Below are 53154 nucleotides of genomic sequence, written 5' to 3' on the forward strand. Positions count from 1 at the left end.
GCTCTCCACCCCGCAGAATCCCGCTGTTCTCGGCGGTCTCCCAGCCCGGCCCGTAGTATCGGGACGGACAACTGTGGAAAGGGGCCCCGTCGTGGGACTTCTGGACAACCTCGAACGCGGCCTGGAGCGGGCCGTGCGCTCGGCCTTCTCGGCCGGCGGTCCGCGGGCGGTCAAGCCGGTGGAGATCGCCTCGGCCCTGCGACAGGCGATGGACGACGAGTCGTTCGCGCTGTCCGAGGGCCACACGGTCGCGCCCAACAGCTACGTGGTCCATTTCTCCCCCGCCGACTTCGAGCGCGCCCGCTCGTGGGGGTCCACCCTCGCCAGCGAGCTGTGCGACGAGGTCATCCGCCACGCCGACTCCCAGGGCTATGCGCTGCCCGGCACGGTCCGGGTCGCCTTCCACCCGGACGCGGACGTGCGCGCCGGGGACCTGCGCGTGGTCACCCGCCTGGACGACGGCTCGCTCACCGCCCCGGCCCCCCACGACGACGGCGCCTCGCCCGCCACCGCCCACGGCCCGGGAGCCACCGCCGCGGCGCCGGACACGCCGACCAGCCGACCGTCGTGATGGGCCGCCCCGTGACCGAGCCCGCCGGCCCGGCCCTCGAGCTGGACGGCCGCATGCTCCCCCTGGACGGGGACGACCTGATCCTCGGCCGCTCGGCCGAGCGTGCCGACCTCGTGATCCCGGACTCCTCGGTGTCCCGCGAGCACCTGCGCCTGCTCACCGTCGGCTCCACGGTCACGCTCCTGGACCTGGGCAGCCGCAACGGCGTGCTCGTCAACGGCCGCCGCGTGGACGGCTCCGTCACCCTGCGCGACGGGGACGTGGTGACCGTCGGCCAGACCGAGCTGCTGTTCTTCGGCGGGACGGGGGGCCGCGCATGAGCGAGCTCGCCGTCGCCGTGCTCCGCATGGGCCTGCTGCTGGCCCTGTGGGTGCTGATCATCTCCATCGTCATGGCGCAGGGCCGCGACCTCGTGGTCGGCCGGCGCAACAAGACACGCCTCCAGCAGGCCCAGCGCGACGCCGGCCTGGTCACCGCCGTGCCCGCGGCCGGGGTCGCCGGGGCGGGCTCGTCCGCGGTCGACCGCCCCGCGCCCGCGTCGACGCCGTCCCCCGCCGCATCCGCGCCGACGACGCCCGCCCCGCGGCTGTCCCGGACCCTGCGGGTGGTCGAGGGCCCGAAGGCCGGACAGGCCATCGCCCTGGAGGGCCGTCCCCTGCTGATGGGCCGCGCCCAGGACGCCGACCTGGTGCTCGTGGACGACTACGCCTCCGGCCGCCACGCCCGGCTGTTCCCGCAGGGCACCCGGTGGTTCCTCGAGGACCTCGGCTCCACGAACGGCACCTACGTGAACGGCGCCCCCGTCACCCGCGCGCTGCCCGTGGGCCCCGGCACGGCCATCCGCATCGGCAAGACCGTCATGGAGCTCGAGGCCTGACCCATGACCCTCGTCCTCCGCTACGCCGCCCGCTCCGACGTCGGCCGCGTCCGTGCCAAGAACGACGACTCCGCCTACGTGGGCCGTCATCTGGCCGTGCTCGCGGACGGCATGGGCGGGCACGTGGGCGGCGACGTGGCGAGCGCGTCCACGGTGCTGGACCTGGCCCCGCTGGATGCGGTGGGCTACGAGGACCCGGCCACGGTGCTGCCGGACGAGATCCAGAACGCCAACCTGATCCTCAACGAGCTGGTGCACGCCAACCCCAAGCTCGCCGGCATGGGCACCACGTGCACCGCCGGCCTGCTCGCGGGGACCACGCTGTACATGGCGCACATCGGCGACTCCCGGGCCTACCGGCTCGCGGACGGCGAGTTCTCCCAGGTCACCACGGACCACACGTTCGTGCAGAAGCTCGTGGACGAGGGGCGTCTCGAGGCCGGGGAGGCCCCGTTCCACCCGAACAAGAACGTGCTCATGCGCGTGCTCGGCGACGTGGACGCCTCCCCCGAGCTGGACGTGTTCGAGGTGCCCGTCGCCCCCGGAGAGCGCTGGCTGTTCTGCTCGGACGGCCTCACGGACGTGGTCTCCCCCGAGAAGATCCACGAGGTGCTGCGGGACTCGGAGGCTCTCAACCAGGCCGTCGACACCCTCGTGGAGTTGACCCTCAAGGGCGGCGCCCCGGACAACGTCACCGTGGTGGCGTTCGAGATCGCGGAGGGCACGGCGGAGGAGCTGGCCCCCGTCCCGGACGTCCACCTGTCCGAGCAGGCCCTCGCCGCGGCCCACCCGCCCGAGGTCGGCCCGGTCTCAGGCCTGCTGCTGCGCGAGGACCTGGACGCACGGCCCCACCTGCTCGTCGGCGCGGCCTCCAACGCCGTGAGGACCGATCGCATCCCCGTGGTCACCCGCAGCTCCACGCGCCGCCGTGCCGCCGCCCTGCTCGGCGAGACGCCCGTGCCGGAGAACCGTCCCCGGCGCACCGCGGCCGTCCTGACGGACGGGCCGGATCCCGACGTCGCCCCGCGCCCGGACGCGTCCGCCGCGCCGAGCGGCACCGCGGCCGCCGCCGGCTCCTCCGCCGCCACACCGGCCGCCACCGCTGCCGACCACCCGTCCGACGAGGCCGCCGAGGCCTCGACGACGGCCGCCACCCCGGCCCCGGCGACCGCCGGGCCCGCCGGCGGCCCCGAGGCCAGGGCCGCGCGCCGGCGGCGTGGGAAAGACGACCGCCCGGTGCAGTACCGCCGCGGCTGGTTCATCCCCGTGTTCACCACGCTGCTCGCCCTCACCCTCGCGGCCGTGGCCGTGTGGGGCTACCTGTGGACCCAGACGCAGTACTACGTGGGGACCAACGACGGCCGCATCGCCGTGTTCAAGGGCGTCTCCCAGCGGCTGGGCCCGCTCGAGCTGTCCCACGTGGACCGGCAGACCGACCTCCCGGTGGACGCGCTGCCCGCGTACGCACGCGACCGCGTGAACGCCGGCATGGCCGCCCGGGACGTGGACCACGCGGAGCAGATCGTCGCCGAGCTGCGCGACTCGCTGCACCCGAACGCCCCCGCCCCCGCCGGTGAGCCCTCCGAACGGGCCCAGCCGAGCGCGACGCCGTCGTCGTCCTCCGCCCGCCCCTCGGACGCGTCCGGCTCCGCCGCGCCGACGAGCCCGGCGTCGTCCCCGAGCGCGACGGGAGGTGAGGCCCCGTGACCGAGGTGATCTCCCCCGCACGCCCGCGCCGGAACATCGAACTGGTCCTGCTGCTGGCCGCCCTAGCCATCGCCCTGGGGGCGGACCTGCTGGGCATGATCGGCACGGACGCCCCGCTGGACTCCACCGCCTGGGCGCCGCTGGGCGTCTTCGGCGCCGCCACCCTCGTGCTGCACGTGGTCCTGCGGCTGCGCGCCCCCTACGCGGACCCGTTCATGCTGCCGATCACCGCCCTGCTCAACGGGCTGGGCCTGGCCATGATCCACCGGCTGAGCCAGGACGCCGCGATGGCCAACCCCACCTCGCAGCTCGTGTGGTCCGTCCTGGCCGTCCTGGTGGCCTCCGCCCTGGTGTTCCTGGTGCGCGACCACCGGGTGCTGCGGCGCTGGCCTTACCTGTTCCTCGCCGCGTCCGGCGTGCTGCTGCTCCTGCCGCTCGTGCCCGGGCTGGGCCTGAGCATGTACGGGGCGCGGATCTGGATCGACGTCGGATTCGGCACCTTCCAGCCCGGCGAGATCGCCAAGATCACGCTGGCCATCTTCTTCGCCGGCTACCTCTCCGCGAACCGCGACCTGATCCTGCTGGCCGGCCGCCGCGTCGGCCCGGTGACCTTCCCCCGCGCCCGGGACCTCGGCCCGTTGCTGGCCGGCTGGCTCCTGGCGCTCGGCGTGCTCGTGTTCCAGCGCGACCTGGGCTCAGCCCTGCTGTTCTTCGGCATGTTCATGGCGATGCTCTACATCGCCACGTCCCGCGCCTCCTGGATCCTCCTCGGCCTGGGCCTGATCGCCTTCGGCGCGGCGCTGGCGTTCCTGTTCATGCCGCACGTGACCGCCCGGTTCGAGATCTGGCTGAGGGCCTTCGACCCCGAGATCTACCATCGCGACTTCGGCGGCTCCTACCAGGTGGTCCAGGGCCTGTTCGCGATGGCCTCGGGCGGGCTGATGGGCACCGGCCTGGGCGCGGGCAACCCCACCCAGGTGCCGCTGTCCTTCTCGGACATGATCCTCACGGCCATCGGCGAGGAGCTCGGCTTCGTGGGCCTGGCCGCCGTGCTCGTCCTGTACCTCCTGCTCGTCACCCGCATGATGCGCGCCGCCCTCGGCGTGCGCGACGCGTTCGGCAAGGTGCTCGCCTCCGGCCTGGCCTTCACCATGGCGTGGCAGGTGTTCGTGGTGATGGGCGGCGTGACCCTCGTGTTGCCGCTCACCGGCCTCACGACGCCGTTCCTCGCCGCCGGCGGCTCCTCGCTGCTGGCCAACTGGATCATCGTGGGGCTCGTGCTGCGCATCTCGAACGCCGCCCGCCGTCCCGTGGTCGTGGACGGGATGGTCAACGCGTCCGGGCCCGGCGCCGGCCACCTCGACCCCGGCACGGCGCTCCCGGCGGCCGCTGTGACCCCGGAAGGAGGTGAGGAGCGGTGAACGAGGCGATCCGACGCACGTGGACCGTCATGGCGGCCATGATCCTGGTGCTCGCGCTGGCTGCGTCCGTCATCCAGGTGCTGGCCGCGGACCAGCTCAAGACGCACGCCCTGAACTCGCGGCAGATGTTCCTGGAGTTCGGCGCCCCGCGCGGGCCGATCCTCGTGGACGGCGAGCCGATCGCCGAGTCCGTCCCCTCCGACGACGCGTACCACTACCAGCGCGTCTACCACGAGCCCGAGCTGTACGCCCCGCTCACGGGCTTCTACTCGCTCACCTACGGCACCGACGGGCTGGAGGCGGCCATGAACGAGCAGCTCTCCGGCACCCCCACGTCCCAGTTCGTGGACCGCGCCATGGAGATCATCACGGGCGCCACGCCCGAGGGCGACCAGGTGGAGCTGACGATCGACCCCGAGCTGCAGCGTCTGGCGTACGACGCGCTCCCGGACGGCGTGCGCGCCTCCGCCGTGGTCACGGACCCGACGACGGGCGAGATCCTGGCCATGGCGTCGAAGCCGGGCTTCGACTCCAACGCGCTCTCCTCGCACAGCCCGGCCGAGGCGCAGTCGGCCATGGCCGCGATCGACCAGATCCCCGGCGCCAGCGCGTACCTCAACCGCGCCGCGGAGCAGCTCGTGTCCCCCGGCTCCACGTTCAAGCTGATCGACGCGGTGGCCATGCTCGAGTCCGGTGACTACACCCCGGACGGCACGGTGGACATCCCCGCCGCGTGGATGCTGCCCGGCACGACCACGGAGTTGCCCAACTACGACGGCTCACCGTGCAACACCGTGGGGCGTCAGACCCTCACGTGGGCGCTGGCGCAGTCCTGCAACACGCCGTTCGCCATGGCCGCCGTCGAGCTGGGCCAGGACCGCATCCGGGAGGTCGCCGAGCGGTTCGGCTTCAACGACTCCTTCGACTACCCGCTGCCCGCGACCGCCTCCGTGTTCCCCTCCGACCTGGACGACGCCGCGCTGGCGCAGTCCTCGATCGGCCAGCGGGACGTGCAGGCCACCGCGCTGCAGATGGCCATGGTGGCCGCCGGCATCGCGAACGACGGCGTGGTCATGGAGCCGCAGCTGATCGAGGCGGTCCGCCGTTCGGACCTCACCACGGTGCAGGAGTTCAGCCCCCGTGAACGCGGCCGGGCCACGACCCCCGAGGTGGCCGGGCAGGTCGAGGACATGATGGTCTCGGCGGTGGAGGACGGCATCCTGGGATCCGTGCAGTCGGACACGGTGCGGATCGCGGCGAAGTCGGGCACGGCCGAGGTCGGAGACACGGGCAACGTGCACTCCTGGATCACCGGCTTCGACGCGAGCGAGAACCCCCGGGCGGCCGTGACGATCGTGGTGGAGGACGAGCCGCCGGGGGTTGGACATCAGACAATCGTCAGTGGCATGAAGGCAATCATGGAAGCGGTGGTCACGGAATGAGGCCGACATCGGGCATCACCCTCGGCGGCAGGTACCAGCTGACCGATCGCATCGCGATCGGCGGCATGGGCGAGGTGTGGAAGGCGCGGGACAAGGTCCTGGGCCGGATCACCGCCGTGAAGATCCTCAAGGAGGAGTACACGGGTGACCCCAACTTCCTGCGCCGCTTCCGGGCGGAGGCCCAGCACACGGCGCTGCTGAACCACCCCGGCGTCGCCAACGTCTACGACTACGGCGAGGAGAAGGGCTCCGCCTACCTCGTCATGGAGCTCGTGCCGGGCCAGCCGCTGTCCTCCATCCTCGAGAAGGAGAAGGTGCTCTCCCCCGAGCGGACCCTGCGGATCATCGCGCAGACGGCGGCCGCGCTCTCGGCGGCCCACGCCCAGGGGCTCGTGCACCGCGACGTCAAGCCCGGCAACCTCATGATCACGCCCACCGGCCGGGTGAAGGTGACGGACTTCGGCATCGCGCGCCTGGCGGACCAGGTCCCCCTCACGGCCACCGGCCAGGTGATGGGCACCGCCCAGTACCTCGCGCCCGAGCAGGCCACGGGGCAGCAGGCCACCGGCTCCTCCGATCTCTACTCGCTGGGCATCATCGGCTACGAGGCCCTCGCCGGGCATCGCCCGTTCACGGGCGAGTCCCAGATCGCGATCGCCCTCGCCCAGGTCAACGACACCCCGCCGCCCCTGCCGGACACCGTCCCGGCCCCGGTGCGCGCCCTGATCATGTGCATGCTCTCGAAGGACCCCCGGGAGCGGCCCTCGGACGCGGCCGCGCTCTCGGACGCCGCCGACGCGCTGCGGCGCAAGGACACCCGCGGCGCCGTGGAGGCCGTGCCCGCCCTGGCCGCCTTCCTCGAGGAGCAGGGCGTGGCCGACCCCTCGGGCGCCGAGACCGCTCCCCTGGACTACGACGGCATGCGCACCACCCATCCGCGCGCCGAGGGCACCCGGGCGGACGGCTCCCCCGCCACCGCGGCGCTGCCGGTGACCGCGGCCCAGCCCCGCACCGACGACGCCGCCGGCGGCACCGGCGCCGCCGGTGCGGCGGCCGTGGGCGCGGCCGGTGCGTTCGGCGCCGCCGCGAACGCGCACACGCGTGACCACGAGATCGCCGCCGTGCACGACCAGCAGACCCGCCCGGGCGACGTCGTGGACCCGGGCCCGCCCGCCGGGGGCGGCTCCGCACCCGCCCGCCGGCGACGCGCCAACCCCTGGCCGCTGTGGGCGCTGCTCGGGCTCGTGGTGTTCGCCCTGCTGGGGGCGCTGCTGTGGCCGCTGCTCACGGGTGACCGCGGCGTCGGGGGTTCGGCGCCGGCGACCTCGCAAGAGGAGTCGTCCGTGAACGTGGACCCGGAGGCGTACAAGGGTCGCCCCGTGAGCGAGGTGCGAACCGAGCTCGAGGGCCTCGGCCTGGCGGTGCGCGAGGAGGACCGCGACGCGCAGAGCCCGCAGGGCACCGTCGAGGAGATCAACCCCGTGGGGGCGCTGCGGCGCGGTGAGACCGTCACGCTGGCCGTCTCCACCGGGGAGGGCGTCATCCCGGAGGGCCTCGTGGGCCAGCCCGTGGAGAGCGCGATCCAGACGCTGCGCGACCGCGGCTTCACCGTGGACCGGGTGGACGACCCGTCCGCCGACGGCGCCGGCGGCGAGGTGGTGCGCGTGGTGCCCGGCGAGGGTGAGCGTCACCGCTACGACACGCACGTGCAGCTGATCGTGGCCACCGGCGGGTCCGACGCCGCGCCGACCCGCGAGGCGTCCCAGCCCGCCTCGGAGCCGGAGCCCCGCGCGTCGGAGGAGCCGAGCAGCGAGCCGAGCCCGTCGGCCTCGGACGAGCCCAGCCCGTCCCCCACCGCCGAATCCCCGACGGCCACCACCGACCCGGAGCCCACGCAGGAGCCGACCGAGGAGCCGACGACGCCCACGGGGGATCCGACGACGGAGTCCTCCGGGGAGTCCACGGCGCCGACGGATCAGCCCACCACCGACCCGTCCGCCGACGCGCGTGGTGCGGAGGCCCCGTCCGCCGACGCGCGTGGCGCGGAGGCCTCCTCCGCCGATGCGCGTGGCGCGGAGGCCTCCTCCGCCGACGCCACGCCCTCCGCCTGAGCGGCGGGCGGGACGACCACGCGGACGTGTCTGTGGACGAGCAGAGGACCCTGAACGGGCGGTACCGGATCGGTGAGCTGATCGGGCGCGGCGGCATGGCGGACGTCTTCCGTGGGGAGGACCTGCGGCTGCACCGCCCGGTGGCGGTGAAGCTGATGCGCCGGGATCTGGCGCGCGATCCGCACTTCCAGGCGCGCTTCCGCAAGGAGGCGCGCTCGGCGGCCTCCTTGAACCACCCCTCGATCGTCTCCGTGTACGACACGGGCGAGGTCTCCCTCGAGGACGGCCTCCATCCGGTGGACTGCCCGTTCCTGGTGATGGAGCTCGTCTCCGGCCGGACGCTGCGGGAGATCCTGCACGCCGAGGGCGCCGTGGGCCCGGAACGTGCCGTGGCCTGGACCCGGGGTGTGCTGGAAGCGCTCGAGCACGCGCACGAGGAGGGCATCGTCCACCGCGACGTGAAGCCCGCGAACGTCATGGTCACGGACACGGGCACCGTGAAGGTGATGGACTTCGGGATCGCCCACGCGCTGGCCGACACCTCCGCCACCACGTCGCAGACCCAGGCCGTGGTGGGCACCGCCCTGTACCTGGCCCCGGAGCAGGCGACGGGCCGCACCGTGGACGGCCGCGCCGACCTCTACGCGGCCGGCTGCCTGCTGTTCGAGCTGCTCACGGGCCGGCCCCCCTTCACGGGCGACACGCCGCTGGCCGTGGCCTACCAGCACGTGCGCGAGGAGCCGCCGGCGCCCTCCGACGTCGACCCCGACCTGCCGCCCGCGTTCGACCCCGTGGTGTTGCGCGCCCTGCGCAAGGATCCACAGGACCGGTTCCCCACCGGCGCCGCGTTCCTCACGGCCCTCGAGGAGGCCGCCGCGGATCCGCACGCCGCCCCCGGCCGTCACACCCCGCCGCTCGATGCCGCCCATCCCGCCCTCGTCGGCGCGGGCGGCGCGGGCGGCGCGGTGCCGCGCGCCACGCCCGCGGGGCACGGGGCCGACGACGCCGACGTGCCGACGGCCACGGCCCCGCTGACCCGGCCGACGCCCTCCGTCCCGGCCGAGCCGGACGTCGCACAGCCCCAGGCGGCGAACCACGCCGTCGCGGGTGCGGGACTGCCCGGCGCCGCCTCCGCCGCGCAGCTGGCCGCCGCCGCCGCCATGGACGGCCCCCGCCCGGTGACCGGCGGCCAGCCGGTGACGCCCGGTGCGGCCGCGACGCCCCGGCCCGAACCGCCGCCCCGAGACACGCCGGCGCCGGCGACGGCCGCACCCCGTCGCGTCCGCCGTCGCGTCCGCCGGCGCACGCTCCTGGCGGCCGGCGTGGTCCTGGTCGCGCTGGCCCTGGTCCTGGCGCCGTGGCTCGCGGCGGCCCTGCGCACCACCGTGGAGGTGCCCGCGGTGGTGGGGCTGCAGCAGGACGAGGCGGTCGCGGCGCTCGAGGACGCGGGCCTGGTGGCCGTCGTCTCGTCCGCGTACACGGCCGACGCCCCGGACGGGACCGTCACCCAGAGCGACCCGCAGACGGGCACGGAGGTGCCCCGCGGTGCCGAGGTGCGGATCCGGGTGTCACGCGGCAAGGAGGGCATCGCGCTGCCCGACTCCCTGCACGGGCTGTCCGAGGACGCGGCCCGCCGCGAGCTGGAACGCCTGGGCCTGCGCGTCTCCTCCGTGCAGTACCAGGACGACGGCCGACTCGAGCGCGGGCTGCTCGCCCGCACCGACCCCGCGATGGGCACCCACGTGCCGCCCGGCTCCTCCGTGGTGCTGCACCTGTCCAGCGGCATGGTCGACGTGCCGGACGTGGTGGGGATGAGCGCTCCGGACGCGCGGCGTCAGCTGGCGCTGAGCGCCCCCGAGCTGCGCGTGCGGATCCAGGACGAGGACGGCGCGACCACCGACACCGGGACGGTCGTGGCCCAGGATCCGCCCGCCGGCGTCCGCGTGGACAACCGTTCCTCCCTGACCCTGACGACGTCCTCGTGGATCGCGCCCACGGCCGAGCCCTCCGAGCCGGCGCCGCCGTCCAGCGAGGCGCCCGAGCCCACGCCGTCGGCGTCCGCGTCACCGAGCCCCCCGCCGTCGGAGAGCCCCGAGCCCTCCGCGAGCGCGGAGCCCTCGCCGTCCGTCTCGGCCACGCCCAGCCCCGAGCCGACGACGACCGCGACGCCGTCGCCGACGCAGAGCCCGTCGCCGCCGTCGGCGGCCCCGTCGACCTCGCCGGAGCCGACCGAGCAGTCGCCGAGCACCTCGCCCACCGCGACGCCGGTGGACCCGCTGCCGACGCTGACGCCGGACCCCGAGCCCTCGATCGACCCGCCGCCGTCCACCTGAGCGGACGGGGCGCCGTCGGACCCGCGAACCGGGCCCCGGGACCGGTCAGTCCTGGCGGACGAGGGGCGAGAGCCGGCCACCGCGCTCGGCGGCCCCGGAGAGCCCCACGGACTCGAGCCAGTTGCCGAGCATCCGGTAGCCGCCCTCGGTGAGCACGGACTCGGGGTGGAACTGCACGCCCCACAGGGGCGCGGTGCGGTGGGCCAGCCCCATCACGACGCCGTCCTCGGTCTCGGCGGTGATCTCCAGGACCGCCTCGTCCACGGTGGGCCGCACGGCGGCGAGCGAGTGGTAGCGGGTGGCGGTGAACGGCGAGGGGACGCCCTCGAACATGGGGTGCTCGCCGTGGCGGACCAGGGACGTCTTGCCGTGCATGAGGGACTCCGCGTGCGTCACGGTGGCGCCGAACGCCTCCGCGATGGCCTGGTGCCCCAGGCACACCCCGAAGAGCGGACGGCCGCCGTCGGCGGCGGAGCGGATGAGGTCGAGGGAGACACCGGCGTCGGCGGGCGCGCCCGGCCCGGGCGAGATGAGCACCGCCGTGTGCTCGGCCGCGAGCTCGAGGGCGCGGGCGGGGGTGACCTCGTCGTTGCGGATCACGGTGGTGCGGGCCCCGAGCTGCTCGAGGTAGCCCACCAGGGTGTAGACGAAGCTGTCGTAGTTGTCGACGACGAGGACGGAGACCTCGGGGCTCTGCACGGGGGCGCTCTTTCCTCCCCGCCGCGGGGGAGCGGGGTGCATAGACTGGCCGGGCATGTCGCTGACCCCGGTCCTGGGCAGGTCAGCAGGATACCGTCCCCGCCCCGGTCTCCGCCGGTGGGGGCGCCCACCACCCCCCACCCGAGGAGAAGACCCGTGGCAGCACCCGCCGGCAAGCGCAAGGACTCGGCCCGTCGGAAGCGCGAGGAGCTCGAGGCCGCCCGCCGCAGCCGCTCCGCCGTGCGAACGGACCTCGGGGACGTGGGCCCGGGTCCGAAGCCCCTCTCCCCCGGGTACAAGGCCGTGATGTTCGGCCTGCTGATCCTCGGCCTGCTCTGGATCATCGTCTACTACCTGACCCAGGGTCTCTTCCCGATCGTGCAGATCGGCGGCTGGAACATCCTCGTGGGCTTCGGCCTCGCGCTCGTCGGGTTCCTGATGATGTCCCGCTGGAGCGAATGACACGCGTGTAGTTCTCCACAGCGGTGGACAACCCTGTGGATGAGGGATCCGCACGATCCGGCCCGGAGACGAGTTGTCCCCGGAGTTGTCCACAGGTGTGGACACCCCTGTGGGAAGAAGTGCACACCCGCCTGTGGAGAACTCCGGGGACGGCGGCCTAGCCGAGCAGGCCGGCCACCGTGACCCGTGCGGCGCCGAGCACCGTGAGCGCCGCCAGCGCCGCCGCCACGACCACGAGGCCGGCCACCTGGGCGCCCACGGACGGCACGCGCGCGCGGCCGGGGCTCAGCCCGCCGGCCAGGGAGAACACGACGGCGACGACGGCGCCCGTCAGCAGCCCGCCCACGTGCACCTGCCAGGCCACCCCGGGCAGCAGGAACGAGAACACGAGGTTCAGGCCGATCAGCACGGCGATCGAGCGCACCTGCCCGCCCCGCACCCGGGTGAGCAGGAACAGGGCCGCGAACATGCCGTACACGGCGCCGGACGCCCCGACGACGGGCTGCAGCGGGTCCGAGACCCACAGCGCGAACACCGCACCGCCTACGGCGGAGAGCACGTAGAGGGCGAGGAACCGCCACCAGCCCAGCGCGGGCTCGAGCACGCGCCCGATCACCCACAGCGCGAGCATGTTCAGCAGCAGGTGTGTGGGGCCGGAGACGTCGTGCACGAGCGCGTAGGAGGCCATCCGCCACGGCTCCATGCCGTACGGGGACGTGTAGAGCCCGGCGTACCAGAGCGCCTCGGTCACGCCGGACGCCTGATCCCGGGTCATCCACTGCGCCGCGTAGACCACCGTCGTGACCGCCAGCAGGATCCAGGTGACGGGCGAGGCGGCGAAGCCCGTCCGCCGTCGGGCCGGGACCGACGCGGCGGCGCCGGCGGGGGCCGCCGTCGGAGCGGGGCCGGCCACGACGCCGGACGCACAGTCCACGCAGACCGGTCCGGCCGCGGAGCCGGGACGCTGGCAGTCGAGACACGCGGGGCGCCGGCAGACGGCGCAGCGCACATACGCCGCACGGCCCGGGTGCCGCGGGCACACCGGGGGTGTGCCGTCCGCGGAGTCCGGGCCGTGCGGGTCAGAGGGGGTGGTGCTCACCGAGGGGCTGCTCAGGCCTCGTCGATGTCGATGGACTCGATGACGACGTCCTCGAGCGGGCGGTCACGGGGATCGGTGGCGACGGCGTTGAGCTCGTCCACGACCTTCTGGGAGGCCTCGTCCTTCACCTCGCCGAAGATGGTGTGCTTGCCGTTGAGCCAGCCGGTGGGCACGGAGGTGATGAAGAACTGCGAGCCGTTGGTGCCGGGGCCGGCGTTGGCCATGGCCAGCAGGTAGGGACGGTCGAACTGCAGCTCGGGGTGGATCTCGTCGCCGAACTGGTAGCCGGGGCCGCCGATGCCCATGCCGAGCGGGTCGCCGCCCTGGATCATGAAGTCCTTGATGATGCGGTGGAACACGGTGCCGGAGTACAGCGGGGCGCCGTTGTTCTTCTCACCGGTCTGCGGGTGGGTCCACTCCTGCTCGCCGGTGGCGAGGCCCACGAAGTTCTTCACGGTCTTCGGGGCGTGGTTGCCGAACAGCTCGACGACGATGTCGCCGTGGTTCGTGTGGATGGTCGCGGTGTGCGTCTTGTTCGCCATGTGCCCCATTGTTCCATCCGCGGCGGCGGGCCGTCCGGATCCCGCCGTCCGGGGTCGGGATCTTCCGCGATCGGCGTACGCACTCCCGGCGTGCCGGGACCCGTGCCACTGCGGGGGTCGGCCACTAGGCTGGGCCTCGAGGACCACCGCGTTCAACGACCATCCAGAACCCACGGGAGGCATCACATGGCTCGCAAGACCCTGCACGACGAGATCCAGCACGACGGCGGCACGAACGCGTTCGTCGCACGCCAGGCGGAGAACCTGCGCCACTGGGCCGCCCCGAAGGTGGAGTCCACCCGCGCCTGGAGCGAGGTGGCCGCGGCCTACGGGCTGATCGGCGGCTCCGCCGCGGCCGAGGAGGGCCGCCGCAAGGCCCAGGACGCCAAGAAGGAGTACGGCCCCGTGGTCGAGCGCGGGGCGCGGAAGGCCGGCGAGGCCGTCGCGCACCAGTACGGGCTGCTGGCCCCCGCCGTCGCCAAGGGCGTGGACACCGTCCAGGACTTCCTCGAGCACCTGCAGGCCCAGGCGCAGGACGCCGGCCACGAGGTGCAGCAGCAGTTCGCCGCGGCGCGCAAGGACGCTGAGAAGGCCGCGAAGAAGGGCCGCCGTCGTGGGGGCCGCAAGGCCACGCAGCTGCGCCGGGACGGCCGCCAGGCCGCCAAGGGCCTGCGCAAGGACGCGAAGAAGGCCGCCAAGGGCGCCCGCAAGGACGCCCAGCGGTCCGCCGCCCTGTTCAGCGACCGTGCCGGTCAGGCCAAGGACGCCGCCGCGGCGGGCGGCCTGACCCTCGCCGGTCTCCTCGCCACGGGTCTGTCCGCGCTGCAGGAGCAGGGCGGGAAGGTGGCCCCGCAGGTGCAGGCCCGCCTGGCCGACGCCGGCGACTACGCCCAGCGCCGCAAGGAGGAGGTCCTCCCCGTGGCCGCCGCCCGCCTGGCCGACGGCGCCGCGCACGCCCGCAAGACCGCCCACGACGTCGAGGTCCCGGACGCCCTGGAGCAGGCCCTGATCAAGCTCACCGGGGACAAGGCGATCGTGAAGCGCCTGCGCAAGGGTGCCGAGCAGTACGTCGGCGCGGCCGAGAAGGACCTGAACCGTGCCGCCGGTCGCCGGGCCTCCCGCTCGGGCGGCCGCTCCTGGATCGTCGCGGGCATGGCGGCCGCCGCCGCCGGCGCCGGCTTCGCCCTGTGGCGCCTGACCAAGCCGGTGCAGGATCCGTGGACCGCCCCGGTCCCGGGCCCGATCACCGCGAACATCCCGGTGGTGGAGGCCAACAACCCCTATGCCCAGCAGCAGAAGGTCGTGGCCGAGGCCGGCTCGGCCGCGGCGGGCCAGGGCGTGCGTGTGGACACCGCCACGCCGGACCCGGTGGCCGCCGCCAACGCGAAGGTGCTGGGCGTCCAGCCCGGGCAGCAGCGCTGACCCGCTCCCCCGCGCTCTGAGCGCGCAGCGGACGGCGACCGGCCCGCGCATGCTCGGCAGGACCGAGGGGGCGCGGGCCTTGTCCGCCGCCGGGAGCACGCGGGAGGCTGGGACCGCCCGGGATCCCGACGCCGGGCGGAGGAGTGATCCGCATGAGCACGACCCTGACCCTCTTCGGCCACTCGGCCGTCCGCCTCGAGAAGGCCGGCCGACGACTCGCGTTCGACCCCGGCGCGTTCAGCGACGCGGCGGTCCTGGACGGCGCGGACGCCGTCCTCGTGACGCACGGCCACCCGGACCACGTGGTCCCCGAGCAGCTGGCCAGGGCTGTGGCCGGCACGGAGGCGCACGTGTGGGCGCCACGGGACCTCACGGGGCCGCTGGCGGAGGCGGGACTCGACGCTGGGCGAGTGCACACGGCCGTGCCCGGGGAGACGTTCGAGGCCGCCGGCTTCCGGGTGGAGGTGCTCGGGGGGGAGCACGCGGTGATCCACGCCGAGGTCCCGCGCCCGGTCAACGTGTCCTACCTCGTGGACGGGGCCGTGCTGCACCCCGGCGACTCGTTCACGGTGCCGGACGCCGACGTCGAGGTGCTCCTGCTGCCCGCCGCGGCGCCGTGGCTGCGCATCGCGGACGTGGTCGACCAGATGCGGGCCATCGCGGCGACGCACACCCGCCCCATCCACGACGGCATCCTCAGCGAGGACGGCAAGGGCGTGGTGGACGGGGTGCTCTCGGGTCTCGCCGAGGGCGTGACCGACTACCGGCGCCTGGCCCCCGGGGAGCCCTGGACGTTCTGAGGCACGGAGAGGCGACGGCGGCCGGCCCGGGGCCGGTCACCAGCTGAGGGTGATCTCCAGCTCGGCGTCGCCGCCGTCCTCGACCTCGAGCTCCACCTCGAGGCCCACGCGGTCCGGGACGGTGACGACGACGTCGCGACCGCCGTGCTCGACCCGCACCTCGTTCTGCCGGGAGAGCTGGTCGGCGAGGTCGCGCAGGCGTGCGGCGGCCTGCTCGCGGCTGAGGGTCTGCTGCTGCTCGTGCTCGAAGAGGTCCTTGCCCATGGCACCGACGGTAGTCGGCGGGCGGGGTGCGCGCGACGGACGGGCCCCGGCGCGGCCGACGCCGGGGCCCGCGCGGATCAGCGGGACGCGGCCGGGGCGAGGGCGGGATCGTCGTCGCGGTGGATCTCGAAGCCGGGTGCCCGGTAGGTGGGCTCCCGGCGCTTGAGGGCGCGGATGACGAGCAGGGTCACCGGCACGATGAGGATCTCCACGAGCGTCTTGTACGCGAAGCCGGTCACCGTGTAGTTCGCCAGTTCCAGCAGCGAGATGGTGCCGGCATAGGCGATGGTGCAGAAGATCAGGGTGTCGAAGAACTGGCCGACCACGGTGGAGAGGATGAGCCGGAACGCCACGTGCCGTTCCTTCATGCGCTCCTTGAGGCGGACCACGATGGACGCGTTGAGCAGGGAGCCCACGAGGAACGCGACGAAGCCGGCCACGGTGATCCGCAGCATGGGCGCGAGGGCCTGGTCCCACACCTCGAAGCCCTCGACGGGCGTGGTCCAGGAAACCACCGTGTAGGTGAGGGCGGCGAGCACGAGCATCGCGAAGCCGAGGACGATGGCCCGGCGGGCCCGGCGCCAGCCGTACACCTCGGCGAGGATGTCGCCGACGATGTACGCGAACGGGAACAGGAAGGCGCCGCCGTCGAAGATGAGGGGGCCGCCGTCGTAGAAGAGGTCCGAGACGACCGGGACGGTGGGGCCGTAGAAGAGCTTGGCCGCGGTGACGCCGGAGAGGATGAGGAGGGCGATGAAGACGCCCACGAAGATGTCGTAGTAGCTCGCGGGCACCCGGGCGTAGGCCGGGGTGCCCTGCCCAGAGGCGGGCCGGACGGGGGGCTGGGGTTCGATGGTGGTGTTCACCGGACCATCCAACACCACGCACGACGGCGACGGGCGCGGTGGGCGGGTCCGGCGGCGGGGGTTCGGGGCAGGCCGTCCCCGTCCCTCCGTGGGCAGAAACGCCCTCTCTTCTGCCCACGGGGCCCGAAGTCCTGCGGTTTGTGCCCCAGGAGCCCCCGGGTCGCCGGTTTCTGCCCACGGTGCCGGCGCCGGCGGCCACCCCGGACATGCCGAAGGGCCCGGGGGTCTCACGACTCCCGGGCCCTTCATCGGTGGAGGCAAGGGGACTCGAACCCCTAACCCCCTGCTTGCAAAGCAGGTGCGCTACCAATTGCGCCATGCCCCCGTGAGGACCGGTCAGTCCTCCGGTGCCGACTCGACGCCGTCGGCGTCCTCCGGCAGGTCGTCCGTGGCCGTGGCCCAGACGTCCTTCCCCGCACTGTTCTCCCGCCAGAGACGCGCCCCATAGGCGGCTGCCGCGGCGCCGACCACGAGGGCCACGCGTGCCAGTCGACCCATGGGAAGACCTCCGGAGACGAACGGAGCCCCAGCGGACCGGGGCTCTGTGTGGTGGGAGTGGGCGTACCAAGACTTGAACTTGGGACCTCTTCGTTATCAGCGAAGCGCTCTAACCGCCTGAGCTATACGCCCTCACCGTCGGTCACGGCTGACGCCGTTCACAACAGGAGATGACTGTACAGGAACGGCGGCGCCCCGCGCAAATCCGCGCGGGGCATCGTCGAGGGTCGGCTCAGTCGTCCGCCAGCGTGACGCCGATGCCGCCCACGAGGCTCGCGCAGAGGTTGTAGAGCAGCGCGGCCAGGGTGGCCAGGGCGGTCAGCAGGATGACGTTGACCACGGCCAGCACGGTGGCCAGCGAGGTCACGGTGCTCAGCGGGGCCAGGGACGCCACGGTGTAGCGCCCGGCCTCAGAGCCGAGCACAGTGCCGATCACGTCGTTGACCCTGTCGAAGATCCCGAGGACGTCGGACAGCGAGTACAGCGCCACCGCCGCCACCACCGTGAGGATGCCCAGCGCCACCGAGAGCAGGAACGCCAGCTTCAGCACGGACCACGGATCCACCCGGGTCAGCACCAGGCGGGCGCGGCGCACCTTGGCCTTCGGGACGGCGCGGACCAGGTCCTCCTGCGAGGACCCGCTGGCCTTGCGCACCGGACGGCCGGACCGCGGCCCGGCGGCCTTCCCGGTGCTCCGTCCCTGGCCGGGACGCGACGACGCGGACGTGCTCACTGCTCTCCTCCGTCTGCACCCTCACCGGCGTCCTGCGTCAGGACGTCCTCCGGTGCGGCTACGGGGTCGGTCGGGTCGATGTCTGCGTCCAAGCGTACATCCGGCCCCGCTTCGGCCTCGGCGTCCGCCTTCGCCTCCATCTCCTGCTCGTTGTTCAGGGTGACGGCGACGATCCGGTCCCGCTTGTCCGGCTTGGCGAAGATCACGCCCATCGTGTCGCGGCCCTTGGCCGGCACGCCGGCGACGGCGGAGCGCACCACCTTGCCCGAGGCCATCACCACGAGGACCTCCTGGTCCTCGCGCACCACGAGACCGCCGGCGAGCTCGCCGCGGTCGTCCACGAGCTTGGCGACCTTGATGCCGAGGCCGCCGCGGTTCTGCAGGCGGTACTCGTCCACGTGGGTGCGCTTGGCGAAGCCGCCGTCCGTGACGGTGAAGACGTAGCCGTCCTCCTCCACCACGTCCATGGTCAGCAGGGAGTCGTCGTCGCGGAACTTCATGCCGGTCACGCCCGAGGTCGCGCGGCCCATGGGACGCAGCGCCTCGTCCGTGGCGGTGAACCGCAGGGACTGGCCCTTGTGCGAGATCAGGATGAGGTCGTCGTCGGGCGAGACCACGCGGGCCGAGACCAGCTCGTCCCCCTCGCGCAGCTTGATGGCGATCAGACCGGCGGTGCGGTTCGTGTCGTAGTCCAGCAGCGGCGTCTTCTTCACGAGGCCGCCGCGCGTGGCGAGCACGAGGTACGGGGCCCGGCCGTAGTCCACGAGCGGCTGGATCTGGGCGATCCGCTCGTCCGGCTGGAACGCGAGCAGGTTGGCCACGTGCTGGCCCTTGGCGTCGCGGCCGGCCTCGAGCAGCTCGTACGTCTTGATGCGGTACACGCGGCCGAAGTTCGTGAAGAACAGCAGCCAGTGGTGCGTGGACACGGTGAGGAAGTGCTCGACGACGTCGTCGCCGCGCAGCGTCGCTCCGCGCACGCCCTTGCCGCCGCGCGCCTGGGACCTGTACTGGTCGATCCGGGTGCGCTTGACGTAGCCGCCGCGGGTGATGGAGACGACCATCTCCTCCTCGGGGATCAGGTCCTCGATGGACATGTCGCCGTCGAAGCCGGCCATGATCTCGGTGCGGCGGTCGTCGCCGTGCTTGGCCACGATCTCGGCGAGCTCCTCGGAGATGACCTCGCGCTGACGCTGCGGGGACTCCAGGATCCGGTTGTACTCGGCGATCTTCGCCATGAGGTCGTCGTACTCGTCCTGGATCTTCTGGGACTCCAGGGCGGCGAGCTGGCGCAGCTGCATCTGCAGGATGGCCTGGGCCTGGACGTCGTCGATGTCCAGGAGCTCCTTGAGGGCCTCGCGGGCCACCTCCGCCGAGGCCGAACGGCGGATGGTCGCGATGACCTCGTCCAGCATGTCCAGGGCCTTGAGCAGGCCGCGCAGGATGTGCGCGCGCTCCTCGGCCTTGCGCTTGCGGAACGCGGTGCGGCGCACGATCACGTCGATCTGGTGCTTCACCCAGTGGTGGACGAAGCCGTCCAGGGACAGGGTGCGCGGCACGCCGTCCACGAGCGCGAGCATGTTGGCCGAGAAGTTCGACTGCAGCTCGGTGTGCTTGTAGAGGTTGTTCAGCACCACCTTGGCGACGGCGTCGCGCTTGAGCACGATCACCAGGCGCTGGCCGGTGCGACCCGAGGTCTCGTCGCGCATGTCCGCGATGCCGTTGATCTTGCCGTCCCGCACCATCTCCGCGATCTTCGCGGCGAGGTTGTCCGGGTTGGTCATGTAGGGCAGCTCGGTGACCACCAGGCACGTGCGGCCCTGGATCTCCTCCACGTTGACCACGGCGCGCATGGTGATGGGGCCGCGGCCGGTCCGGTAGACCTCCTCGATGCCCTTGCGGCCCAGGATCTGGGCGCCCGTGGGGAAGTCGGGGCCGTGCACGCGGGCCAGGAGCGCCTCGAGCAGCTCCTCACGGGTGGCCTCGGGGTGCTCGAGGTACCACTGCACGCCCGCGGCCACCTCGCGCATGTTGTGCGGCGGGATGTTCGTGGCCATGCCGACGGCGATGCCCGAGGAGCCGTTGACCAGCAGGTTCGGGTACCGGGCGGGCAGGACGACGGGCTCCTGCTGCTTGCCGTCGTAGTTGTCCTGCATGTCGACGGTGTCCTCGTCGATGTCCCGGACCATCTCCATGGCCAGCGGGGCCATCTTGGTCTCGGTGTAGCGCTGGGCGGCCGCGCCGTCGTTGCCCGGGGAGCCGAAGTTGCCCTGGCCGAGCGCCAGCGGGTAGCGCTGGACCCAGTCCTGGATGAGGCGCACGAGGGCGTCGTAGATCGCGGTGTCGCCGTGCGGGTGGTAGTTGCCCATCACGTCGCCCACCACGCGGGCGGACTTGTTGAACGCACGGTCCGGGCGGTAGCCGCCGTCGTACATCGCGTAGAGCACGCGACGGTGCACGGGCTTGAGGCCGTCGCGCACGTCCGGCAGCGCGCGGCCGACGATCACGGCCATCGCGTAGTCCAGGTACGAGCGCTTCATCTCCGACTCGAGGTCGACGGGCTCGACCTTGTCGGCGGCGCCCTCGGGGAGCACGTAGTGCTCCACCTCGATGTCCAGGCCGGTCTGCGGGGGCTGCGGGGTCGGGGCGCCCTCGACGGGCTCGTCCGGGGTCTGGGGGGTGGTCTCGTCGCTCACGCGGGTCCTCTCGTGCTCCCCGCGACGGCGGGGAGGGTGGTCGGCTCAGGCAGGTCTGCGGGTCCGGCTCAGACGTCCAGGAAGCGGATGTCCTTGGCGTTCTGCTGGATGAAGGTGCGGCGGGACTCCACGTCCTCGCCCATGAGCATGGAGAAGACGGCGTCCGCGGCGGCGGCGTCCTCCATGGTCACCTGCAGCAGGGTGCGGTGCTCCGGGTCCATGGTGGTGTCCCACAGCTCCTGGTAGTTCATCTCGCCCAGGCCCTTGTAGCGCTGCACCCCGTTGTCCTTGGGGTAGCGCCAGCCCTTGGCCAGGCCGGCCTCGACGGCGGCGTCGCGCTCCTCGTCCGAGAACACGTAGTCGTGCGGGGCGTTGGACCACTTGATGCGGTACAGCGGCGGCTGCGCGAGGAACACGTGGCCGGCCTCGATGAGCGGGCGCATGTACCGGAACAGGACGGTCAGCAGCAGCGTGGTGATGTGCTGGCCGTCCACGTCCGCATCCGCCATGAGCACGATCTTGTGGTACCGCAGCTTGGAGATGTCGAACTCCTCGCCGATGTTGGTGCCGAACGCCGTGATCATCGACTGGATCTCGGCGTTGCCGAGGGCCTTGTCCAGGCGGGCGCGCTCCACGTTCAGGATCTTGCCGCGCAGCGGCAGGATGGCCTGCGTCTCCGGGTTGCGGCCCTGCTTGGCCGAGCCGCCGGCGGAGTCGCCCTCCACGATGTACACCTCGCAGCGCTCGGGGTCCTTCGAGGAGCAGTCGGCCAGCTTGCCGGGCATGCCGAAGGACTCCAGCGGGGACTTGCGGCGCGCGTTGTCCCGGGCCTTGCGGGCGGCCAGGCGGGCGTGCGAGGCCATGATGGCCTTGCGGATGATCTCCTTGGCCGGGCCCGGATTGCGCTCGAACCAGTCGCCGAGGTGGTCCGTGACCGCCTTGGACACGAACCCGCGGGCCTCGGAGTTGCCGAGCTTGGTCTTGGTCTGGCCCTCGAACTGCGGCTCGGAGAGCTTCACGGAGATCACGGCGGTCAGGCCCTCGCGGATGTCCTCGCCCGTGAGGTTGTCCTCCTTGGGCTTGAGGATCTCCTTCTCCCGCGCGTAGCGGTTGACCAGGGAGGTCAGCGCGGCGCGGAAGCCCTCCTCGTGGGTGCCGCCCTCGTGGGTGTTGATCGTGTTCGCGTAGGTGTGCACGGACTCCGAGTAGGCGGAGGTCCACTGCATGGCCACCTCGACGGCCATGGAGCGGCCGTCCGAGACGTCCTCGGCCTCGAAGGCGATGACGTCGTCGTGGACGTACTCGACCTTCTTGGCGGAGTTGAGGTGCTGGACGTAGTCGAGCAGGCCGTTCTCGTACAGGTAGGTGACGGAGCGGCGCTGGGGCTCCTGCTCCGCCTCCTCCGCCAGGCCGTTCTCCGCGACGTCCTCACCGGCGGCGCCCTCGCCCGCGATCTCGTCGTCGACGACCTCGTTGGACTCCTGGACGCGCTCGTCCGTGAGGGTGATGCGCAGGCCCCTGTTGAGGAAGGCCATCTGCTGGAAGCGGGCGCGCAGGGTCTCGTAGTCGAACTCGATCGAGTCGAAGATCTCCGGGTCCGGGTAGAACGTCTGCACGGTGCCCGTGGCGTCCGTGGCCTCCCCCTTCACCAGCTCGCCCTGGGGCACGCCGCCGTCCGCGAAGGACATGCGCCACACGTGCCCCTGACGGCGGACCTCGGTGTCCACGCGGCGGGAGAGCGCGTTGACCACGGAGATGCCCACGCCGTGCAGGCCGCCCGAGACGGCGTAGCCGCCGCCGCCGAACTTGCCGCCGGCGTGCAGGATCGTCATGACGACCTCGACGGTCGGCCTCCCCTCGGTGGGGTGCAGGTCCACGGGGATGCCGCGGCCGTCGTCCGCCACGCGCACGCCGCCGTCGGCCTGCAGCGTGACGTCGATGCCGGTGGCGTAGCCGGCCAGCGCCTCGTCCACGGAGTTGTCCACGACCTCGTACACGAGGTGATGCAGGCCCCGCGGGCCGGTGGAGCCGATGTACATGCCGGGGCGCTTGCGGACGGCCTCGAGACCCTCGAGCACGGTGATGGCGCTGGCGCCGTACTCACCGGGCACCTTCCGGTCCTTCACGGGGGTCTCGGGCTGCCCGACGGCGTCCGGCACGGCCTCCGGGTTCGGCGCGGCCGACGCGGCGGTCGGCTCCTCCGCGGGGTTCTCGGGCATGGCGTCAACCACGGGTGGCTCACTTCCTCGGACGTCGGCGGCAGGGTCGACCCGCGCGCAGGCGCGCGCCGCCGCCCGGACATAACCGGCACGCGACACGCTCCCGCAGATCCACGGGGGCGGGGGACGGACGACGGCCGGCCCCCTTTCACTGGTCCCAGTGTACCGCCTGACACCCCGAGGGCCCGCATCGACGGGGGTCCGCCGCGGGAGAACACCCGCTCAGCGGCCAGGGACACGGCTCAGGACGTGCGCAGGAGACCGCCCATGCCTCCCGGGCCGTCACCGACCCTGTGAGCGCGCCAGAGCGGCACCCATGGCCTCGCCGCGTCCGGGACGCCGTCGTGCGCCGCGGGGGGCCGCCCCGGACTCAGCCGTAGGTGTCGCGCGGCCCGCGGCCGCCGCGCACGGTGCGCGGCCCCTTGCGCCAGCTCGGGGCCTGCGGCCCCGCCACCTCGATGCGGGTCACGACGCCGGGCCCGAGCGCCTCGTCGAAGCGCTGCAGGAGCACGGGGCTCATCAGGCGCAGCTGCGTGGCCCACGCGGTGGAGCTCGTCCGGACCCGCACCACGGAGTCCTCGAAGCTCTCCGGGCGGCAGTGCAGCGCGATCTCCGGCCCCACCAGCTCGGCCCAGCGGGTGAGCACGGAGCCGACCGCCACGGGGGTGGACCAGCCGCGGTCGCGGATGAGCCGGCCGAACACGGTGGACACCGTGGCCGGGTCCCGGTCCGCACCCCCGAACGGGCGCCGACGGTCCTGCCGCTCCCGGCCGGCCGACGGCGTGCCCGCCATGGCCCCGGCCAGGCCCGCGCCCGTCCCCCGCGCCCGCAGCGGCGCCTCGCCCCGCTCCCGGGCGGCCTCGCGGACCCGACGCAGCTGCACGAGCGCCAGGTCCGGCCGGTCCGGCTCGAACGGGGCGGGGGTCTCAGCCATCGGCGCCGCCCTCGCGCCGGGGCTCGCGGATGTCGCCCTCCACGGGGGCCGCGGCGGCCACGGCCTCGGAGCCCTCCGCGTCCTGGCGGATGAGCACGCGGTGGGCCGTGAGCTCCTCGGGGACGTCCTCGAGCGCGGCGGCCGTGACGATCACCTGCTCGGCCCGGTGCACGAGCGCGGCGAGGCGGCGGCGACGGGCGGCGTCGAGCTCCGCGAACACGTCGTCCAGGATCAGGACGGGGCGGGCGTCGGGGTCCGGGTCGTCGGCCACGAGCACGTCGTAGGCCGCCATGCGCAGGGCCAGCGCCAGCGACCACGTCTCCCCGTGGGAGGCGTAGCCGCGCGCGGGCGCCGGGCCCAGGAAGAGGGCGAGCTCGTCCCGGTGGGGGCCCACCAGGGTGAGCGCCCGCGCCCGCTCCTCCTCCCGCTGGGTCTCGAGCGTCCGGCGCATGTCCACGGCCAGGTCCGCCACGGCCGGGACCTCCGCGTGGGTGCCGCGGGCCAGCGGGACGGTGGACTCGTAGGCGTAGGCCGCCGCCTTGGAGCCGTTGGTCAGCGCCGCGTACATCTCCTGGAGGGGGCGGGCCAGCAGGCGCAGCACGTGCAGGCGGCCGTGGAGCAGGCGGGCGCCGGCGGCGCAGAGGTGCTCGTCCCAGACGGCGAGGGTCGCGTCCTCCTCGGGGCCCCAGCGGCGAGAGCCGCGGCTCGACTTGAGCAGGGCGTTGCGCTGGCGCAGCACGCGTTCGTAGTCGGCGGCGGCCTCGCCGAGGGCCGGACGCAGCTGCACCATGAGCTGGTCGAGGAGACGACGGCGGCCACCGGGCTCCCCCGTCACGAGGCTCAGGTCCTCCGGGGCGAAGACCACGGTGCGCAGGATCCCGAGGCCCTCCTTCGCCCGCACGGGGGCGCCGCGGTTGATGGCCACCCGGTTGGACCGGCCCGGCAGGATCTCCAGCTCGAGGGCGACGGTGCGGGAACCGCGGTGCACGCGCCCGGCGATCCGGGCCCGGTCCCGACCGAAGCGCACGAGCTGCGCGTCCGAGCTGACCCGGTGGGACTGCTGGGCGCCGAGGTAGCCGATCGCCTCCACGAGGTTGGTCTTGCCCACCCCGTTGGCCCCGAGCAGCACCGTGGACCCCGGCGTCAGCTCCAGGTCGGCCCAGCGGTAGGACCGGAAGTCCGCGACGGTGAGGTGGGACAGGTACACGGGAGCGTTCGGCCCCCTGCGTCAGGCGATGCGCACCGGCATCACGAGGTAGCGGTAGTCGGAGACGACGCCGTCCTCCTGGTTCACGCCGGTGAGCAGGGCGGGCTTGGGCGCGGACGTGAAGGCGAAGCGCACCTGCGGCTGGTCCACCACGGCCAGGCCCTCGGAGAGGTAGGACGGGTTGAACGCCACGGTGATGTCCTCGCCCTCGAGCGTGCACGGCACGGACTCGTTGGCGCTCGCGTCGTCGCCGGTGCCGGCGTCCAGGGTGACCTGGCCCTCCGTGAACACCATGCGCAGGGCGGTGTTGCGCTCGGCCACGAGGGCCACGCGGCGGGACGCCTCGACCAGGGCGGCGGTGTCCACCACGGCCTGGATGGGGCTGGACTCGGGGAAGAGCGAGCGGATCTTGGGGTACTCGCCGTCCACGAGCACGGAGGTGGTGCGGCGGCCACCGGAGGCGAAGCCTACGAGGTCGGCGGTCTGACCGAGCAGGATCTCCAGGTCGCCGCCGGAGCCGAGGGACTTGGCGACCTCGGTGAGCGTGCGCGCCTTGATGAGCAGCGACGTCGAGATGGACGGGTCCGCCGGGGTCCAGCGGATCTCCTTCATGGCCAGCCGGTAGCGGTCCGTGGCCAGGAAGGTCATGGTGTCGCCCTCGATCTCCACCTTCACGGCGGTGAGGATCGGCAGGGTGTCGTCCTTGGAGGCGGCGACGGTGACCTGGGCGACGGCGTGGGCGAACGCGGCCCCGTCCACGGTGCCTGCGGGGGCCGGCAGCTCGGGCAGGGCCGGGTAGTCGCCCACGGGCATCGTGGCCAGGGAGAAGCGGGAGGAGCGGCAGGTGACGAGCACCTTGCCGCCGTCGAGCTCCACCGTGACCTGGGCCTGCGGCAGGGAGCGGACGATGTCGTTCAGCAGACGGCCGGACACGAGCACCTGGCCCGCGGTCTCGATGTCCGCCTCGATCTCCAGGCGCGCGGAGGTCTCGTAGTCGAAGCTCGCGATGGACACCACGCCGGCCTCGGCCGTGATCAGCAGGCCCGAGAGCACCGGCACCGGCGGGCGCGGGGACAGGGAGCGGGCGGCCCAGGAGACGGCGTCGGTGAGGATGTCGCGTTCGACGGTGAACTTCACGAGCTGCACTGCCTCTCTGGGGGTGATGACGGGGATTGCGGGCCCGGGGGGAACGGCGACACGCGGGCCTCAGCATAGGCGGTCCGCGCGGACGGTGTCAGGTCGGAAGCGAATGACAAGCGTGTGATTCCAAGGATTCTGAGCGCTCGGGCGCAGCCCGGGCACTCGAGGTGCTCAACGCGGTGCGGGGCCGCGGAGATGATGTTGCTTGGCGGAATCTCTCCAGAGGGATCAGAAGGAGTGGTAGCGGGTGTGGATCCTGTGGAGAACGCCGTTCTGCCGCGTCAGCATGCGGATCCGGTTGGGGGAACCGTGTGGACGCCCGCTCGTTCGGGGTGTGCATCCGGTGTGGACGAGCCCCGGAGCTCCTCGCCCCGCTCTGCACAGGGTCGACCGGAGTTGTCCAGACTCATCCCCGGATCCACCCCCCAGTTGTCCACATTCCTGTCCACAGGGCGCGTCCACACCCGTCGAAACCCGCGAGATCATGCGGTTTTCAGCTGTGGAGATCTGTGGATACATGTGGACCACCGAATGACACCCGTGTGATTCACCAGCCTGTGCACCGTCGTCGTCCCCAGGGGTGTGGACGCGGCGTGAGCGGCCTGATTCCGCCATCCACAGGGGCGGAGGTTGTCCACAGCGCCGGGGGTTCTCCACAGAGTTGTCCACACCGGTGGACAATGTGGAAGAAGGGTCGAGTCCCGGTCGAAGGTTCGAACCGGGACTCGAGGGTGGGACAGCGGGTGGCTCAGGCGCCGCGCTGTTTCCGCTTGATCTCGTTGGTGAGTTCGGTGACCTGGTTGTAGATCGTCCGCCGCTCGGCCATCAGCTCGCGGATCTTGCGGTCCGCGTGGATGACGGTGGTGTGGTCGCGGCCGCCCAGGACCTGACCGATCTTGGGCAGGGACATCTCGGTCAGCTCGCGCAGCAGGTACATGGCGATCTGCCGCGCCGTCACCAGCGTGCGGGTGCGGGACTTGCTGGTCAGCTCCTCGAGGGTCAGATTGAAGTACTCCCCCGTGGCGTGCAGGATCAGCTCCGGGGTGATCTCGTGCGCCGTCTCGTCCGTGATCAGGTCCTTGAGCACATGCTCGGCCAGCTCGATGTCCACGGTCTGCCGGTTGAGCGAGGCGAATGCGGTCACGCGGATCAGCGCGCCCTCGAGCTCGCGGATGTTCGTGGAGATGCGCGAGGCGATGTACTCCAGCGCCTCCGGCGGGGCCACGAGCCCCTCGGCCTCCGCCTTCTTCCGGAGGATCGCGATGCGCGTCTCGAGGTCCGGCGGCTGGATGTCCGTGATCAGCCCCCACTCGAAGCGGGAGCGCAGCCGGTCCTCGAACCCGGAGAGCTGCTTGGGCGGCAGGTCCGAGGTGATGACCACCTGCTTGTTGTTGTTGTAGAGCGTGTTGAAGGTGTGGAAGAACTCCTCGACCGTCGCCTCCTTGTCCGCCAGGAACTGGATGTCGTCGATCAGCAGGATGTCCACGTTGCGGTAGACCTGCTTGAACGAGGCGCCCTCGTCGTGGCGGATGGAGTTGATGAAGTCGTTGGTGAACTCCTCCGAGTTCACGTACCGCACCCGCAGGCCCGGGTAGAGGCGACGGGCGTAGTGCCCGATCGCGTGCAGCAGGTGCGTCTTGCCCAGGCCGGACTCGCCGTAGATGAACAGCGGGTTGTACGCCTTCGCCGGCGCCTCGGCCACCGCGTTCGCGGCGGCGTGCGCGAACCGGTTGGACGAGCCGATCACGAACGTCTCGAAGTGGTAGCGGTCGTTGAGGCGGCTGGTCTCCGCGGACGTCGACGGCGGCGCGGGGGTCGGCTTGCCGTTCCCGCTCGGGGCCGCGGTCGCGGCGGGCACGACGTCGGCCGGCGGCTCGATGCGGAAGCCCGGCAGCTCCTCGGCGACGGCGCGGCGGGAGGTGGCGGCGGTCGCGGCCGGGGGCAGCTCGACGTCCGGCGCCGCGGCGCCGGACGGCCCGCCGGCGAGGGAGGAGCGGCGGGCCTCGGAGGAGGGGGTCCGCGGCGGCTGCAGGTTCGCGTCGATCGAGATGGCCAGCAGGATCTCCTCGCGGAACTCCTTGGTCAGGGCGTCCGTGAGGGCGTCGGCCACCTGGGTGCCCTGGAGCGTCTCGCGGGTGGTCTCGTTCGGCACGGCCAGCAGGAGCGTGTTGCCGATGAGGCCCTGCGGCTGGGCCAGGTAGACGAAGCCCATGAGGCGGGCGCTGACCCGCGCGTCGTCCTCGAGGGAGCCCACGACGGAGCGCCACGAGCTGAGCACGGCCTGGTCTGCCACCACGGAGGCTTCCTTTCCTGGGACAGACGTCCCCGGGGACGGGGGCGGCTGCGCGAGACGGACGACGGTGCTCGGAGTCTAACGGTTGTCCACAGGGTTGTGCACAGACGGTGGACAACCCCTATCATCCTGTGGACGACCGTCCCGGGCGCCCACGCGTGTCCGGGATCCGCGCGCACCCGTTTGACCCCTGCGCACCCCGGCCACTAGAGTTGTCTGGTCCCCCGGGTGTCGGTTGATCGTGCCCGCCGGGGATTTCATGTCAGAGCCTCACCGGTCCTTCCCCCTGGTCCACCTGCTCAGGTCGACGGTCGAAGGCACACAACACGTCGTGGAGAGATCACAGTGACCAAGCGCACGTTCCAGCCCAACAACCGCCGTCGTGCCCGCAAGCACGGCTTCCGTGCCCGTATGCGCACCCGCGCCGGCCGCGCCATCCTGTCCGCTCGCCGCGGCAAGAACCGCGCCGAGCTGTCCGCCTGAGGACGTCGGTCCAGGGACGGCGCGCCCCGTGCTGCCCCGTGACCGTCGCGTCCGCACGCCCGCGGAGTTCCGTCACCTCGGTCGCACCGGCACCCGCGCGGGTCGGCGCACCGTCGTGGTGAGCGTCGCCACGGACCCCGATCAGACCCGGTCCACGTCGCCGAGCGCCCCTCGGCCGCGGGCCGGGTTCGTCGTGTCCAAGGCCGTGGGGAACGCGGTGACCCGCAACCGGGTGAAGCGGCGGCTGCGCGCCGTCGTTTCGGATCAGATGCGCCTGCCCCCGCTGCGCGACCTGCCGGTTCTGGTGCAGGTCCGCGCGCTGCCGGCCGCCGCCGAGGCGGACTACGCGCTGCTGCGCCGCGAGACCGTCGGCGCGCTCGGCAAGGCCCTGAAGCCGCACCTGCCCGCCGCCTCGGAGCACGCGTAGATGACCGTCACGCCCTCGCCCTTCGTCGTGCTCGAGCCCTCCCGTGAGTGGGGGCCGCTGCGCGCGCTGCCGTCCGCCCTGCTGGCCGGCCTGCTCACGGTCTATCGGGCCGTGGTCTCCCCGCTGTACGGACCCGTGTGCCGGTTCTTCCCCAGCTGCTCCGCCTACGGGCTGGAGGCCGTGCACGTGCACGGCGCGGTGAAGGGGTCGTGGCTCGCCGCGCGGCGCATCGGCCGGTGCCATCCCTGGAACGACGGCGGCGTGGACCCGGTCCCGCCCGGGCACCGACGCTGGCCGCCGGGCCGGCAGCCGCGCATCCTCACCCTGAACCACCCTCCCATCCCACCTGATCTCCCGCAGGAGGATTGACCCCCATGTTCGAAGCCATCCTCTCCCCGTTCCGCTGGCTGATGTCCTGGCTGCTCGGGGCGTTCCACAGCATCCTGGAGTTTGCGGGCCTGCCCACGGACTCCGGCTGGACGTGGGCCCTGTCCATCCTCCTGCTGGTGGTGCTCATCCGCACCCTGCTGATCCCGCTGTTCGTCAAGCAGATCAAGGCGCAGCGCGCCATGCAGGCCATCCAGCCCGAGCTGCAGAAGCTGCAGGCCAAGTACAAGGGCAAGAAGGACCAGCTCTCCCGCCAGGCCATGGCCATGGAGCAACAGGCGCTCATGAAGGAGCACAAGGCGAACCCGTTCGCCGCCTGCCTGCCGCTGCTGATCCAGATGCCGTTCTTCTTCGCGCTGTACCAGGTGCTGATCGGCGCCCGCGGCGCGGCCGAGCGCGGCGAGGCCATGGACGCCCTGTCCGCGGACCAGATCCGCTCCTTCGAGGGCTCCACGATCTTCGGCGCCCGCATGTCGGACACCTTCATGAACTCGCTCGGCGCGCCGGGCAGCGGGCCCGTGATCGTCACGGCGATCGTGCTGATCCTGCTCATGTCGGGCTCGATGTTCTTCATGCAGAAGATGCTCATGACGAAGAACATGACGCAGCAGGCCCTCACCGGCCCGATGATGCAGACGCAGCAGATCATGCTCTACGCCATGCCCCTGATCTTCGGCATCGGCGGCATCAACTTCCCGATCGGCGTGCTCCTGTACTGGACCTACTCCAACTTCTGGGCCGTCGGTCAGCAGTGGTGGATCATCCGCAACAACCCGACCCCGGGCTCCCTCGCCGAGAAGGAGCTCAACGAGCGCCGCGCCGCCAAGGGCCTGCCCCCCGTGGGCCAGAAGGTGTCGAACGCCGAGGCCACGCCCTCGTCCGCGCACACCCAGGCGGGCCGCGGCGGCGCCGTGCTGAACGGTGAGGTCGTCCGCGAGTCGGGTCAGCGCCTCCAGCCCCAGCGCAAGAACCGCAGGAGGAAGTGAGCATGTCCGCCGAGAACGTGACCCCGGCCCCCGAGGCCGAGGACGCCGTCGTCGAGACCCCCGCGGGCCCGGGCTCCCGCGTCGAGGAGCAGGACGGTGCCGCCGTCTCGGAGGCGGTGCGCCGCCTCGAGGAGGAGGGCGACGTCGCCGCGGACTACGTCGAGGAGCTGCTCGACATCGCGGACCTGGACGGGGACATCGACATCGAGGTCCGCGACGGGCGTACGTACGTGTCCGTCGTCTCCGAGGACCACGACGAGCGCCTGGACGGCCTCGTCGGCCCCGACGGCCGCACCCTGGAGGCCCTGCAGGAGCTCGTCCGGCTGGCCGTGCTCGCCGCCACCGGGCACCGCTCCCGGCTGATCCTGGACGTCTGCGGGCACCGGGAGCGCCGCAACGTCGCCCTGCGCACCGCCGCCCAGGCGGCCGTCGAGCGCGTCCGCGCCGGCGAGCGTCCCGTGCACCTCGAGCCCATGGGCGCGTACGAGCGCAAGATCGTCCACGACGTCGTCGCGGACGCCGGCCTGACCTCCGAGTCGGAGGGCGAGGGCGCCCGCCGGCACGTGGTCATCTCCGCCGATGACTGAGCGGGGCTCGGCCTACGAGCGGCGCCCCGGGCTGGATCCACAGGACCGGGGCGAGCGCCCCGCGCCCGTGGGGCAGCCGGCACCGCCGCTGACCGATGCGCTGCGGCCGGCCGCCGTCGAGCTGTTCGGCGAGGCCCTCCCCCGGGCCGAGGCGTACGTGGCCCACCTGGCGGACACCGGCATCGAGTGGGGCCTGATCGGCCCGCGCGAGGCGCCCCGTCTCTGGGAACGCCACGTCCTGAACTGCGCCGTGGTCGAGGAGCTCCTCCCGCAGGGTGCGCTCGTGGCCGACGTCGGCTCCGGTGCGGGCCTGCCCGGCCTGTGTCTCGCGCTCGCGCGCCCCGACTGCCAGTTTCTGCTCATCGAGCCGCTCGAGCGACGCGTGGAGTGGCTGGACATGGTGGTCGCGGACCTCGGCCTGGAGAACGTGGACGTGATCCGCGGCCGCGCCGAGCAGGTCTCCGGGAACCTCGACGTCGACGTCGTGACCGCCCGCGCCGTGTCCGCGCTGAAGACCCTCGTGCCCCTGACCATGCCGATGCTGCAGGGCGCCGGGGAGCTGCTGGCGATCAAGGGCCGCTCCGCGGCCGACGAGATCGCCGCCGCCCGCAAGGTCCTGCGCAAGTATGGTGGTGCCGAGCCCGAGATCCTCACGGTGGGCGAGGGCCTGCTGCCCGAGACCACCACCGTCGTGCGCATCAGCGCGCGTCCCCGCTGACCCCTCCCCGACCGGGACGGGACGGGCCGGGCGGCAGCAGATCCGCAGACCCGCGACCCAGGAGGTAGAGCCGCATGGCGCAGGAGCAGGAGAGCCGGGGTGGGGCCTGGAGGGCCCTGCGCCAGAAGTGGACCGGCCGGACCGCCGAGAAGGGCGGCGCCGACGCCGAGGAGCCCGCGCGGCTCCAGCGGCGCCGTCTGACGCGCCCCGACCGCACCCGCGTGTTCACGACGTCCAATCAGAAGGGCGGCGTCGGCAAGACGACGACGACGGTCAACCTGGCCGCGGCCCTCGCCCGCGCGGGCATGCGGGTGATGGTGGTCGACATCGACCCTCAGGGCAATGCGTCCACCGCGCTGAACATCCCCCACACCGGAGACGTCGCCTCCGTGTACGACGTGCTCCTGGGCGAGATGGAGATCCAGGATGTCGTGCAGGACGCCCCGGACGTGGACGGCCTGCAGGTGGTGCCCGCGACGATCGACCTGGCCGGTGCTGAGATCGAGCTGGTCTCGCTGGTGGCCCGCGAACAGCGACTGTCTCGGGCGCTCGAGGCGTACACCGCCTGGCGCGAGGAGGACGGCCAGGAGCGGCTGGACTACGTGTTCATCGACTGCCCGCCGTCCCTGGGACTGCTGACGGTCAACGCGTTCGTGGCGGCCGAGGAGGTGCTCATCCCGATCCAGGCCGAGTACTACGCCCTCGAGGGCCTCTCCCAGCTGCTCAAGAACGTGCAGATGATCCAGAAGCACCTGAACCCGCGCCTGCAGGTGAGCACCATCCTGCTGACGATGTTCGACGCGCGGACCAACCTCGCGGTGCAGGTGGCGGAGGAGGTCCGGACGCACTTCCCGGAGCAGCTGCTGAGCACTGCGATCCCCCGCAACGTCCGCATCTCCGAGGCCCCCAGCTATCAGCAGACGGTGCTGACCTACGACCCGGCCTCGGCCGGCGCCGTGGCGTACCGGGAGGCGGCTGCAGAGATCGCCGGCCGCGGTGCGCCGGCCGTGAACGGCTGACGCGCAGGCGGTCAGCTGTGGTGGTCGCCGGATGGCGCTTCTGACGACGACGAAGCCCGCCGGAGGGAGCGATCCCCCGGCGGGCGTCGTCGTGCGTGAGTGCGGCCCGAAAGATGAGGGATGGGCAGACAAGCGCAATCGCTGGGCATGTCGGAAGTTCGTGTTTCACGTGAAACACCGGTCTCCGTGGTGCGAGCGTGGTGCCGCCGCAGCGGGACGATGGGGAGGGGTGCCCGTGGTCGATCGCTTCCGTCTGTCACGCTCCCGTCTCCTCCCCTGGGCCAGCCCCTCCGCCGCGTCGGCCAGGCGCGCCTGTCGCAGGGCGTGGGGCAGCCGCAGGCGGCGACACACGAGCTCACGGGGCGGGGTGGACGGTACGGCCGCCGGGCGGCGACGGCGGCTGTGAGGGCCGGCGGCGCACCCTGCGTTGAAGCGCTCCTCGGGAGCTGCGCGACGCGCGGGGAACGTCTTGGCCGCCGGGCGCCGCCGTGCAGGGCCCGGCCCGTCCCCGCTCCTCCACTCGGGTGCGCTGCAGCCTCGAGGATGCAGCCGTCGAGGAGACCGGGTGCTGTGACTGGGTGCCCCCTCTCCCCCACGGTCAGACCTCCTCGCCGTCGGTGACGTGCAGGGAATCGGGGCCAGAGCGGAGCACGGGCCGTGGTGTCGCCGCGAGGCGCGCGGCCGGTCTGCCGTCAGCGTGTGCGAGAGCAAACGTCAGCGGCGATGGTGGGCTGCTGTGATTCGTCTGAGTTGGAGGGGCCGAACGGCGGCGCCAGAAGGACAGTTCTACTGTGCATTCCTGTGTACGGAGTAGGAGAGACTCCGGCGAAGAGGGGCGGCCGCACGCCCCCAATGTATACAGAGACAAGCATGTGAGCTGGCACTTTGCGGAGTCAGCAGTGGTTAGCGGCTATCGTCGATGTTGATATGTGGACAAGATCTGTGGACAAGGGGACGCCGTGGGTAGGTGGCCGTGGGTGCCACCATGGCGCTGGTTGGTCTGGCGAATCCCCAGCGCGGCCCGGCGGCTAGGTACGGGGTCGGCAGGGGAATGCTGAGTCAGCCTGCCCCCCCCGGGAAACCCGCATCAGCTCAGTGCGGGACGCTCAGGCCACACGGTTCTGACCCCTGCAACGACGTGGAAGCAGGACGTCGATCACTCAGGTGGTGGCCGGGGGTTTCACGTGAAACACGATGCTCGCGCGTAGATCTAGCGTCGATCCCTGGAGGGAGCCGCGTGCGGACGGACGGGTGAAGACCCGGTTCCACACGAGTCGGACGTGAACCTTAATGGGCGGAATGGGCAGACGGGAGGAATGGGTCCGGTCTGTCGGGCGGAAGGGCCTGCCATATAACTGTACGGCCGCTGCTGACGGCAGCGACTACATCGAACAGTACGGTCGACGGCACAAGTCGGTGCAAGCTGCGCGACATGGGACCCGCGACCCGGCGTTCGCGCCCAGTACGCCGCCACGTTTCACGTGAAACCGAACGACCGACGTCCGGCGCTCGACGCGCCCGGGTCACGACGTCAGCAGCGCGAGGAGTCTGAACCTCGAACGCATCTCAGGCCTCCTATGGACGCCGGCATCTGAATGCAACCCGCTCGTGGGCGGACTTCCGTGGCACGAGTGCACGGTCGAATCTTCGAACGATACGTTTCACGTGAAACGAGCTTCGGGTGAAAGCGCCGTGCCGCGAGGTCACAATCCCAGGCGATCCAGGGAGCACACGATCCGTGCCGGGAGCGAGCTGACCGAGAATGGCGCAGGAATGTAGCACTGACTCGCGGGTGAGCGAGCACGTGGCCCACCCGAACTCATGTCGTACTTGAATGACAGACTCGTCCGTGTTTCACGTGAAACGCGGATGGTGAAGCAGCGTTCAATTCGTGAGCTGCGCGGGTGTGAGGAAGCACTGACGGTGAAGCGATGAGTAGGCCGAGCTCATCCGTTCGGCGATTCGAGTGTTCACATCACACCGCGGGGAAGTGGGACGAGTGCTTCGCTGCTGGTCCGCCATTGCGCGTCCGATGAAGCACATCATCATGCGGGTAGCCATCGATCTGAGTACCGTCCGCACGGAGGGCTGATCGGCCGGGGAGAACACGAACAACAAACTGACAACCGTGATTCTAATACCGTCCGCTCGTCGACGCGGGCTCGCGCTTCATGTGAAACGAGTGAACCTCGAGAGGGAACACGAGGAGGTCTTGAGGATTGCAACGGCACCCTTCCAAAGCGCCCCCACTCGGAGTGTTCCACGTGAAACACTCACGCTCGCGGCAGGTGCTGTCCGCGCGCCCACATCCTGCCGTCCGGGCCCAATACGGACGTCTCACCCCAGAACCGAGGCCCGAACCTCGCCGCGCCCCTTGCACGTGTCAGGCCCTCGCGCGCCCCCCGGCGGTCAGGGCCAGAGCACCTTGAGAAGTGTCTTCCCGCCGCCCGGGACCATCGAGACCAGGCCGCTCACCTACACTGATCGCAGACCCACTCACTGCAGGAGGACCCGTTGAAGACGAGCCGTCGAGGAGGCCTGGGGCGAGGCCTCGGCGCCCTGATCCAGAGCACTGTAGAAGCCCCGGAAGAGAACGCCGAGGCCTCCTCCCCGAAGGACTCTGCGGTGCCGGTGAAGAGCGGCCCGAAGGCTGCCGCGGCAGCGGAGGCCACCACGACATCGACGCGGAGCACCGCGACGAGCGAAACGCCAGGGGAGTCCAACGAGCCCGCCCCGTCGGCCTCGCAGCGGAAGACCGCGGGCCGAACGACACAGGCCGGGAAATCAACGGCTGCGACTGGCCGGAACGCCGCGTCCGCCACGAAGGCAGGGCCCACCTCGTCGAAGCGTGCCTCGCGACCCGCGCAGCGTCCCGTCGACGTGTTCTTCTCCGCAGACTCCGAGGATGCACCCGCGGCGCGGCCGACCAAGGGGCGTCCGGCCATGCCGACGGTGAAGGCGCCCAGCAAGCGTGCCACCTCCGCGACGTCGTCGAGGAAGGAACCGGTGGACTCGACCGCGGAGTCCGTCGCGACGGAGGGGACCGTGTCCACGGACATCGCGGTCCTGCGGGAGATCCCGGTGGGGGACATCCACCCGAACCCGCGGCAGCCGCGTGAGGTGTTCGACGAGGACCACATGGCGGAACTGGTCACCTCGATCCGCGAAGTCGGCATCCTGCAGCCGATCGTCGTGCGCGAGGTGGACGGCCCCACCCCCTATGAGCTGATCATGGGCGAGCGCCGGTGGCGCGCCACGCAGAAGGCCGGCCTGGACATCATCCCGGCGATCGTCCGCCAGACCCCGGACCAGGACCTCCTGCGGGACGCCCTGCTGGAGAACCTGCACCGCTCCCAGCTGAACCCGCTCGAAGAGGCCGCCGCCTACCAGCAGCTCATGGAGGACTTCGCCTGCACGCAGGAGGAGCTCTCCCAGCGCATCGGCCGCTCCCGTCCGCAGATCTCCAACACGCTCCGACTGCTCAAGCTGCCGCCCCTCGTGCAGCGCCGCGTGGCCGCCGGCACGCTCTCGGCCGGCCATGCTCGCGCGCTGCTCGGTCTCACGGACCCGTCGGACATGGAGCGTCTGGCGCAGCGGATCCAGTCCGAGGGCTTGTCCGTCCGGGCCACGGAGGAGGCTGTCGCGCAGCTGCAGGGCGGGCTCCGGCCGGGGCGGACGCCGCGGCGCAGCTCGGACGACGCCCGCCATGAGCGCCTGGACCACTACGCCACCGCGCTCACCAGCCGCCTGGACACCGCCGTGAAGATCACCCTCGGCGCGCGCAAGGGCCGCATCGCCATCGACTTCACCACCGTGGAGGACCTGAACCGCATCATGGACCTCATCCAGGGTGGTCAGGACGGCAAGGGGAAGGGCAAGAAGTCCTGATCCGGAGCTCCCGCGGACGGCGTCCACGGGCACCCGCCGCTGGTCCTGGAAATCAACGCACGACGGCCCCGCCACCCTTTCGTGTGACGGGGCCGTCGCGGTGAGTGGGGGAGGGGCTCAGCCGAGCAGGGCCGAGAACTCCTTCTCCAGCGCGGCCTTGGGCTTGGCGCCCACGGACTCGACGACCTTCTCGCCGTTCTGGAAGCCCACGACGAGCGGGATGGAGGTGACGCCGAAGCGCGCGGCGATGGCCGGGTTCTCGTCCACGTTGAGCTTGGCGATCACGGCCTTGCCCTCGTGCTCCACGGCCATGTCCTCCAGGACGGGCCCGAGCATGCGGCACGGGCCGCACCACTCGGCCCAGAAGTCCACGAGGACGGGCAGCTCGGACTGGAGGACCTTCTGGTCGAAGTCGGCATCGGTGACGGTGATGGTGCTCATGGCAGCCTCCTGGGGGTTGTTCTGTGTCTGACGAGGGTGGACAGGGGTGTTATTGACATGACCCATGACGCTCTGTCAGGGGTCATGAGTCAGTGGCTCATGCCGGGACCACGTCCGACTCCGGGCCGGCCGGCGCGGCCTCCTCCACATCGGCCACGGTCGCGAGGTAGTGCTCCACGTCCTGGGCGGCCACGCAGCCCGAGCCGGCGGCGGTGATGGCCTGGCGGTAGGTGTGGTCCGTGACGTCGCCGGCGGCGAAGACGCCCGGCTGGGAGGTCCGCGAGGACGGATGGTCGATGCGGATCGTGCCATGCTCCGTCAGGTCGACCTGGCCCTGCACCAGGTTCGTGCGCGGGTCCTGGCCGATGGCCACGAACAGGCCGGTCACGTCCAGCGTGGACGCCTCGCCGGTGCGGGTGTCCCGCAGGCGGAGGGTGTTGACCTTGTCGTCACCGGTCACCTCCGTGACCTCGGTGTTCCACCGGAACTCGATCTTCTCGTTCTCCATGGCCCGGTGGGCCATCACCTTGGAGGCGCGCAGCTCGTCCTTGCGGACCAGCACGGTCACCTTGGACGCGAACTTGGTGAGGAACAGGGCCTCCTCCATGGCGGAGTCGCCGCCGCCCACGACCGCGATCTCCTGCTCGCGGAAGAAGAAGCCGTCGCACGTGGCGCACCAGCTGACGCCGTGGCCGGAGAGGCGCTCCTCGCCGGGAACGCCGAGCTTCCGGTAGGCGGAGCCGGTCGTGAGGATGACCGCGTGGGTGCGCAGCTGGGTCCCGTCGCCGAGCGTGAGCACCTTGGGGTTCGACGTCAGGTCGGCCTGCACGACGTCGTCGTAGACCACCTCCGTGTTGAACCGGCGGGCCTGGGCCTCGAGGTTCGCCATCAGCTCGGGCCCCTGCACACCCTCCGGGAAGCCCGGGAAGTTCTCCACCTCGGTGGTGTTCATCAGCTCGCCGCCCGCGGTCACCGCCCCGGCCACCAGGACCGGGGAGAGGTCGGCGCGGGCGGTGTAGATCGCCGCGGTGTATCCGGCGGGGCCGGATCCGACGATCACGACGTTGTGGACGCTCTGGTCCTGGGCGGTGGGGGCCACGGGTTCCTCCAGTGGATCGGGGTGGTGGGCGCTCCTCCAGGACAACGGCGGAGGCACCGGCGGGTATTCCGCGGTGTCGGGGCCGCGGTGCGACGACGCCCCGGCGACGGCGGCCGGAAGGTCCGGCGCGCCGTCGCCGGGGCGTGGGATCAGCGGACGGTGATCTCGCCGAGGCGCAGGCCGAACGGGAGGTCCGGCGTCGTGCCCTCCAGCTGGGGCAGCGAGGTGAGGCTGACGATCACGTACTCGGCCTCTGACTCGGCGCCCTCGAACGGCACGGGGATGGAGACGGTGTCCTGGTCGAAGGTGCCGTTGCCGATCTCCTTGGCGTTCGCACCCTCGGGGGAGTCGGCGATGTAGGCGAACCAGGCACCACCGGTGGCCCCTGTGCTCTGCAGGGTCACCTCGTTCACCTCGGTGCGGTCCTCGAGCTGGACCACGAGGTTCATGCTCTCCACATAGCCGCCGAAGTTCGGCCGTGCGTAGGCGAAGGTGCGCCACACGGTGGTGGGGTCGCCGTCGATGAGGTTGGGCAGGTCCGCGTCGTGCTCGGCCTCGTGCTCCGGCAGGTCCGGCACCGAGCGCAGGGCCTGGACGGCCTTCGGGGCAGCCGTGGCGCTCTCGCTGGTCGAGGTGGGGGAGGGGCTGGTGCTCTCCGACGGCGACGGGGTGTCCGATGCGGACCCGGACGACGCAGACCCGGACGACGCAGACTCGGACGACGCGGCCGCGGCCTGCGGGGCCGGCCCGCCGCGCAGGTTCTGGGCCAGCAGCACCCCGCCCACGACGAGTGCGGCGAGCAGGCCGAGCATGAGGAGCAGGGCCAGCGGACCGCCGCCGCGCGTGCGGCCGTGGCCGTCGCCCGGGTCGGCCACCGTGGCGCCGTCGTCGCCCCCGGTGGTGGCCGGGGCGGCCTGGGCATCCGGAGCCGCGGCGGCCGTCGAACCGGCAGCCGCGGCGCCCGCTGCCGTTGCGACCCCGGCCCCGGCAGCCACCGGCGCCGCCGTGCCGCGGGACTCCTCGTGGGCGGTCGGCGCGGACTCGGCCACGATCGCTCGGCGGGGGACGGGGCGCTGGCGCCGCACGGGGATCGCCTCGGTGTCCGGGGCGACCGGCTCCGGCGGGTCGGTCTTCTCGGCCGCCACGGACTCGACGGGCTCGGTGGGCGGCGTGGCCCCGTCGGCATCGGCATCCGGGGCCTGCGCGGCGGCGGCCCCCGCCGCGACGGCCGGGAGTGCGGCGGTGCGCGCCTGGGCCTCGCGCTCTGCGGCCTCGCGTTCCTGGGCCGCGCGCTTCTCAGCCTCGCGCTCCGCGCCCTCCCGGGCCCGCTCCTCCTCGGCACGACGGCGGGCCTCGGCCCGGCGCTCGAGCTCGCGGCGCTCGGCCTCCTCCCGCTCCGCGGCCAGCCGGGCCTGCTCGGCCTCCCGCTCGCGCGCGGCCCGCTCCTCAGCCTCCTGCTCCGCCTGGCGACGGGCGCGCTCGGCCTCGGCGCGGCGCTCCTCCTCGGCACGCTCCTCCGCCTCCCGGCGCTCGCGTTCCGCGCGCTCGGCGGCCTCCTTGCGCTCCCGCTCGGCCCGCTCCGCGGCCTCCCGTTCGGCGCGGGCCTTCTCCTCGGCCTCCTTGCGCTCCCGCTCGGCGGCCTCCTTGCGCTCCCGCTCGGCCCGCTCGGCGGCCTCCTTGCGCTCCCGCTCGGCCCGCTCGGCGGCCTCCCGCTCCGCCCGCTCGCGCTCCTCCTGCTGCTTCCGGGTGGCGGCGTCCGCCGCGGCCAGGGCCGACGCCCCGGCGGCCGCCTTCGCCGCGGTGCCGTCGGAGGGACGGACCCGCTCGGCGAGGCGCTCGGAGAGGCGGTTCAGGAACCCGGGACGACGCTGGGCCTCGTCCTCGTCCGCGCGGAGCCGGCGGTCGAGGTCGGTGTAGTACGCCTCGTCGTCGTCGTAGGCGTGGGGGTCTCCGGTCCGCGACTCACCGAACAGCTCGGAGCCGAGGCTGTCCGTCTGGAACGGCTCCACGTACAGCTCCTGCGGGTACGCCAGACCGAGCAGGACGTCCGGGTCGGGGTCCCCGCCGGCGATCAGGTAGGTGCGGCCCTCGGACAGGCCCAGGTCGAGCACCTGCACGTCGTCGGTGCGCTCGCCCGTGGCCAGCTCCCGCGCGGACGAGGCCACCTGCGTGGCGTTCTCACGGGAGGCCACGAGCACGGTGACGCGGCGGTTGAGCACCTGGTCCGTGCCCAGGAACACCATGTCCTGGTCCGCGGACGTCACCACGTGCTGGGTGATGCGATAGCGGCCGCCCAGGACGGCGCCGACGGCGATGGGCTGGGGCACGGGCTCTTCTCCTGACGACGGGGTCGGAATCCGATGATACGTGGCGCGGCCGTCGCGGCCAGGAATCAGCCGACGCGCAGCAGACGACCCAGCGCCGGCACGCGGGCGACGAGCGGCCGGAGGGCGTCGTCCAGCTCGGGGAACCGCATGGCCCGCAGCACCACCAGGTACACCGGCCCCATCGCCACGGCCGCCGCCGCGCATGTGAGCAGTGCCGTCCCGATGGAGTTCCACGCGAACCCGCCGGTGTACCCGCCCAGCAGCCACACGACGACGGCGCCCGCGGCCGCCGCGGCCAGCGCGGCCAGGCCGGTCTGGACGTGGGCCCGCAGCACGGACGCGAGGCCGTAGTCCCCGAACCGGCGCACGGTGAGCACATGGGTCAGGACGAACTGGTACACGTACGAGACGGACGAGGCGAACGCGACCCACAGGGCCATGGACCACAGCGGCAGCAGCATCGCGCCCGCCCACGAGACCAGCAGCATCAGGAGCGAGCCGCTGACCTGGACCACCATCGGCACCTTGGCGTCCTCGGCGGCGTAGAACACGCGCAGCAGATAGAAGGAGCCCGAGCGGAACGGGATGGACAGCGCCAGCGCGAGCAGGACCGAGCCCACCGCGATGCCGGCCACCATCGCCGTCTCGGCCGTCGAGCCGAAGACGCGGCCCAGGGGGCCCGCCAGGACCACCACGCCGGCGAGGCAGAACATCAGCGGCACGGTGAACGCGCGCAGACCCTGCGCCGTCGTGCGCCGCACCGCGGACATGTCCTGGCGGCCCATGGCGCGGGCCAGCCGGTTGAAGAGCACGGTGGCCAGGGAGAGCACGAACACCGAATGGGGCAGCACGGCCATCAGCATCGCCATGTTGTACGCGGCCACACCGGGGATGGCCGCCTGCGCCATCTCGGCGCTCCAGGTCTCGGTGCCGGGGATGCGCAGCTCGCCGCGGTCGCGGGCCTCCGTGGCGGAGGTGACGTACCGCTGGCACAGCAGGAGCACCACGTTCGTGGCGACCATCGTGACCAGGGTGTACCCGGCGATCCGGCCGGTGTCCCGCAGGCCGATGCCCTTCCAGCCGAACCGCGGGCGCAGACCCAGGCCGAGCCCGCGCAGCGGCAGGAAGAGGATCACCGCCTGCAGCACCACGCCCAGGGTGTGGCCGCCGGCCAGCACGACCGTCTGCGCGGTCGTCCACCCGGCGAGGTCGTCGCCGGCCCGGTACGCCCCGAACATGCCCAGGTACAGCACGATCGCCCCGATCGCGACGACGTTGTTCAGCACCGGCGCCCACATGTAGGCGCCGAAGCGCCCGTTGGCGTTGAGCACCTGCCCCACCAGCGCGTACATGCCGTAGAAGAACACCTGGGGCAGACACCACAGGGCGAACACGGTGGCCATCTCGAGCTTCTCCGGCGACCAGCCGCGGGTCAGGGCCGTCATGAGCGGGGCCGCCGCCAGCATGACCACCACCGTGCCGGCGAGCATCACGAGCGTGCCGAGCGTCATCAGGCGGGAGGTGTAGTCCGCGCCCCGGTCGGCGTCGCGGGCGTGCTTGATCAGCTGCGGCACCAGCACCACGTTGAACACGCCGCCCACCAGGAGCAGGTAGATCACGTTCGGCAGGGAGTTGGCGATCTCGAAGATGTCGGCCATGTCCGCGGACAGGCCGATCGCCACCGTCACCAGCGTCGCACGGACGAGGCCCAGCACGCGGGAGAGGAGCGTGCCGGAGGCCATGATCGCGGTGGACCGGCCGGCGCGGCGCTCACCCTCGGGGGTTTCGTCCCCGGGGCCCACGGTGGTCGGATCCGTGGCGGGTGCGGGGTCCGTCGTCGTCGGCTCCTCGTCGGCGACGCCGGCGTGGGCGGGGTCCTGCGCTCGGCGCGGGGCGGGTCTGCTGCTCAAGGGTCACCCAATCGTGGTCGGAAGGCCCCGTGCCGGGGGCGGCGGATCAGGGGCGGGGGCCCGACCCCGCACCCGCCACGGATCCGACCACCGTGGGCCCCGGGCACCGCCCGGGGGGAAGTGCTGGTCGACCACCTGGCGGGCCAGGTCGACGATCCGGCGCTCGTTGGCGAAGGAGAGGCGGCGCGCGACGTCCTCGAGGCGCACCCACGCGACGTCCACGGCCTCGTGGTCCGGGTCGTTCTCGGTGGTCAGCTCGCCGCCCGTGGCGCGCAGCAGGAAGTGGTGCACGGTCTTGTGGACGCGGTGCCGGGCGACCGTGAACCAGTAGTCGATCGCGCCGAGCGGCTCGAGGATGTGGCCGGCGATCCCGGTCTCCTCCTCCACCTCGCGCACGGCCGCCTGCCGGTGGTCCTCCTCGCCCTCGGGATGGCCCTTGGGCAGGCACCACTCGAGCCGGCCACCGCGGTTGTAGCGGGCGATCACGGCCACCTCGAGGCCGCCCTCGTGCTCGCGGACGATGACGCCGCCGGCGGAGACCTCCTCCACCGTGGGCAGGGAGGCGGCAGCGGCGGAACGGGGTCCCGCGCGCCCCGGTGCGCGGAGGGATCGGGGCGGGTCATGCCGTCAACTCTAGCCCGGCCCGCGCGGGCCCGTGCCGGGACCGTCTGGCACCCTTGTAGGCATCATGGATCTGACCACCGCCACCCACGCGCTGCCCCCCGGCTTCCCCGCGGACGCCACCCTGCCCGCCGTCGTCGTGGAGCTGGGGCGGAGGTTCGAGGCCGCCGGCCACGAGCTCTCCCTGGTGGGCGGCCCGGTCCGCGACCTCTTCCTGGGGCGGCCGTCGCTGGACCTGGACTTCACCACGGACGCCGACCCGGACGCGTCCGAGGCCGTCGGCGCCGGCTGGGCGGACGCCACGTGGGACGTGGGGCGGCGGTTCGGGACCATCGGCTTCCGCAAGGCCGGCTGGCAGCTCGAGGTCACCACCTATCGGGCCGAGCAGTACGACCCGGCCAGCCGCAAGCCGCAGGTGGCCTTCGGCGACAGCCTCGAGGACGACCTGCTGCGCCGCGACTTCACCGTCAACGCCATGGCCCTGCGCCTGCCCGCCCTCGAGCTCGTGGACCCCTTCGGCGGCATGCGGGACCTGCACGCCGGCGTGCTGCGCACCCCCGGCACCCCCGAGGACTCCTTCTCCGACGACCCGCTGCGCATGATGCGCGCCGCCCGCTTCGCCTCCCAGCTCGGCTTCTCCGTGGCCCCCGAGGTGGAGGAGGCCATGACCGCGATGGCCGAGCGGATCACGATCATCTCCGCCGAACGCGTCCGCGAGGAGCTCGTCAAGCTCGTGTGCGGGGCGCACCCGCGCGCCGGACTCGACCTGCTCGTGCGCACCGGCCTGGCCGACCACGTCCTGCCCGAGCTGCCCGCCCTGCAGCTCGAGTCGGACGAGCACCACCGCCACAAGGACGTCTACGCCCACTCCCTGACCGTGCTGGAGCAGGCCATGGAGCTGGAGGGTGAGTACGCGCCGTCGACCCCCGACCCCGTGCTGCGCCTGGCGGCGCTGCTGCACGACGTCGGCAAGCCGGCCACGCGCCGCTTCGAGAAGGGCGGGGCCGTCACCTTCCGGCACCACGAGACCGTGGGCGCCAAGCTCGTCCGCAAGCGGCTGCGCGCCCTGAAGTTCGACAACGACACGATCAAGGCGGTGGCCCGCCTGGTGGAGCTGCACATGCGGTTCTACGGCTACGGCGACGCCGGCTGGACCGACTCCGCCGTCCGCCGGTACGCCCACGACGCCGGCGACCTGCTGCCGCGCCTGCACGCGCTGACCCGCTCGGACGTGACCACCCGCAACCGTCGCAAGGCCGAGCGGCTGGCCCACGCCTACGACGATCTCGAGCGGCGCATCGCCGAGATCGCCGAGGCCGAGGAGCTCGCCGCCGTGCGGCCGGACCTGGACGGGCAGCAGATCATGGCGCTGCTGGGGATCCGCCCGGGCCCGGTGGTGGGCCGGGCGTACAACCACCTGCTCGAGTGGCGCCTCGACGAGGGCCCGCATGAGCCGGCCGAGGCCGAGGCGGAGCTGCGGCGCTGGTGGGCCGAGCAGCCGGAGGCCCAGCAGGACTGAGTCGGCGCGGCGGGCCTTCCACCCGTCGTCGGACCGGGACCACACTGGCCGCATGGCTGAGAAGAAGACCGAGAAGAACGGCGCCCCCATGGGCCCCGGCACCTCCAGCATCAAGGATCCCGAGGTCTACGAGGCGCTGCGCCGCGAGGGCGCGAGCGAGGAGAAGGCCGCGCGGATCGCCAACGCGTCCGCCCGGGACGGCCGGGACGAGGTCGCCGAGCGCGGTGGCGAGGCCGGCTCCTATGAGGACTGGACCAAGGACGAGCTCGAGAAGCGGGCCCGCGAACTCGACATCGAGGGCCGCTCCACGATGACCAAGGACGAGCTCATCGAGGCGCTGCGGAACCACTGACCGGCGCCCGCTCCCCCCGCTTCCGGGGGCGGAATCCGGTGCTGTGCCCGTGGGATACCGCCGGAAACCGCCCCCAACGCGGTGGGGGCTGCGGGGGATGGCCGGAGGCTTTGGCCCATCCAGGTCCGGATGGGATGATCGACCGCTGTGAGTCCCGACCAGCGCACCGCGTCCGTGCCCCGCCATGCCCTGTCGTCCGAGGACGGCGTGCCCGCCGTCAAGGTCGGCACGCGGGTCAGCCGCGGCCCCGGCCGGGTGACCGCCCTCGACGGGCTGCGGGGGATCGCCGTGCTCGCCGTGCTCGTCTTCCACGCCTGGCCCACCTTCCTGCGCGGCGGGTTCGTGGGCGTGGACATGTTCTTCGTGCTCTCCGGCTTCCTCATCACCACCGGCCTGGTCCGCGGTGTGGACGCGGGCCGGGGCGTGGCGCTGGGCACCTTCTGGATGAAGCGCATCCGGCGACTCATCCCGGCCATGCTGATGGCGCTCGTGGGCACCACCGCGCTCGCATGGCTGGCGGTGGACGAGTTCCCCGCGGGCCTGGGCCGCCAATGGTTCGGCGCCCTGACCTACACCAGCAACTGGGTGATGATCCTGCAGGGCGGGGACTACTTCAACCGCGCCTCGCCGCCCTTGTTCGAGCACCTGTGGTCCCTGGCGATCGAGGAGCAGTTCTACATCCTCTGGCCCCTGCTCCTCTGGGGGCTGCTCCTGCTCACCTGGCCGCCGCGCAGCACGGTGAACTCGGGGCGGGTGGCGGACCGACGTCGCATCCTGGCGGTCGCGGTCGTGGCCGTGGCCTCCGCGGCGTGGATGGCCTGGGGCTCGTGGCACGGGTTCGAGCAGGCCCGCCTCTACTTCGGCACGGACACCCACGCCTTCGGGCTGCTGTTCGGCGCGTGCGTGGCGATCGGCCTGGCCCATGTGCCCCGGCCCGAGCACGGCGGCCCCGAGCCGCGGACCTCGACCAGGCGGGTGGCCGTCGCGTGGGGCGCCGTGGCGGTGCTCGCGGCGGGCTTCGCCCTGGTCGACGGCGGCCACGCGAGCACGTACCGCGGGGTGCTGGCGGGCCTGTCCGCCGTCGTCGCGTTCATCGTCTGGCACGTGGTGCAGGGCGACCGGCGGGACTCGCTCTCGCGCGCGCTGGGCAGCCCGTTCCTGCGCTGGTGGGGGCGCCGCTCCTACGCCGCGTACCTGTGGCACTGGCCGCTGCTCGTGATCATGCGCGTGATGGTGCCCGTGGACGCCCCCGGGTGGGTCGAGCCCGTGGCCGCCGGCGCGATCCTGCTGCTGACCGCCCTGATCGCCGACCTGAGCACCCGGCTGATCGAGGAGCCCATCCTGCACGAGGGGTTCACGGGCGCCTTCGGCCGCTGGGGCGCGGCCGCGCGGCGGGCGTTCACGGGCGGGGCCGGGCCGATCGGCCGGCTCGCGGCCGCCGCCACGGCGCTGGGGCTCGTGGCCGTCCCCACGGCGGCCGTGGCCGCCGTGGTGCACTCGCCCGCGCAGACCCAGCTCGAGCAGGACATCGCCCAGGCGGAGGAGTCCCTCAAGGCCGCCCAGGCGGCGCAGCAGGCGGCCCGCGAGTCCCGCGCGGCGGAGCAGTCGAAGCGGGCCGAGGCGTCTGCCTCGGCCTCGCCCGGCTCGGCCGCCCCCGGGGACGCGGAGGGCTCCGCCGGTGCGACGCCCTCGCCCGGATCGTCCGCCGAGCCGTCCGGGCTCGGGCTCGGCGACCCGGCCGTCGCGCGCCCGCAGTATTCCGCGCAGCAGCTCACCGCGGCCCTGCCGCCGTCCGAGCTCGGCCCGGACGTCACCCTGATCGGCGACTCCGTCTCGCTCTCGGCCGCGCCCAAGCTCATGGAGCAGCTGCCGGGGATGCTGCTCGAGGCGGAGGTGGGCTACCAGATCTGGGACGCCGCGGACGAGATCGAGAAGCTCAAGGCGGACGGCCAGCTGAGCGACGTCGTCGTGGTGGCCCTGGGCGCCAACGGCACCACCCACCGGGGCGACTGGGAGAAGATCCTGGCGGCCGTCGGCGAGGACCGGCTGCTCGTGCTCGTGGTGCCGCACGGCCCGATGGACTGGATCGCGGACGTGCAGGTGCAGATGGAGGCGCAGGCCGAGGCCCACCCGGACCGGATCGTCCTGGCGGACTGGGACGCCGCGGCGAAGCAGCACGTCACGGACTTCTCCGCCGACGGCGTGCACCCCCGCGCCGACGGCCAGGCTATGTACGCCCAGCTCGTCCGGCTCACCATCGAGGACCGGCTCGGCACGCGGCGCTGAGCGCGGTGGCCGGGGCGGCACGCGCCCCCACGACGACGCCGGCCCGTCACCTCCACGGGGAAGGTGACGGGCCGGCGTCGTGCGCGGTCCGTGGGGACCGGGCGGGTCAGCGCTCGATGTCGCCGCGGATGAAGGCCTCCACGAGCTCGTGCGCCGCGTCGTCGTTGTGCTGCACGGGCGGGGACTTCATGAAGTAGGACGAGGCCGAGAGGATCGGGCCGCCGATGCCGCGGTCCAGGGCGATCTTCGCGGCGCGCACGGCGTCGATGATCACGCCAGCCGAGTTGGGGGAGTCCCACACCTCGAGCTTGTACTCGAGCGAGACCGGGGCGTCGCCGAAGTTGCGGCCCTCGAGGCGCACGAACGCCCACTTGCGGTCGTCGAGCCAGGCCACGTAGTCGGACGGGCCGATGTGCACGTCCTTCTCGCCCAGCTGCGCGGAGGTGTTGGAGGTGACGGCCTGCGTCTTGGAGATCTTCTTGGACTCCAGGCGCTCGCGCTCGAGCATGTTCTTGAAGTCCATGTTGCCGCCCACGTTGAGCTGGTAGGTGCGGTCCAGGGTGACGCCGCGGTCCTCGAACAGCTTGGCCATCACGCGGTGGGTGATGGTGGCGCCGATCTGGGACTTGATGTCGTCGCCCACGATCGGCACGCCCGCGGCGGTGAACTTCTCGGCCCACTCCGGGGTGCCGGCGATGAACACGGGCAGGGCGTTCACGAACGCGACGCCGGCGTCGATCGCGGCCTGGGCGTAGTGCTCGGTGGCCAGCTGCGAGCCGACGGGCAGGTAGCAGACCAGCACGTCCACCTTCGCGTCGCGGAGGGCCTGCGCCACGTCCACGGGCTCGGCGTCCGACTCCTCGATGGTCTCGGCGTAGTACTTGCCGAGGCCGTCCAGGGTGGGGCCGCGCTGGACGGTGACGTCCGCGTGGGGCACGTCCGCGATCTTGATGGTGTTGTTCTCGGAGGCGGTGATGGCCTCGGACAGGTCCAGGCCGACCTTCTTCGCGTCCACGTCGAACGCGGCCACGAACTCGAGGTCGGACACGTGGTAGTCGCCGAACTGTACGTGCATCAGGCCCGGGACCGTGTCCGTGGTCTTCGCCTCGCGGTAGTACTCCACACCCTGGATGAGGGATGTTGCGCAGTTGCCCACGCCGGCGATGGCGACGCGGATGGGATTGGTGGCCACGGTCTGGTTCTCTCCTCGACTGTCCGGAACGGGTGCGGGCACGCGGGGCGCGCGCAGGGGGCCCGCACCGTTCGGCGGGGCGCTCACCCGGGGATCAACCCCGCCAGTCTACGACCGACGACGGCGACCCCGCCCGTCCGGTGTCCGGGCGGCTTCCTAGGATGGGGGCATGAGACCGGCCCCCGCGCATGCCGCGACCCCCAGCGAGCCGCCCACTCACGCCGCGCACGGCGCCCCGAGCGACGCCGTGGCCGACCCGGGTGCCGCCGTCGGGCGTTCCGCTGACAGCGCACCGTCCGGGGCCCTGCCCGCCCCCGGCGAGCGCGGCGGCCGCTTCCAGCTCGCCGGCGGCCTCGCGGCGAACGGCCCCGGACGGGGGACCGGCTCCTGGGCCGGGCCCGCGGCGCTGACGGGGCTGCTGGTGGCTCTGGCCGCCGTCGTGACCGTGCTGCAGAAGTCGCCGTGCCTGCTGCACGGCTGGGGCGCCCCGAACGTCTACTACGCGGGCTGCTACTCGGACTGGGCCGCGCTCTACGGCGGGCGCGGGTTCGCGGCGGACCCGTGGGCGCCGTTCCGGGCTGGCTCCACGTTCGAGTACCCCGTGCTGATGTCCGTCGTGGGCTCGGTGGCGGCCTGGATCACGCAGGCGCTGCCGTTCTCGCCGGAGCAGGGCACGGTGGTGTTCTGGCTCGTGAACCTCGGGTTCGTGGTGGCGCTGTGGGCCGTCGTCGCGGTGCTGACCGTCCGCATGGCGGGGCGCCGGTGGACGGACGGGCTCATGGTGGCCGTGGCCCCGGGGATCGTGCTGGCCGGCACCATCAACTGGGACCTGTGGGCCGTGGCCCTGCTGGCGTGCGGCATGTACGCGTGGTCGCGCGGCCGGTCCCTGACGGCGGGGGTGCTGTTCGGCCTCGGCGCGGCCATGAAGCTGTATCCGCTGCTGATCCTGGGGCCGCTGCTGATCCTGGCGGTGCGCTCGCGGCGGTGGCGGCCGTTCCTGCTCGCGGCCGGGGGCACGGTGGCGGCGTGGGCGGCGGTCAACGTGCCGCTCATGGCGGTGAACTTCCAGGCGTGGTCCGTGTTCTTCACCTTCTCCGGCGAGCGCGGGCCGGGCCTGTCCAGCGTGTGGCACGCGTGGGACGTGACCGCCGCGCAGGCCGGGTGGGCGTTCGTGCCGGAGGACTCCCTGACCCTGCTGGCCTACGGGACCTTCGCGGTGTGCTGCCTCGGGATCTTCGTGCTGGGCGTGCGGGTGCGGCACACCCCGCGGCTGGCCCAGCTGACGTTCCTGGTGGTGGCGGCGTTCGTGCTCACCAACAAGGTGTACTCACCGCAGTTCGTGGTCTGGCTGATCCCGCTCCTGGCGCTCGCCCTGCCGCGCTGGCGGGACTTCTGGGTGTGGCAGACGGTGGAGGCGCTGCACTTCTTCGCCGTGTGGATGTACCTGGCCAAGGGGGTGGCCGAGACCCCGCCGCAGCACTCCATGGACGACTCCGTCTACGTGGCCGCGATCCTCGCGCACATGCTCGCCGTGCTGTGGCTGTGCGGGCGCGTCGTGTGGGAGATGCTGCACCCGGCCGAGGACCTCGTGAAGCGCGACCACGGCGGCCACCCGGACGCCGACCCGCTCGCCGGCGCGTACGCCGGCCCGGCCCGGGGGCGCTCAGGCCGGCCGGCCGCGGTTCAGGCGTAGTCCCAGCGGTGGATCGGGCAGTCCGGGGACGACGGCGGCGCGGTCGTCCCCGTCTCGGCGGCGCCGTCCTCGCGGGGCGGCGGCGGACAGACGCACTGCGCCCCGGAGGCGGCCGTGGCCGCCTTCATCTGCTCGCGCCAGATCACGTGGGGGTCGGTGGCCGGGTCCGCGACCGCGCCGGGGTGCGCCGGACGCGCGGCGCCGTCGTCGTGGGCGTCGTGGGCGGGGGTGCGGGCCGCGTCCCCGTCCCGGGTGAAGCCCATCCGCACGATGGCCCAGCCGCCCACGGTCCACGCCACCAGGAGGAAGACCCCCACGGCGACGGCGATCATGATGTCCACGGCGGGCTCCTCCTGCGCTGACGGGCGGGCGATGCGGCCGGGGCCGCTTTCGGGCCAGGGTAGCCGGACGGATGGTGGGGCGCGGTACGGTCGGGGCATGACCCCCGTGACCCGTGACACCGTCGCCGAGCTGCCCGCCCACCTGCGGGACCTGGCCGACTTCGTGACCGCCTCGCCCTCCAGTTACCACGCCGCGGAGGAGGTCGCACGCCGCCTGGAGGCCGTCGGCTTCACCCGCCTGGACGAGACGGTCGACTTCCCGTCGGCCCCGGGCGGCTACGTCGTGGTGCGCGACGGCGCGGCGGTGGCCTGGATCGTGCCGACGGGCGCCGGCGCGCTGGGCCGCCACGAGGGCGCTGAGGCGCGCGCGGCCGGGCCGGACGAGGCGGGGCCGAGCGCCGCCGTCGTGCCGGTGTTCCGCGTGCTCGGCGCGCACACGGACTCGCCGGGGTTCAAGCTCAAGCCGAACCCGGCCACCGTGACGGCCGACGGCTGGGTGCAGGCCGGCGTCGAGGTGTACGGCGGCCCGCTGCTGAACTCGTGGCTGGACCGCGAGCTGCGGTTCGCCGGGCGTCTCGCCCTCGACGACGGCACGCAGGTGCTCGCCGCGACCGGGCCCGTGGGGCGCATCCCGCAGCTGGCCATCCATCTGGACCGCGAGGTCAACGAGGGGCTGACGCTGAAGCGGCAGCGGCACACGAACCCCGTCGTGGGGGCGCTCGCCCCGCGCGGCGAGGGCGCCGGCGAGGCGGAGGCCGACGGGCTGGTCGCCCGCGTGCCCGGTGACGTCCTGACCGCGCTCGCGGCCGCCGCCGGCGTGGACCCGGCCGCGGTGCGCGGGCACGACGTCGTGGTGGCCGACGCCCAGGCGCCCGGACTCTTCGGGCTGGCGGGCGAGTTCTTCGCGTCGGGCCGGCTGGACAATCTGAGCTCGGTGCACGCGGGCCTCGTGGCGCTCGAGGAGCTGGCACGCGAGCACGGCGGCGCCGAGGGGGCGATCGCGTACGAGGGGACCGTCGCGGGCGGGGTGGCCGGTGAGGCGGCCGGCGCCCCGGTGATCCCGCTGCTCGCCGCGTTCGACCACGAGGAGCTGGGGTCGGCGTCGCGGTCCGGGGCGGCCGGGCCGCTGCTCGAGGAGGTCATGGGGCGCGTGCTCGAGGCGCTCGGCGTGGCCGGGCAGGGCCGGGCGCGGGCGATCGCGGGGTCCTGGCTGCTGTCCGCGGACGCCGGCCACCTGGTGCACCCGAACTACGCCGAGCGGCACGATCCCGTGAACCACCCGCGCGTGAACCACGGCCCGCTGCTGAAGATCAACGCCAATCAGCGCTACGCCACCGACGCCGGGGGCGAGGCCGCGTTCGCCCGCTGGTGCGGCGTGGCGGGGGTGCCGTTCCAGGAGTTCGTCTCGAACAACGACGTCCCCTGTGGCTCCACCATCGGCCCGATCTCGGCGACCCGCCTGGGCATCCGGACCGTGGACGTGGGCCTGGGCCTGCTGTCCATGCACTCGGCGCGTGAGATGTGCGGCGTGCGGGACGTGGAGCACCTGACGGCGGCCGCGCGGGAGTTCTTCCGCGGGGTGTGAGGCGTGGCGGCGGATGACGGCCGCCACGAGCGGCGTGCGCGGGTCTGCGTCAGCCGGCGGAGCCCGGTGTCACAGCGTCCGATAGGCGCCGATCTGGACCAAGGTCTTGCCGTTCACGACGGCGGAGCCGCGCCCGTTGACCGACACGCCGGCGAGGGTCGTGCTGCAGTTGCTGTACCACCCGATGAGCGGCAGGGTGATGGTGCCTGAGACGGGGGCGGGTACCGGGGTGAGGAGCCTGCTGACGTAGCGGTAGTACTGGATGTTGTTGTCGGTGTACAGGACCGGACTGCCGGTGCCGGAGACCTCACGGGTCGGGGTGCTCCAGGACGGGGTGGAGCTCGTCCAGGTGAAGGTGGTGGGGTTCTTCCCAGTCTCCATCGCATCCACCATGCTCTTCTGCACCAGGATGGAGGCGGTCACACCCGTCACCGTGGAGCCGATGGGCACATTGGCGATCCGGTAGTAGTAGGTGCTGTTGTCCGTGGTGACGCTCAAGCGGGTCGAACTCGAGCCGCATGCCGACACCGACGCGCCGGGCACGGCTGCCTGGGTGCCGCGGGTGACCAGGAACGAGCGGTCGATCCGCGGGAGAGGGCTGGCCGCCTCGGCGGGGGCAGCGGCGGCGGCGACGACGGTCGGCACCGCCCACGCGAGGCTGCTGGCGACTCGGCGGCGGGAGGGGACGGACTGGGACGGCTGGGGCGCTGCCGACGTGGACTCTGACATGGGATGCTCCGAAACGTGAGAGGGGTGTGACACAGGATGTGTGTCCTCCTTCCAAGGTACGTCGTCGTCGACCGAGGGCAAGCCCCGGCCACCCCACGGCCCCCTAGGGCGTGTCTGAGAATAGATGCACGAGTCAGCTGAGACCCTGGGGACATGTCCCGGTTCCAGATGCTCTCTGACACCCAATGGGAGTTGATCGCCCCGATGCTCCCGACCCGGACCGGCCGCGCC

General features: G+C 72.7%; 44 protein-coding genes, 2 tRNA genes and 1 pseudogene. 24 read left to right on the plus strand and 23 right to left on the minus strand.

The features are described 5' to 3' along the window. Positions 1 to 91 precede the first annotated feature (91 nt). From J1M44_RS11655 to J1M44_RS04980, 8 genes are read left to right on the plus strand one after another with little or no spacing between them, the layout of a single operon-like run. Positions 92 to 571 (plus strand): DUF3662 domain-containing protein, encoded by a 480-nt coding sequence (locus J1M44_RS11655; RefSeq protein ID WP_342356569.1) that lies wholly within the window; start codon positions 92 to 94, stop codon positions 569 to 571. 11 nt (positions 572 to 582) lie between these two features. Then, the gene (locus tag J1M44_RS11660; RefSeq protein WP_236557932.1) at positions 583 to 891 is read left to right on the plus strand and encodes an FHA domain-containing protein; all 309 of its coding nucleotides are present in this window, start codon (positions 583 to 585) and stop codon (positions 889 to 891) included. Next, positions 888 to 1448 (plus strand): FHA domain-containing protein FhaB/FipA, encoded by a 561-nt coding sequence (locus tag J1M44_RS04955; RefSeq protein WP_049161448.1) that lies wholly within the window; start codon positions 888 to 890, stop codon positions 1446 to 1448. The genes J1M44_RS11660 and J1M44_RS04955 overlap by 4 nt, the downstream gene beginning before the upstream one ends. 3 nt (positions 1449 to 1451) lie before the next feature. Next, positions 1452 to 3155 carry a PP2C family protein-serine/threonine phosphatase gene (locus tag J1M44_RS04960; protein ID WP_206480700.1) on the plus strand — a complete coding sequence of 568 codons (1704 nt, stop codon included), beginning with the start codon at positions 1452 to 1454 and terminating at the stop codon, positions 3153 to 3155. Beyond that, positions 3152 to 4576 carry an FtsW/RodA/SpoVE family cell cycle protein gene (locus J1M44_RS04965; protein ID WP_206480701.1) on the plus strand — a complete coding sequence of 475 codons (1425 nt, stop codon included), beginning with the start codon at positions 3152 to 3154 and terminating at the stop codon, positions 4574 to 4576. Before J1M44_RS04960 ends, J1M44_RS04965 begins: the two co-directional genes overlap by 4 nt. Next, positions 4573 to 6018 (plus strand): penicillin-binding transpeptidase domain-containing protein, encoded by a 1446-nt coding sequence (locus tag J1M44_RS04970; RefSeq protein WP_206480702.1) that lies wholly within the window; start codon positions 4573 to 4575, stop codon positions 6016 to 6018. The genes J1M44_RS04965 and J1M44_RS04970 overlap by 4 nt, the downstream gene beginning before the upstream one ends. Beyond that, a complete protein-coding gene (locus J1M44_RS04975; protein WP_206480703.1) occupies positions 6015 to 8129 on the plus strand; it encodes a protein kinase domain-containing protein in 2115 nt (704 codons plus the stop codon). The genes J1M44_RS04970 and J1M44_RS04975 overlap by 4 nt, the downstream gene beginning before the upstream one ends. A gap of 32 nt (positions 8130 to 8161) precedes the next feature. After that, entirely contained in the window at positions 8162 to 10462 is a 2301-nt protein-coding gene (locus J1M44_RS04980) for a protein kinase domain-containing protein (protein ID WP_206480704.1), read from the plus strand. Between the two features lie 45 nt (positions 10463 to 10507). Here the strand turns inward: J1M44_RS04980 and J1M44_RS04985 are convergent, their stop codons facing one another. After that, entirely contained in the window at positions 10508 to 11161 is a 654-nt protein-coding gene (locus J1M44_RS04985) for an anthranilate synthase component II (protein WP_002858195.1), read from the minus strand. Positions 11162 to 11317: 156 nt separating this feature from the next. Between J1M44_RS04985 and J1M44_RS04990 the strand changes: the two genes are divergently transcribed. Then, positions 11318 to 11623, plus strand: coding sequence for a cell division protein CrgA (locus J1M44_RS04990; RefSeq protein WP_060775353.1), 306 nt, complete (start codon positions 11318 to 11320; stop codon positions 11621 to 11623). Between the two features lie 157 nt (positions 11624 to 11780). Here J1M44_RS04990 and J1M44_RS04995 read toward each other — a convergent pair whose 3' ends face one another. Both J1M44_RS04995 and J1M44_RS05000 read right to left on the minus strand, forming a co-directional pair. Beyond that, the gene (locus J1M44_RS04995) at positions 11781 to 12557 is read right to left on the minus strand and encodes a rhomboid family intramembrane serine protease (protein ID WP_060775352.1); all 777 of its coding nucleotides are present in this window, start codon (positions 12555 to 12557) and stop codon (positions 11781 to 11783) included. Positions 12558 to 12733: 176 nt separating this feature from the next. Continuing rightward, the gene (locus J1M44_RS05000; protein WP_010079725.1) at positions 12734 to 13264 is read right to left on the minus strand and encodes a peptidylprolyl isomerase; all 531 of its coding nucleotides are present in this window, start codon (positions 13262 to 13264) and stop codon (positions 12734 to 12736) included. Positions 13265 to 13450: 186 nt separating this feature from the next. Here J1M44_RS05000 and J1M44_RS05005 point away from each other — a divergent pair, with 186 nt between their 5' ends. Both J1M44_RS05005 and J1M44_RS05010 read left to right on the plus strand, forming a co-directional pair. Beyond that, positions 13451 to 14686, plus strand: a complete 1236-nt coding sequence (locus J1M44_RS05005) for a hypothetical protein (RefSeq protein WP_206480705.1) — start codon at positions 13451 to 13453, stop codon at positions 14684 to 14686. Between the two features lie 152 nt (positions 14687 to 14838). Continuing rightward, entirely contained in the window at positions 14839 to 15486 is a 648-nt protein-coding gene (locus J1M44_RS05010) for an MBL fold metallo-hydrolase (RefSeq protein ID WP_144825027.1), read from the plus strand. A 36-nt stretch (positions 15487 to 15522) separates the two neighbouring features. On the opposite strand, the gene J1M44_RS05015 is transcribed toward J1M44_RS05010, so the two are convergent. From J1M44_RS05015 to dnaA, 12 genes are all read right to left on the minus strand, one after another. Further along, positions 15523 to 15750, minus strand: a complete 228-nt coding sequence (locus J1M44_RS05015; RefSeq protein WP_020624434.1) for an amphi-Trp domain-containing protein — start codon at positions 15748 to 15750, stop codon at positions 15523 to 15525. Between the two features lie 77 nt (positions 15751 to 15827). Then, positions 15828 to 16616 (minus strand): queuosine precursor transporter, encoded by a 789-nt coding sequence (locus J1M44_RS05020; RefSeq protein ID WP_002856456.1) that lies wholly within the window; start codon positions 16614 to 16616, stop codon positions 15828 to 15830. A 252-nt stretch (positions 16617 to 16868) separates the two neighbouring features. Next, positions 16869 to 16941 (minus strand) — tRNA-Ala (locus J1M44_RS05025). Between the two features lie 11 nt (positions 16942 to 16952). Continuing rightward, positions 16953 to 17114, minus strand: a complete 162-nt coding sequence (locus J1M44_RS05030; RefSeq protein ID WP_206480706.1) for a hypothetical protein — start codon at positions 17112 to 17114, stop codon at positions 16953 to 16955. A gap of 58 nt (positions 17115 to 17172) precedes the next feature. Next, positions 17173 to 17246, minus strand: a tRNA-Ile gene (locus J1M44_RS05035). A gap of 100 nt (positions 17247 to 17346) precedes the next feature. Beyond that, positions 17347 to 17847, minus strand: a complete 501-nt coding sequence (locus tag J1M44_RS05040; protein WP_049161422.1) for a DUF3566 domain-containing protein — start codon at positions 17845 to 17847, stop codon at positions 17347 to 17349. Continuing rightward, positions 17844 to 20540, minus strand: coding sequence for a DNA gyrase subunit A (gyrA, locus tag J1M44_RS05045; protein ID WP_206480707.1), 2697 nt, complete (start codon positions 20538 to 20540; stop codon positions 17844 to 17846). Before gyrA ends, J1M44_RS05040 begins: the two co-directional genes overlap by 4 nt. 68 nt (positions 20541 to 20608) lie before the next feature. Beyond that, a complete protein-coding gene (gene gyrB / locus J1M44_RS05050; protein ID WP_036314432.1) occupies positions 20609 to 22759 on the minus strand; it encodes a DNA topoisomerase (ATP-hydrolyzing) subunit B in 2151 nt (716 codons plus the stop codon). 370 nt (positions 22760 to 23129) lie between these two features. Further along, a complete protein-coding gene (locus J1M44_RS05055; protein WP_044659941.1) occupies positions 23130 to 23693 on the minus strand; it encodes a DUF721 domain-containing protein in 564 nt (187 codons plus the stop codon). Next, complete coding sequence (recF, locus tag J1M44_RS05060) at positions 23686 to 24900, minus strand: DNA replication/repair protein RecF (protein WP_044659942.1); 1215 nt, start codon at positions 24898 to 24900, stop codon at positions 23686 to 23688. Before recF ends, J1M44_RS05055 begins: the two co-directional genes overlap by 8 nt. Positions 24901 to 24921: 21 nt before the next feature. Beyond that, complete coding sequence (gene dnaN / locus J1M44_RS05065) at positions 24922 to 26037, minus strand: DNA polymerase III subunit beta (RefSeq protein ID WP_206480719.1); 1116 nt, start codon at positions 26035 to 26037, stop codon at positions 24922 to 24924. 751 nt (positions 26038 to 26788) lie between these two features. Further along, positions 26789 to 28336 (minus strand): chromosomal replication initiator protein DnaA, encoded by a 1548-nt coding sequence (dnaA, locus tag J1M44_RS05070; protein WP_065572740.1) that lies wholly within the window; start codon positions 28334 to 28336, stop codon positions 26789 to 26791. A 342-nt stretch (positions 28337 to 28678) separates the two neighbouring features. Between dnaA and rpmH the strand changes: the two genes are divergently transcribed. The 8 genes from rpmH to J1M44_RS05110 all read left to right on the plus strand — a co-directional run bounded on the left by rpmH (position 28679) and on the right by J1M44_RS05110 (position 36828). Further along, complete coding sequence (gene rpmH, locus J1M44_RS05075; protein WP_002856443.1) at positions 28679 to 28816, plus strand: 50S ribosomal protein L34; 138 nt, start codon at positions 28679 to 28681, stop codon at positions 28814 to 28816. 28 nt (positions 28817 to 28844) lie between these two features. Then, positions 28845 to 29243, plus strand: coding sequence for a ribonuclease P protein component (rnpA, locus tag J1M44_RS05080; RefSeq protein ID WP_098471039.1), 399 nt, complete (start codon positions 28845 to 28847; stop codon positions 29241 to 29243). Next, positions 29244 to 29612, plus strand: coding sequence for a membrane protein insertion efficiency factor YidD (gene yidD / locus J1M44_RS05085; protein WP_020628390.1), 369 nt, complete (start codon positions 29244 to 29246; stop codon positions 29610 to 29612). It abuts the gene before it with no gap. A gap of 5 nt (positions 29613 to 29617) precedes the next feature. Further along, positions 29618 to 30616: a membrane protein insertase YidC gene (gene yidC / locus J1M44_RS05090; RefSeq protein WP_060775347.1), complete on the plus strand. Its 999-nt coding sequence runs from the start codon at positions 29618 to 29620 to the stop codon at positions 30614 to 30616. A gap of 2 nt (positions 30617 to 30618) precedes the next feature. Next, positions 30619 to 31203, plus strand: coding sequence for a Jag family protein (locus J1M44_RS05095; protein ID WP_123244080.1), 585 nt, complete (start codon positions 30619 to 30621; stop codon positions 31201 to 31203). After that, the gene (rsmG, locus tag J1M44_RS05100; RefSeq protein WP_123244081.1) at positions 31196 to 31921 is read left to right on the plus strand and encodes a 16S rRNA (guanine(527)-N(7))-methyltransferase RsmG; all 726 of its coding nucleotides are present in this window, start codon (positions 31196 to 31198) and stop codon (positions 31919 to 31921) included. The genes J1M44_RS05095 and rsmG overlap by 8 nt, the downstream gene beginning before the upstream one ends. Before the next feature lie 74 nt (positions 31922 to 31995). Then, on the plus strand, positions 31996 to 32940 hold the full coding sequence (locus tag J1M44_RS05105; RefSeq protein WP_241252821.1) for a ParA family protein: 945 nt from the start codon (positions 31996 to 31998) through the stop codon (positions 32938 to 32940). 2514 nt (positions 32941 to 35454) lie between these two features. Further along, positions 35455 to 36828 carry a ParB/RepB/Spo0J family partition protein gene (locus tag J1M44_RS05110; RefSeq protein ID WP_206480708.1) on the plus strand — a complete coding sequence of 458 codons (1374 nt, stop codon included), beginning with the start codon at positions 35455 to 35457 and terminating at the stop codon, positions 36826 to 36828. A 117-nt stretch (positions 36829 to 36945) separates the two neighbouring features. Here the strand turns inward: J1M44_RS05110 and trxA are convergent, their stop codons facing one another. The 5 genes and pseudogenes from trxA to J1M44_RS05135 form a co-directional block, all read right to left on the minus strand. Further along, a complete protein-coding gene (trxA, locus tag J1M44_RS05115; RefSeq protein WP_330986836.1) occupies positions 36946 to 37335 on the minus strand; it encodes a thioredoxin in 390 nt (129 codons plus the stop codon). A 31-nt stretch (positions 37336 to 37366) separates the two neighbouring features. Further along, a complete protein-coding gene (trxB, locus tag J1M44_RS05120; protein WP_049161403.1) occupies positions 37367 to 38368 on the minus strand; it encodes a thioredoxin-disulfide reductase in 1002 nt (333 codons plus the stop codon). A gap of 149 nt (positions 38369 to 38517) precedes the next feature. After that, complete coding sequence (locus J1M44_RS05125) at positions 38518 to 40695, minus strand: hypothetical protein (protein WP_206480709.1); 2178 nt, start codon at positions 40693 to 40695, stop codon at positions 38518 to 38520. Between the two features lie 65 nt (positions 40696 to 40760). Further along, positions 40761 to 42605, minus strand: coding sequence for a murein biosynthesis integral membrane protein MurJ (gene murJ / locus J1M44_RS05130; protein ID WP_206480710.1), 1845 nt, complete (start codon positions 42603 to 42605; stop codon positions 40761 to 40763). Between the two features lie 120 nt (positions 42606 to 42725). After that, a pseudogene (locus J1M44_RS05135) lies at positions 42726 to 43228 on the minus strand (NUDIX hydrolase); the annotation flags it as partial. Between the two features lie 65 nt (positions 43229 to 43293). Here J1M44_RS05135 and J1M44_RS05140 point away from each other — a divergent pair. The 3 genes from J1M44_RS05140 (at position 43294) to J1M44_RS11665 (ending at position 47383) form a co-directional block, all read left to right on the plus strand. Continuing rightward, entirely contained in the window at positions 43294 to 44745 is a 1452-nt protein-coding gene (locus J1M44_RS05140) for a CCA tRNA nucleotidyltransferase (protein WP_206480711.1), read from the plus strand. 52 nt (positions 44746 to 44797) lie between these two features. Further along, the gene (locus tag J1M44_RS05145) at positions 44798 to 45097 is read left to right on the plus strand and encodes a DUF7218 family protein (RefSeq protein ID WP_010079788.1); all 300 of its coding nucleotides are present in this window, start codon (positions 44798 to 44800) and stop codon (positions 45095 to 45097) included. A 147-nt stretch (positions 45098 to 45244) separates the two neighbouring features. After that, positions 45245 to 47383: an acyltransferase family protein gene (locus J1M44_RS11665; protein ID WP_342356570.1), complete on the plus strand. Its 2139-nt coding sequence runs from the start codon at positions 45245 to 45247 to the stop codon at positions 47381 to 47383. A gap of 106 nt (positions 47384 to 47489) precedes the next feature. On the opposite strand, the gene J1M44_RS05160 is transcribed toward J1M44_RS11665, so the two are convergent. After that, a complete protein-coding gene (locus tag J1M44_RS05160; RefSeq protein WP_206480713.1) occupies positions 47490 to 48575 on the minus strand; it encodes an inositol-3-phosphate synthase in 1086 nt (361 codons plus the stop codon). 169 nt (positions 48576 to 48744) lie between these two features. Here J1M44_RS05160 and J1M44_RS05165 point away from each other — a divergent pair, with 169 nt between their 5' ends. Beyond that, positions 48745 to 50268 (plus strand): glycosyltransferase family 87 protein, encoded by a 1524-nt coding sequence (locus tag J1M44_RS05165; RefSeq protein WP_206480714.1) that lies wholly within the window; start codon positions 48745 to 48747, stop codon positions 50266 to 50268. Here J1M44_RS05165 and J1M44_RS05170 read toward each other — a convergent pair. Further along, complete coding sequence (locus J1M44_RS05170) at positions 50259 to 50600, minus strand: hypothetical protein (protein WP_231119533.1); 342 nt, start codon at positions 50598 to 50600, stop codon at positions 50259 to 50261. The two genes, J1M44_RS05165 and J1M44_RS05170, sit on opposite strands and share 10 nt — an antisense overlap. Positions 50601 to 50706: 106 nt before the next feature. Between J1M44_RS05170 and J1M44_RS05175 the strand changes: the two genes are divergently transcribed. Further along, positions 50707 to 52194, plus strand: a complete 1488-nt coding sequence (locus tag J1M44_RS05175) for a M18 family aminopeptidase (protein WP_136940473.1) — start codon at positions 50707 to 50709, stop codon at positions 52192 to 52194. 69 nt (positions 52195 to 52263) lie between these two features. Here J1M44_RS05175 and J1M44_RS05180 read toward each other — a convergent pair whose 3' ends face one another. Beyond that, on the minus strand, positions 52264 to 52839 hold the full coding sequence (locus J1M44_RS05180) for a hypothetical protein (protein WP_206480715.1): 576 nt from the start codon (positions 52837 to 52839) through the stop codon (positions 52264 to 52266). Positions 52840 to 53154 lie beyond the last annotated feature (315 nt).

This window comes from Micrococcus sp. KRD128 (genome assembly GCF_017168395.1).
In the GTDB taxonomy this organism is placed as follows: domain Bacteria; phylum Actinomycetota; class Actinomycetes; order Actinomycetales; family Micrococcaceae; genus Micrococcus; species Micrococcus luteus.

Bases quoted from the DNA above. Each gene is read 5' to 3' on its own strand.
- J1M44_RS04955 (WP_049161448.1), top strand. From the start codon at position 888: ATGAGCGAGCTCGCCGTCGCCGTGCTCCGCATGGGCCTGCTGCTGGCC.
- J1M44_RS04960 (WP_206480700.1), top strand. From the start codon at position 1,452: ATGACCCTCGTCCTCCGCTACGCCGCCCGCTCCGACGTCGGCCGCGTC.
- J1M44_RS04975 (WP_206480703.1), top strand. From the start codon at position 6,015: ATGAGGCCGACATCGGGCATCACCCTCGGCGGCAGGTACCAGCTGACC.
- J1M44_RS05000 (WP_010079725.1), bottom strand. From the start codon at position 13,264: ATGGCGAACAAGACGCACACCGCGACCATCCACACGAACCACGGCGAC.
- J1M44_RS05005 (WP_206480705.1), top strand. From the start codon at position 13,451: ATGGCTCGCAAGACCCTGCACGACGAGATCCAGCACGACGGCGGCACG.
- J1M44_RS05010 (WP_144825027.1), top strand. From the start codon at position 14,839: ATGAGCACGACCCTGACCCTCTTCGGCCACTCGGCCGTCCGCCTCGAG.
- J1M44_RS05015 (WP_020624434.1), bottom strand. From the start codon at position 15,750: ATGGGCAAGGACCTCTTCGAGCACGAGCAGCAGCAGACCCTCAGCCGC.
- J1M44_RS05030 (WP_206480706.1), bottom strand. From the start codon at position 17,114: ATGGGTCGACTGGCACGCGTGGCCCTCGTGGTCGGCGCCGCGGCAGCC.
- gyrB (WP_036314432.1), bottom strand. From the start codon at position 22,759: ATGCCCGAGAACCCCGCGGAGGAGCCGACCGCCGCGTCGGCCGCGCCG.
- J1M44_RS05055 (WP_044659941.1), bottom strand. From the start codon at position 23,693: ATGGCTGAGACCCCCGCCCCGTTCGAGCCGGACCGGCCGGACCTGGCG.
- yidD (WP_020628390.1), top strand. From the start codon at position 29,244: ATGACCGTCACGCCCTCGCCCTTCGTCGTGCTCGAGCCCTCCCGTGAG.
- yidC (WP_060775347.1), top strand. From the start codon at position 29,618: ATGTTCGAAGCCATCCTCTCCCCGTTCCGCTGGCTGATGTCCTGGCTG.
- J1M44_RS05095 (WP_123244080.1), top strand. From the start codon at position 30,619: ATGTCCGCCGAGAACGTGACCCCGGCCCCCGAGGCCGAGGACGCCGTC.
- rsmG (WP_123244081.1), top strand. From the start codon at position 31,196: ATGACTGAGCGGGGCTCGGCCTACGAGCGGCGCCCCGGGCTGGATCCA.
- J1M44_RS05105 (WP_241252821.1), top strand. From the start codon at position 31,996: ATGGCGCAGGAGCAGGAGAGCCGGGGTGGGGCCTGGAGGGCCCTGCGC.
- trxA (WP_330986836.1), bottom strand. From the start codon at position 37,335: ATGGGTCATGTCAATAACACCCCTGTCCACCCTCGTCAGACACAGAAC.
- J1M44_RS05140 (WP_206480711.1), top strand. From the start codon at position 43,294: ATGGATCTGACCACCGCCACCCACGCGCTGCCCCCCGGCTTCCCCGCG.
- J1M44_RS05145 (WP_010079788.1), top strand. From the start codon at position 44,798: ATGGCTGAGAAGAAGACCGAGAAGAACGGCGCCCCCATGGGCCCCGGC.
- J1M44_RS05165 (WP_206480714.1), top strand. From the start codon at position 48,745: ATGAGACCGGCCCCCGCGCATGCCGCGACCCCCAGCGAGCCGCCCACT.
- J1M44_RS05170 (WP_231119533.1), bottom strand. From the start codon at position 50,600: ATGATCGCCGTCGCCGTGGGGGTCTTCCTCCTGGTGGCGTGGACCGTG.
- J1M44_RS05175 (WP_136940473.1), top strand. From the start codon at position 50,707: ATGACCCCCGTGACCCGTGACACCGTCGCCGAGCTGCCCGCCCACCTG.